Genomic DNA, 56,203 nt, shown 5'->3' on the forward strand with positions numbered 1-56,203 from the left:
CCGATTTCGGCAGCCGCAGCCTTCGCGTCTTCGGCATTGATGTCCAGGATGGCGATGGACCAGCCCTCGCTGGCCAGCCGGTCAGCGGTTGCCCGGCCAATGCCGCGGGCAGATGCTGCCCCGGTGAGGACAGCGGTGCGGTCTGCGGGGAAGGTGTGCTGTGTAGTCATTGATGCGTCCTAGTGGGTTTCGGCGGCAGGAACTGTGACCCCGGGGGCGGAGACACCCTCCGGCCGCTTGCGTGCGTAAAGGTAGGTGGCGGCGGCGGTCACGGCGAGGCAGGCGGCCAGGAAGACCAGCCCGCTCTGGCTGTTTCCGGTGGCGTCCTTGAGGATGCCCACGATGTAGGGCGCCACGAAGCCGCCCAGGTTGCCAAGGGAGTTGACCATGGCGAGGCCGGCGGCGGCTGCAGCACCGGTGAGGGCTGCGGAGGGCATGGCAAGGAACGGCGCGATGGCGGAGTAGATGCCCATGGCCGCGAGGGTCAGGAACACCATGGCGAGCACGGCATTGACCGGCAGCAGGTAGCCTGCGCCCAAGAGGCCGACGGCGGCGAGCACCATGCTCATGCTGGCATGCCATACCCGGTTGCCGGTGCGGTCCGAGCGCTTGCTCCAGAAGTAGACGAAGACGGCAGCGATGGCGTACGGGATAAAGACGATGAAGCCCACCTGGGTCGAGTCGAACTTGCCCAGCGCCTTGACGATGGTGGGCAGCCAGAGGCCCAGGCCGTAGATGCCGCATACCAGGCCGAAGTACAGGGCCGAGTATGCGATGGTGCGGGGGTCCTTCAATCCGGCAAGGAAGTTGTGGTTGCCGGACTTCTGCTTGTGGGCCAGTTCGGCGCTCATGGTGTTGGAGAGCCACTCACGCTCTTCCGGCTTGAGCCACTTGGCGTGTTCGGGCCGGTCCGTCATGACGAAGGGGGTGATGATGCCCAACAGGATGGCGGGAATGCCTTCCAGGATGTAGAGCCACTGCCAGCCGTGCAGGCCTGCCACGCCCTCCAGGTTCAGGAGCATGCCGGACACCGGGGCGCCGAGGGCGTTGGAGATGGGCTGGGCCAGGATGAAGATGCCCAGCACCGTCACGCGCTGCGCCGCGGGGAACCACAGGGTCAGGTAGAAGAGGATGGCCGGGAAGAAGCCTGCCTCGGCGGCTCCGAGGAGGAAGCGGATGATGTAGAACGTCGCTTCACCGTTCACCAGGAACATGGCGGTGGCAAAGATGCCCCAGCTGATGAGGATGCGGGCGATCCACTTGCGGGCGCCATAGCGGTACATGCCGCCGTTCGACGGGATCTCAAGCAGTGCGTAGCCGAGGAAGAAGATGCCGGCGCCCAGGCCGTAGGCGGCCTCGGTCAGTCCGATGTCCCCCTGCATGCCGAGCTTGGCGAAACCAACGTTGTTCCGGTCCAGGTAGGCAATGAAGTACAGGAGGACGATCAGGGGCATGAGCCTCCGACGAACCTTGCGGAGGGTGGTCTCGCCCAACTCGCTGAGAGCGGGGGCAGCAGCACGGGAGGTCATCGCAGGCCTCCCAGGGTGGTGTGGGGACCCTCGAAAAGGGAATGCGCGCGCATGACGACTCCTTTGGCTGGCGGCATTTTTTGGGGGTGATATCAGATGTCTGATGTCTGTATGAGATTCTAATCACAGGGGACGGGAGCGTCAACACGGCTGCGGACGCGCCCTGGTGGGGATGCCGCTGACAGGGAATACCCCGATGGGACGGGCCCGGACAGGCGGCTAGCGGGCCGCGGCTCCGCTACGGCTGGACACGGCAAGGTAGTGCTCGTAATCCTCGAAAGTCTGGGTGATATGTGCATCCATGGTGGAGCGGGCGGTGGCCGGGTCTCCGGCGGCGATGGCGGCCAGGACCATCTTGTGGTGGTGGATGGCGTGCCGCTGCACGTCGGGGAACGCCGAGGTTTCGCGCCGCATGGCGTACAGCAGGGTGGACAGCTGGCCCAGCAGGGCCGGCACGAACGGGTTGCCGGACGCGCGCAGAACGGTGTCGTGGAAGGCGATGTCTGCCACGGTCAGCGCGTCCACGTCGCCGGCATGGTGGGCCGCTTCCATCTGCTCCACGCTGTCCTGCAGCGCGGCGAGGTCAGCCGGCCGGTGCCGGGAGGCAGCGAGTTCGGCCGCGCCGGTCTCCACCATGCGGCGGACCTCGAGCAAACGGAGTGCCACCTGGTCCGAGGCCACTCCCCTGGAGGCTGCGCGCATGATGGCGTCCAGTCCGGTCCAGCGCTCGGGCGGGTTGACGAAGGTGCCCAGGCCGCGCCGGACGTACACCACGTCCTGCGCTTTCAATACCTTCATGGCCTCGCGGGCCGTCAGCCTGCTGACACCGGACTCCTTGGCGATATCCGCTTCAGGCGGCAGGGCGTCGTCGGCCTTGATCTCTCCGCTGAGGATGTGCTCAAGGACTTTGTCGACGACGGCGTCGACCAGGGTCGGTCGCTTCTCTGCCATCCGTCATCCCCTGCCTGCGCGCGCAAGGCGCCCTGATTTTCCTTCCTCAACATTACTCGACGCACTCGGGCGCGCGCTGCCCGCCGTCGTCGTGCGTCAAACAGTCAGGTGGGTTAAACAGCAAACGCGGGGCCGCCCTGCCGGCCCCCAAAGGGGAACCGGGCCGGGTGGCCCCGCGTTGTGCAGGACTGCTAGAGGGCTGCGTAGACCTCACGGAGCAGCTTGGCTGTCTCGGACGGCGTCTTGCCGACCTTGACACCGGCAGCCTCGAGGGCTTCCTTCTTGGCCTGGGCGGTACCGGCGGAACCGGAGACGATGGCACCTGCGTGGCCCATGGTCTTGCCTTCGGGCGCGGTGAAGCCGGCCACATAGCCGACGACCGGCTTGGTGACGTTGGCCTTGATGAAGTCGGCTGCACGCTCTTCGGCGTCGCCGCCGATTTCGCCGATCATCACGATGGCCTTGGTCTCGGGGTCAGCCTCGAACGCGGCCAGGGCGTCGATGTGCGTGGTGCCGATGATGGGGTCGCCGCCGATGCCGATGGCGGTGGAGAAGCCCAGGTCGCGCAGTTCGTACATCATCTGGTAGGTCAGGGTACCCGACTTGGAAACCAGGCCGATGGGGCCCTTGCCGGTGATGTTGGCCGGGGTGATGCCAACCAGCGCTTCGCCGGGGGTGATGATGCCGGGGCAGTTCGGGCCGATGATGCGGGTGACCTGGTTGCCGTCGGCATCCACCTTGGACTGGGCCAGGGCCCAGAATTCGGCGGAGTCCTGGACGGGGACGCCTTCGGTGATGACCACGACCAGGCCGATGCCGGCCTCGATGGCTTCCACAACGGCGTTCTTGGTGAATGCCGGCGGCACGAAGACGATGGAGACGTCGGCGCCGGTTTCCGCCATGGCTTCCTTGACGGTGCCGTAGACGTTGATTTCCTTGTCGCCGTGCAGGACCGTGGTGCCGGCCTTGCGGGCGTTGACGCCGCCGACGATGTTGGTGCCCGCCTTGAGCATCAGCGCGGTGTGCTTGGTGCCTTCGCCGCCGGTGATGCCCTGGACGATGACCTTGGAGTCCTTGTTCAGATAGATAGACATGGTGCGTCCCTTTACTTAGCTGCGTTGGCGAGCTCGGCGGCCTTGTCGGCGCCCTCGTCCATGGTGGCGGCCAGGGTTACCAGCGGGTGGTTGGCCTCGGTGAGGATGCGGCGGCCTTCCTCGACGTTGTTGCCGTCAAGGCGGACTACCAGCGGCTTGTTGGCGGAGTGGCCCAGCTCGGCCAGCGCGCCAACGATGCCCTTGGCGACGGCGTCGCACGCGGTGATGCCACCGAAGACGTTGACGAAAACGGACTTGACCTGCTCGTCACCCAGGATGACGTCCAGGCCTGCGGCCATGACCTCTGCGGAGGCTCCGCCGCCGATGTCCAGGAAGTTGGCGGGCTTGACGTTGCCGTGGTTCTCGCCGGCGTAGGCCACGACGTCGAGGGTGGACATGACCAGGCCGGCGCCGTTGCCGATGATGCCTACTTCGCCGTCGAGCTTGACGTAGTTGAGGTCCTGCGCCTTTGCCTTGGCCTCAAGCGGGTCCGCTGCGTCCTTGTCCTCGAGCTGCGCGTGCTTCGGGTGGCGGAAGTCGGCGTTCTCGTCGAGGGAAACCTTGCCATCGAGGGCCAGGATGTCACCGTTGCCGGTCTTGACCAGCGGGTTGACCTCCACCAGGGTGGCGTCTTCCTTCTTGAAGACGTCCCAGAGCTTCAGGATGACGCCTGCCACCTGGCCGCGGAGTTCCTCGGCGAAGCCTGCAGCTGCGACGATCTCGTCCGCCTTGGCCTGGTCGATGCCCACGGCGGGGTCGATGGCAATCTTGGCCAGCGCTTCGGGGCGTTCGACGGCGAGCTGTTCGATTTCCATGCCGCCCTCAACCGAGCACATGGCCAGGTAGTTGCGGTTGGCCCGGTCCAGCAGGACGGAGAAGTAGTATTCCTCGGCGATGTCCGCACCCTGGGCAATCATCACCTTGTTAACGGTGTGGCCCTTGATGTCCATGCCCAGGATGTTGGTGGCGTGCTCAAACGCTTCGTCGGCGGACTTTGCCACCTTGACGCCGCCGGCCTTGCCGCGGCCGCCTACCTTGACCTGTGCCTTGACAACGGTTACGCCGCCGATCTTCTCGGCGGCTGCCTTTGCTTCTTCTGGGGTGTACGCCACGATGCCGGCAAGCACGGGTACACCGTGCGCCTCGAACATATCGCGCGCCTGGTATTCAAACAGGTCCACGGTTTAGTGTCCTTCTACGTCGAAGTAGTTTCTGTACAGTCGGACACCATCCGAAAAGACGATGACCGGGCTGCGGATTGCACGCACCGGCGGCCTGTCTGGAAACGAGCCACGCGGCGTAATGCTCCATGGGGAACTCTAGTCCTTTGGAGGGACCGGGCCGTCCCAGACTACCTCTTATGTGAGTAAGCACACTATTCTATGGAGCGTAGAAAAACCGCGGATTTACGGGGTTTTTGGGCCCTCTGCCTGCGGGGATGCACTGCTTTTGGCGGGGCCCGGGACCAGTTCGTAACGTTCGGGGGAGATGAAGAATCCGACGCCGGCGGAGACGTTTCCGCACGCCACGCCGCCGTTGTAGGCGGAACAGCGCAGCCCGTTCCGTTCGAGGTTCTGACCGTCCGCAAGCACAGGCAGCTGGGCCAGCGGGCCGGCCTTGGTCCCCTTGGGTCCGTAGGCCGCTTCCATCGACGTGACGCCGGAGCGGCATTCGCCGTAGCGTGCACTGTCCGGGGCCAGCAGGGCCACGCCGCCCAGGTAGCCCAGGTGGGTTCCGGCGCAGTCATCCCTAACGTCCCCGGGTTGGGGAGGCTGATAGGTGGCCAGCTCGCAGTGGGCCACCGGGACAATGGGCAGCTTGTTGTTGGCAGCGTCGCCGTAGCGGTTCTGCTGGTACGGCAGGTTCACGTGGTCCCCGCGCGCGGACGTCAATGAACAGGCGATGGTGCGGTCCGCGGTGATGAAGGAGAGGACGTCGCCACCGCTGGAGTATGTCTTGGCGTCGGCCAAGGGCGCCTTTTCCAGTTGTTCCATGGGCGGCAGCGGGGCCGGTGGAACGTAGGAGGGGTCCTTGGTGGTCACGCTGCATCCCGTGGCGGTGACAGCAATGAGGAGGAGAAGGGCGGCGAGCATCCCCCAGACATTCCGTCGCATGGGCTCCATTATGCCCGGCCGGGGGCGGCTTAGGCGTCGAGCTTGGTCAGCGGCGCGTACCGCAGCAACAGGCGCTTCTCGCCGACGTCGAACTTCACCTTGGCCACGGTCTTGTCCCCCACTCCTTCAAGCGCCAGGACCGTGCCGTTGCCGAAGCTGGTGTGGTTGACCTTGTCTCCCACGCTGACGGCGATGATTTCCTTTTGCGGCTGCACCCGGTTCTTGGCGATGAACGCCGGAACGTCGGCGTTGAATCCCGCCGAGGAGTCCGCTGCCGCGCCACGGGCAGTGCCGGCGCCCCAGAAGGACCCGCTGTAGCGGCCGGACCCGATGGAACCGCCGCCCCAGCCGCCGGCCTGCCTGCTGGTTCCTTCACGCTTCCATTCCAGGAGCTCCGCCGGGATTTCCTCGAGGAACTGGCTGGCGGGGTTGTACTGGCTCTGGCCCCACATGCTGCGCACCTCGGACCGGGTCACGTAGAGCCGCTTGCGGGCACGGGTCAGTCCCACGTACGCCAGGCGTCGTTCCTCGGCCAGTTCCTTGGGGTCGGTGGCGGAGCGCTGGTGCGGGAAGAGGCCGTGCTCCATGCCGGTCAGGAAGACCACGGGGAATTCCAGGCCCTTGGCCGTGTGCAGGGTCATGAGGGTCACCACGCCCAGCCGTTTGGCCTCGGCGACGGCGGCGTCGATGTCCGCACCGGGAGCATCCGGGATCTGGTCGGCGTCCGCTACCAGGGAGACCTGTTCCAGGAACGCGCCAAGGCTTCCTTCCGGGTTCTCCTGCTCGTACTCGCGAACTACGGCCACGAGTTCAGCCAGGTTCTCCACGCGGGACTCGTCCTGCGGATCGGTGCTGGATCGCAGCGCGGCAAGGTAGCCCGTCTGTTCCAGCACGGCTTCCAGGGCGGCGGCCGCTCCGGATCCGGAGGCAACCTCGGCCAGGTCGTCCAGCATCTTCACGAAGCCCAGGACGGCGTTGACGGACCGGGTGGCCATGCCGGGCGCCTGGTCGGCGCGGCGGGCCGCCTCCATGAACGACGTCCGCTCACGCTGGGCCAGGGCCGCGACGGCGCCTTCGGCGCGGTCGCCGATGCCGCGTTTGGGCTCATTCAATACACGGCGGAGGTTGACGTCGTCATCCGGGTTGACCAGGACGCGCAGGTACGCCAGGGCGTCCTTGATTTCCTTCCGCTCGTAAAAGCGGGTGCCGCCCACCACCTTGTACGGCAGGCCCACGCGCACCAGGACGTCTTCGATGGAGCGGGACTGGGCGTTGGTCCGGTAGAAGATGGCAACATCGCCGGGGCGCAGGTTTTCCTCGTCCTGGAGCCGGTCGATCTCCTTGGCAATGAACTGCGCTTCGTCGTGTTCATTTTCGCCGACGTAGCCGATGATCTTGTGGCCTTCGCCCTCGGCGGTCCACAACCGTTTTTCCGGACGGTTGGGGTTGCGGGAGATGACCGAGTTCGCCGCGCTCAGGATGTTTTGGGTGGAGCGGTAGTTCTGCTCCAGCTTGATGGTGCGGGCCTCCGGGTAGTCCTTTTCGAACTCCACGATGTTCCGGATGTCCGCCCCCCGGAAGGCGTAGATGGACTGGTCCGAGTCACCCACCACGGTGAGTTCCGACGCGCCCGGGCCCTCCCCCACGATTTCCCGCACCAGGGCGTACTGGGCGTGGTTGGTGTCCTGGTATTCGTCCACCAGCACGTGGCGGAACCGGCGGCGGTAGGACTCGGCGAGCGCGGGGAAGGCACGGAACATGTAGACGGTCTCGGCGATCAGGTCGTCGAAGTCCATGGCGTTGGCCTGCCGGAGGCGCTGGGTGTAGCCCTTGTAAACGTCCGCGACCGCATGTTCGAAGGGGTCGTTGTAATTGGCTGCCGAGGCAAAGGAATCGGCGTCGATGAGCTCGTTCTTCAACGCCGAGATCTTGTGCTGGATGGCCTTGGGCGCAAACTTTTTGGGGTCCAGGTCCAGGGCCTTGGAGACCTGGGTGACCAGCCGCAGGGAGTCGGCGGAGTCGTAGATGGAGAAATTGGATTTCAGGCCGACGTTGGCCGCTTCCTGCCGCAGGATCCGCACGCAGGAGGAATGGAACGTGGAGATCCACATGATCTTGGCGCGTCCGCCCACCAGCGCCTCTATGCGCTCCCGCATTTCCGCGGCGGCCTTGTTGGTGAAGGTGATGGCCAGGATTTCGCCGTGGTGGGCACGGCCGGTGGCGATCAGGTACGCGATCCTGTTGCTGAGCACCCGGGTCTTTCCGGATCCGGCACCGGCGACGATCAGCAGCGCCGGCCCGGCATGCTTGACCGCTTCCTCCTGCTGGGGGTTCAGCCCCTCCAGCAGCTGGGCAGCGTCCGGGCGGTGGCTGCCTTGGTGCCGGCCGCCGTCGTGCCTGTCCGTGCTGTTCCGGTCCGGGTGGTGCCGGTCCCCGTTGTTCTGCTGCCAGCCGGCCTGGCTGCCCGGCATTCCGCCGGGCCCGGCCGTGGTGGCAACGCCTTCCGGCCCCGTCCTGGTGCGGGCGGTGGCGGCAGGAGCGGCCTTGAACGGTCCGTCAGAGTACGGGTCAAACAACATATCCATGGTGCATACAAGTCTAGGCGGTGGGACCGACAACGCCTTCCAGCCTGTGGATTACTGCCGCTGACCCGTGAACCAGTGCCGGCAACCGCCTCAGGCCACCGAGCCTGACTGAAGGGCTGCACGCAACTCCTGAACCGCCGTCGTTCCTCCTGCCAGGAACCACTCCAGCCCGTTGACGCGGACTGTGTCCACGGCGCCCCCCGCCGCCCGGACGATCGCCTTGCCCGGCAGCCAGTCCCATTCCGGGCAGCTGTGCTGGAACCAGCACCCCAGCTGCCCGTCTGCGACACGGCCCAGGTCGCAGGACCCGGACCCCAGCATGCGGAGGGACGCAGCGGAGGTGGCGGCCGCGTGCCAGGGCATGGCGCACATGGGATCCATCAGCCAGGTGGGGTGGATGTAGGTGGCGGCCCCAAGCTCGGCGACGCTGGTGGCGTTGCGTTTGCCGCCGTCGTCGTTGAAACCGGTGAGGAGGCCACCGTTCAGGGTGGCGGCCCGGTCACGGCCGCCAAGCCACAGTTTGTCCTCCTCCGGCTGGAAGACGGCGCCCAGCAGCACATCATCGCGGTCCTTCAGGGCAATGGCGGAACACCAGTAGGTGGATCCGTGCAGGAAGTTGTAGGTGCCGTCCACGGGGTCGATCACCCAGGTACGGCCGCTGGTTCCCTGGACGGAGGCGCCTTCCTCGCCCAGGATGCCGTCATCCGGCCGGCAACGCTGGAGCTGCTCCAGCACGTAGGCCTCGGCGGCGTGGTCCGCCGCCGTCACCACGTCCGAGACGGAGGTCTTTTGTTCCGACTGCAGGCCGGCCATGCGCATGAGGAGCGCCAGTTGCCCGGCTTCGCGGACCAGCGCGGCCGCCAGTTCGTAGTCGTCCAGTGCGGGATCAAGAACAGCTGCGCTGTGTCGGCCAGTGGTCATGGCTTCAGTTTATGGGGCGGGATAATGGTGCCATGGCCAAAACCCCTGCCCAGAGGATCAAGAAGCACGGCGACAAAGCGGTTGTGCCGCAGCACCACCTTCCACCTGTGGTGAACCCCACCACGGCGCGGACGCCGCAGAAGGCTCAGGGCAACAGCAACCTGATTGTGGTTGCCGGCGTGGTGGCAAGCCTGTTCCTGTTCTGGTACCTGCACCTGCTGACCCTGGACCAGCTCACCCAGCTCACCAAGGGCCTGGCTATGCCCGATTCGCTGGTGGGCGGGTTCGATCCCGGCTACATCGGCCGCCTGCAGGCAGCGATGGACGGCGATGCCCTGGGCCAGCTGAACTATGTCCACAAGACCGCGGGGACCCTCTTCCCGCTGATCTTCGGCTTCACGTGGCTGCTGCTCATCGGGACCAATGTGGCACGGAAGGGGCTGCGCTGGGCGTTGTGGGCCTTGCCCATGCTGTTCGTTGTGGTCCGGTTGTGGGGGAACGTGGCCATAGACGCCATGATGGCCTCGGAAGGTCCCGACGCCGGCCAGGTTGCCCTGGCGTCCGGCCTCACGGTTGCCGGGTGGGTGCTTTTGGTCCTGAGCCTCCTGGCCGGGGCCGCAGCTGTATTCCTGAACAGCCGGAAACGGAACGAGACCTAGCCGGCAGTTACCCGGGCCGCCGCAGCCGCTGCCCGCTGTTCCTTCCGGTGCCGGTGCACCCGCTGTGCAATGACAAGCCCGGCGGCGGCCATGCCCACTGTCACGGGGTACCCCATGAGCCGCTCCAGCGTCCCGGGCTCGGGAACCATCATGCGGGTAAGCCCGCCGGTTGCCACCGCGGCCAGTGACACGCCGCCGCAGGCCACCAGGAACCACGCCATCCCGGTCTTCCGGAGCCACAGGAGTCCCAGGACCAGCAGGGCCGCACCACCCGTCACGAAGTACGTGACGGCGCCGGCATAATGCCAGGGTGAGCCGGCGTCCTCCGGGACCAGGCCCACAACCACCGTCCCTGCCCCGGCGGCTCCGGTGAGCAGCCGGACCGCGGCGGCCGCGAGCCAGGGTCCCCTGCGGCCCCAGCCGACCCTGGTCCCGGGGCGGGCACCCACGCGCAGCAGCCCGGACGTCAGCATCACCGCCCCCACCAGCAGGCCAAGGCCCTGGACCACGAACGAGGCATTCATCAGCCAGTTCAGGGGTGAGCAGACGTCCCGGCCTGAGAACGTCCCGCAGTGGAAGGCACCGAGGTCACTGATGTACCCGGTCCGCAGGTCGTAGGGACGGGGTCCGGCCCACGCCATGGCCACGGCTGCCTCCGCGGCGAAATACTGCAGCACGCTCAGGATTGCCCAGGCCCCGATGTACTGCCGGGTGGACGCAACGTTCGGAATGAAGGCGGCGGCGGGAGCGGCAGTGGGGGCTGGACTCATGCCATGAGCGTAGTACGGCCCGGCACCTTGTATGCTTGTAACCGTGTCCGGACGGACCGGCCCCGCCGAACCACCGGATGCCCGCCCTCGTAGCTCAGTGGATAGAGCACGGCTCTCCTAAAGCCGGTGTCGTTGGTTCGATTCCAATCGAGGGCACTTGAAGTCCCGTGTCCCGGAGCCCAGCCTCCGCGCCTACCTCCTGGGCAACCAGCCGGCCGGCGCCGCAAGCCACGACACCCACCCGGGCCGCTGGCTGGTGGAGCGCGACCTGCTGGACAGGTCGGAGGGCACCCGCGGAACCTTTTCCGGCGTCGTCCTTTTCATCCCCACGGACGACGGCGGCCTGGCCCTTCGCGAGGAAGGCACCATGCGCTGGCCTGCTTTTTCCGGCCCCGCCTCACGCGAGTACCTGCTGCGGACCACCGGGCGCCCTGACGCGCTGGACTTCTTCTTCCCCGATGGCCGCCCCTTCCACCGGATGAGCTTCACGCCGGAAGCCAACCTGGACAGCCACTGGTGTGATCCCGACACCTACCGGGTGACCTACACCTTGGAGGGCCCTGACCACTTCAGCTACAGCTGGGATGTCACCGGTCCGCGCAAGGACCTGCTGCTGACTTCACACCTGGTGCGGACGCAGGCACCGGCATGAAACACCGCATCGTGGTTTCCGCCGTCTGCGTGTTCGACCACACCGGCCGCCTGCTGACCGTGCGGAAGCGCGGCACCACCATGTTCATGCACCCGGGCGGCAAGCCGGAACCGGGCGAGACAGCTGTGCAGGCCGCAGCCCGGGAGCTTGAGGAAGAAGTGGGCATCACCATCGACCCGCGCGAATTGGTGTTGATGGGCGTGTGGATCGCCGACGCAGCCAACGAGGCCGCCACTGACATTGAAGCCACCGTCTATACCGCTCCGGGCACCTGGTCAGCACACCCTTCAGCTGAGATTGCCGAGATCCGCTGGCTGGACCTGGACGTCCTGGCTTCCGGCGCCGGACAGGCCCGGGACCTGGCGCCACTGCTGACGGACCACATCCTGCCCCTGCTGGCCGCCCGGGCAGTCCCGGGAGCCGCGCAGGCTTAGCTGATCAACCCTAGAACTCGGGGACGGACTCCTGGGCCACGGCGGTGGCCTCCGCGAACTGCGTCCGGTAGAGCTCGGCGTAGCGGCCGCCGGCGGCCAGGAGCTCCGTGTGGGTTCCGCGTTCCACAATTTGGCCGCCCTCGACCACCAGGATGGCGTCGGCCGCGCGGACGGTGGACAGCCGGTGGGCAATCACGACGGCGGTCCGCCCCTCGAGTGCGGCGCCCAGGGCTGCCTGCACGGCGGCTTCATTCGTGGAGTCCAGGGCAGCGGTGGCCTCGTCGAGGATGACGACGCGGGGCTGCGCGATCAGGAGCCGGGCAATGGTCAGCCGCTGGCGTTCGCCGCCGGAAAGCCGGTAGCCGCGCTCCCCCACCACCGTTTCCAGCCCGTCCGGCAGGGACCTGATCATCGTCTCCAGCCGTGCCTGCCGCAGCACGTCCCACATGTCCTCTTCGGTTGCGTCGGGCTTGGCCAGCCGAAGGTTGGACGCGATGGTTTCATGGAACAGGTGGCCGTCCTGGGTCACCATGCCCAGGGTGTCCCGCAGCGAATCGAAGGTGGCGTCCCGCACGTCCAGCCCCGTGCCCCGCGCAGTGCCGCCGAGACGCACTGCGCCGGAGTCGACGTCGTACAACCGCGACAGCAGCTGGGCGATGGTGGACTTGCCGGCGCCGGAGGAACCCACCAGCGCCACCGTCTGGCCCGGTTCCACCCGGAAGCTCACGCCGTGCAGCACTTCCTCGCCGCCGCGGGTGTCCAGGGTGGAGACTTCCTCCAGCGAGGCCAGCGAGACCTTATCCGCGGACGGGTAGGCGAAGCGGACGTTGTCGAATTCGACGGACACGGGGCCGGCAGGAACGGGCTTCGCGTCCGGCTTCTGCTGGATCAGCGGCTGCAGGTCCAGGATCTCGAAGACGCGTTCAAAGCTGACCAGGGCGCTCATGACTTCCACCCGGGCGTTGGACAGGGCCGTGAGCGGAGCGTAGAGCCGGGTCAGCAGCAGTGCCAGCACCACCACATCCCCGGGTGCCAGCTGGCCGCCCAGGGCAAGCCAGCCGCCCAGGCCGTACACCAGTGCCAGTGCAAGCGCGGACACCAGGGTCAGGGCCGTGACGAAGGTGAACTGCAGCATCGCCATGCGGACGCCGATGTCCCGGACGCGGCCAGCGCGGGCAGCGAATTCGCGGGATTCCTCGTCAGGCCGTCCGAACAACTTGACCAGGGTTGCGCCCGGCGCCGAGAACCGCTCGGTCATTTGGGTGCCCATGGCGGCGTTGTGCGCGGCAGCTTCCCGGCGCAGGTCAGCCAGCTTGGAGCCCATGCGCCGGGCCGGAATCAGGAAGATCGGCAGCAGCACCATGGCGAGGACGGTCACCAGCCACGACGTATTGAGCATCACGGCCAGCGTCAGGGCCAGCGCCACCGAGTTGCTCACCACCCCGGAAAGGGTTCCGGCGAAGGCGGACTGGGCGCCGATGACATCGTTGTTGAGGCGGCTGACCAGCGCGCCCGTGCGGGTCCGCGTGAAGAAGGCAATGGGCATCCGCTGCACGTGGTCGAACACCCGCGTGCGCAGGTCCACGATGACGCCTTCGCCGATGGTCGAGGACAGCCAGCGGGTCAAGAGCCCCACCCCGGCCTCACCGACGGCCACGATGGCGATCAGCACTGCCAGCCAGATGACCGTGTCAACGCCGGTCTTGGCGATGATGGCGTCAACCACCTTGCCGGCAAGCACCGGGGTGGCGACGGCCAGGAAGGCAGCCGCAATGGAGGAGAGCACAAAGGCGATGAGCTTGCCCTTGTGGGGGGCGGCAAAGGCCAGCACCCGCTTCAGGGTCTCTTTGGAAAATGGCTTCGAAGCGCTCTTTGCGGTGCTGATGTTGTAGAGCGAACTCCAGGCTACGCGGTCCATGCTCATGGCTGTTTCTCCTGGGTTGCAGTGTGGTGGAGTTCCTGGACCGTGCCGTTTTCCAGGTGCCACCGGTAGTCGAGTCGAACGTTTTCCAGCAGCCGGCGGTCGTGGGTGACCAGCAGCAGCGCTCCGTCGTAGCTTTCAAGGGCCTCTTCCAGCTGTTCTATGGCCGGCAGGTCGAGGTGGTTGGTGGGTTCGTCCAGCACCAGCAGGTTCACGCCGCGGGCCTGGAGCAGCGCGAGGGCAGCCCGCGTCCGCTCACCCGGTGACAGGGAATCCACGGTCCTCGACGTGTGGTCCGCCTTGAGGCCGAACTTGGCCAGGAGCGTGCGGACGTCGGCACTGTTCCAGTCCGCCAGCACCGCTTCGACAGCGTCGCCCAGCGGCAGGGCGCCGTCCAGCAGCCCGCGGGCCTGGTCTATTTCGCCGACGGCGACGGAGGCACCCGTGGAGGCATCGCCGTCGTCCGGCGCCTGGGTGCCCAGCAGCAGGCGCAGGAGGGTGGATTTCCCGGCGCCGTTGGGGCCGGTGATGCCCACGCGCTCGCCGCCGTTGAGCTGGAGGCTGACCGGTCCCAGCGTGAAGTCGCCCTGGCGTGCCACGGCCTTGCGCAAGGTGGCGACGACGGCGCTGGAGCGCGGTGCCTGGCCGATGCTGAACTGGAGCTGCCATTCCTTCCGGGGCTCCTCCACCGCGTCCAGACGGGCTATCCGGGATTCCATCTGCCGGACCTTCTGGGCCTGCTTTTCGGAGGATTCGGTACTGGCGGCGCGCCGGATCTTGTCGTTGTCGGGGTTCTTCTTCATGGCATTGCGAACGCCCTGCGAACTCCACTCCCGCTGCGTCCGTGCCCGCGCGACCAGGTCTGCCTTGGTGGCGGCAAACTCCTCGTACTTCTCGCGGGCGTGCCGCCGCATCACGGCACGTTCCTCGAGGAAGGCGTCGTAGCCGCCGTCGTAGACAGCCACACTGTTCTGTGCCAGGTCAAGTTCGACGACGCGGGTCACACAGCGCGCCAGGAATTCGCGGTCATGGCTGACCAGCACCACGCCGCCGCGCAGCCCCGTTACGAAGTTCTCCAAGGTGGCCAGCCCCGCGAGGTCGAGGTCGTTGGTGGGCTCGTCCAGGAGCACCACATCGAAGCGGCTCAGCAGGAGGGCCGCCAGGGCCACCCGGGCGGCCTGGCCGCCCGAAAGACCCGTCATCAGCGCATCGGCGCCGGCGTCCAGCCCGAGGTCTGCCAGCACCGCCGGGACACGGTCGTCCAGGTCAGCGGCGCCGGAGGCCATCCAGCGGTCAAAGGCACGGGCGTAGGCGTCATCCGCCCCCGGAGCGCCGGAACCGAGTGCCTCCGCGGTGGACTCCATGTCGGCGGTCGCTTCCGCGCAGCCGGTCCGGCGGGCAATGTAGGCCGCCACTGTTTCGCCGGCAATGCGCTCGTGCTCCTGTGGCAGCCATCCAACGAAGGCATCGGACGGCGCAAGGTTGACCGAGCCCTGCTGGGGCTGGTCGACACCGGCCAGGAGGCGCAGCAGCGTCGATTTACCGGCACCGTTGGCACCCACCACGCCCACCACGTCGCCGGGGGCAACCGTCAGCGAGAGCCCGGAAAAGAGCACCCGGTGGCCGTGGCCACCGGAGATGTCCTTTGCAACAAGGGTTGCAGTCATCGAATCGTCCTTTCGCCGCTGCCCGGACAGCCGCCGACGGCCGGCAGAGGCGGCGAAAACCGGGCCGCGGCGCCGCTGGGGCTGCAGGACATAGAAGAACCCGCTGGTCCGGACTTGGGGGGTGTACGGACCAGCGGGCTCGACCATCAACTATAGGCGAAGGTGGACCATGGGCAAAATCGGCGGCACGGCCGGGGCGGGGACGGCACGGTAAAATCGTCCTCACCACCCGTTCTGCAGAGAGCACTCCATGACCCTTCCTGCCAAGGCGTTCCAGCGCTGGCTGCAAGGCATCGCGCCAGATGCCAGCACTGCAGACGTCTGCAGGGTCTCCGGAATCAAGCGGACCACGCTGGCCCAGCAGCTGGTCCGGGGCAAAGTATCCGTGAGCACGGTGGTCAGCATCAGCCGCGCGTACAACATCAACCCCGTCGACGCACTGTCCGGGTTTGACGCCTACAGCGCCCTGGGAAGCCCGCCGCGTCCACCCACCCGCAGCGAGCTGGTCAGCCAGATTTCCACGCCGGACCTCCTGCGGGCGCTCCTGGCCCGCCCCGCAATGGACGCGGCCCGGGGAGCAGCCTCTCCCGCCCTCACTCCTGCCCCGCACGCCACCTCCGTGAAGAACTGGGTCGATGCCGTAGACGACGGCGAGGTCCGGCACCGCGTGTCCGCCTCCACGGGAGTGGCGCCGCAAAACTATTCCGCCCAGTTGACCGCCAACCGGCTGTCCCCGGAGCTCGCCTTAGCGACGGCATTGGCGGCCGGAGTGGGACCCGCCGGCGGACTGGTGGCCACGGGAATCATTACGGAGGAGGAGGCCGGCTGGCCTCCCGGTGCCCGGCAGGCGGCGCTGGACAGCCTCACCGACGGAGAACTCACAGCCCTTGCTGGAGACCGGCTTCAGGCAATGGGCAAAGTACTGCGCCGCCAGGAGCAGGACCAAGCGCAGACAGAAAAGATTTGGGAGAACCTGGGATGATCGAAACCCTTCAATGGAGCACGCTGGCCATTTGCGCCCTTATTGCGGTGGCCCGCGTCCCCAGCACACTCAGAGGAGAAAACCGCTCCCTTTTCGGCATCTTTGCCTTGATGACCCTGGCCATCCTGTTGAGCATCCAGGGGCCGTACATCGTCATCGACCAGGCGCTGGGCGGGATCAACCTGGCAAACCTGTTGCTGCGCTTCGTCATTTTCGGCGCCATCTTCTTCATGGGTATCCGCATTTCCAGGGGCTTCGGTGCAAGGGATGCGTACAGGCTCATAACCGGAAGGGCCGGGGTTTCGGTCCTTGCGGTCATTTCCGTTGTCATGGTGACGCTGTTCTTCATGATGGGCACCAGCGGGTCGTCGGCCGGGCTGACAGGGGTTGTGGGTACGGATCCCTGGAACTCTGCCTTACTGGAGTATTACGGGGCCGCCGGCCGGGCTTACCCCGCCTACATCACGTTGGCTTTGCTGCCGGCAATGGTGCGTGCAGTCTTCGGCCGGCTTCCCGCCCTGGTCCGGGTTGCCGCCGGGCTGCTGGGTCTTGGTGCCGTAGCCACGGGCCTGAGTTTGTCTTTCCCTCTTATCCCGCCCACCCTTGGCCAGATAGAGTTCCTTATTAACTACACAGCCGTGCTGTGCTTCGTCGTCGGGCTGGCATTAATCTGGGTCGCCAAAATGGTCAATGCGCGCGGCGCGGCACGCCGGAGGACATCTACCGAAATGTAACCTTCGTGCGCTTTCACAAAAACATTAGAATGTGAAACAATCATGAATGTGTGAAGGCGGGGCTGCCAAGCGTTTTCGAACGGGGATAAATTCCAAAGCGCCGGCCGCCCCGGGGGCCTTTGCACGCATTGGGGGGATGAGTGGTGGCGGATCGTTGGGGACCGCCCCCACTCAGCCTATTTAAGGACCCTGGCCCCCAAGGGACACTGATCCTATTTCCTGGCAAACCTCAATGTCACCAACTGGAACGGCCGGAGCGCGAGCTCGGCACCGGTATCTGCCGGAACAATTCCGGGCGCCTCGGCGGCACGCTCCAGGAGATCCGTCGACACCACGCCATTGACAGGGAAGTTGGCTGTGAGAGTTCCCACGGACCGCTGCCCCAACGACTCATAGAGCCGGACCACCACATCGCCCGATCCGTCCTGGGCCAGCTTCACCGCTTCAATGACCAGGGCCGGATTGCTGACGGAGAAGAGCGGCTCCACCGCGGTGCCGCCGCTGACCAGCCGGGGCGCCAGGTTGGTGCGGTACCCTTCCTGGACGGCGGCCGCAATGTCAGCACCTGGGCGGATGGTCACCGTCAACTCCTGGTGTCCGCGGTCGGCGTCGGGGTCGGGGAACTTAGGAGCCCGCAGCAGGGACAGGCGCACCGTAGTGGTGGTTCCGCCGTCGGATTCCCTGATGCTTCTGCCCACGTCGTGGCCGTATGTGGAGGAGTTGGCCACCGCCACACCGTAGCCGGGCTCCCCCACGTGGATCCACCGGTGGGCACAGATTTCGAACTTCGCGGCTTCCCAGGAGGTGTTGGTGTGGGTGGGCCTGAAGACGTGGCCGAACTGTGTTTCGGCAGCTGACCGGTCTGCCCGCACGTCGAGGGCAAAGCCGAGTTTCAGCAGCTTTTCGCGCTCCTGCCAGTCCACGGCCGTGGTGATTTCCAGTGACGGGCTGCCGGGGGCCAATGTGATGCGCTGGGTCAGCGGCGAGCTCCCTGCCAGCCGTTCCACCACCACCACGGCGCTGCCGTCTTCATTGGCCAGCCGGACCGACTCCGCGTGGACCAGCGGAGTGACATTGCGGCGGTAGAACTCGTCGATGTCCCAGGCGTCCCATTCATTGGGGGTGTCGCGGTGCAGTTCCAGCAGGTTGCCGCGCTGGCCAGGGGCGATGGCCTCTCGTCCGGTGGCGTAGTCACGCAGGGACGCGAGGAGTCCATCGGCGTCCACCTCGACCCGGATAATCCCGTTGTCCAGGATGTAGCCGCCGTGGTGTGGCGTGGCGAGCACCGGCCCAGGGAGCGGCGTTGGTTCCGCTGCCGCAAGGGCGGGCACTCCATTCCTTGCGTGCGGCGAAGCGTTAAGCAGGAACTGCCGGTCCCCGGAGCCCAGCATGGCGGCAGCTGCCTGGCTGATGATTGCTTCAAGCGCCTTTTCGATGGCCTGGTAGTTACGCTCGGCGTCCTGGTGGACCCAGGCAATGGAGCTGCCGGGAAGGATGTCGTGGAACTGCTGCAGCAGTACCAGTTGCCAGAGCCGCTTGAGCTCGGCATCCGGATAGTCGTATGCGCCGGCCGACCGGACTGCAGCCGTGGAACACCACAGTTCCGCCTCACGCAGCAGGTGCTCGCTGCGCCGGTTGCCCTTCTTGGTCCGCGCCTGGCTGGTGTACGTGCCGCGGTGCAACTCCAGGTACATTTCGCCCACCCAGACAGGCAGTGCCGGGTAGTCTTCCTCGGCCTGCCGGAAGAAACTCTCCGCTGAGCCGATCCTGACCCTGGGTGATCCCTCCAGATTCGCGGTTCGGGCAGCCGCCGCAAGCATTTCGCGGGTGGGTCCGCCGCCGCCGTCGCCATAGCCGAAGGGCACCAACGACACCGTCCCGCGGCCGTGGTCCCGGTAGTTGCGCTCGGCGTGGGCAAGGTCCCTGCCGCTGAGGTCCGAGTTGTAGCTGTCCACCGGGGGAAAGTGGGTGAACAGCCGGGTGCCGTCGATTCCCTCCCAATTAAAGGTGTGGTGCGGCATCCTGTTTGTCTGGTTCCAGGAGATCTTTTGGGTAAGGAACCAGCGGCTGCCCGCGGCTTTTACGATCTGGGGCAGGGCCGCACTGTATCCAAACGAGTCCGGGAGCCACGCCTCCCTGCACTCAATGCCGAACTCCGCCAGGAAGAAGCCCTTGCCCTCCACGAACTGCCGCGCCATGGCTTCGCCGCCGGGCATGTTGGTATCCGATTCCACCCACATGCCGCCGACGGGCACAAACTGGCCTGCCCGTACCTTTTCCCGGATCCGGCTGTACAGCTCCGGGTACAGCTCCTTGATCCATGCCAGCTGCTGCGCGGACGAACAGGAGAAGACGAAAGTCGGGTCTTCATCCATGAGTGCCACCACGTTGGAGAACGTCCGGGCGCATTTGCGGATGGTTTCACGGACCGGCCAGAGCCAGGCCGAGTCGATGTGGGCATGGCCCGTGGCAACCAGTTGATGCGCGGATGCGTAGGCGGGGCGGGCAAGGACTTCGGCGAGCTCCTGCCGTCCTGCCGGCGCGGTCCCGGCAACATCGTCAGGGTCCATCACGTCCATCATGCGTTCGAAGGCCCGGAGGATCTCATGGCGGCGGGGAAGCTCCAGGGGGAGTTGTTCCATGAGGCCGGCCAGCGTCCACACGTCCTGCTGGAGTTCCCACACGCACTGGTTGAGTTCAGCGATGGCGATGTTGCCCAGCCGGTACTGGGGTGCTCCCCCGGCGGTCGCCTTGTCTCCCAGCGGGGTGGCGGCAAAGGTCCAGCCTTGCGCCATGTCCGGGTTCGCGGCCGCCTCCACGTAGAAGTCCACGGCCATGCCGCCGCCCAGCAGCTTCAGGGGAATGTACTGGTTGCGGGGTGAGATGGCCTTGATGATGGTCCCGTCAGGCCGCCAGGCGATGCCCTCGCACTGAAACCCGGGCGCTTCGGTGGTGAACCCAAGATCCACCACCACCTCCACGGTGGTTTCCGGGCCGCCGCCCCAGGATTCCGGCACCTCCCCTTGCAGCCGGAGCCAGGTGGTCCCCCACGGCCGGCCCCAGGCGGCGCCGTGCTCCTGCGGCTGGAACTCCTGCCGCATCGCTTCGAGCGCGGGGACCGGTTCACCGGGGGCCTCCCAACTGCTCAGGGCAAGCGGGACCGTCCGGCTGTAGACGGCAGGGGCGATGCGCTCGCGCACAAACCTGGCCAAGCGGACTTCCGTGATCCTGCGGTCGTCATGCAAAATAAGTCCTCTTTAGGCTCGGGGCTGGATCATCGCGTCCATTCGATGGACAAATCTACCCTCCGGCAGCATTGCAACCAACCCCCTTGCCCGGGCAGCCACGTCCCAGCCGTGCATTGGCCCTCCTAGACACTGGGCACGGCTGGTGCAGGGCGCAGGATCCGCGAGTCCCCGGCGTAGACGTTAAAACTGGTGTGCCGGCTGAAACCCGCCAGCGTCAAGCCGTTCGCCTCGGCCAGTTCCACGGCAAGACTGGAAGGGGCACTCACGGCAGCCAGGACGGGAATGCCCGCAAGGGATGCTTTCTGGACCAGCTCGAAGGACGCCCTGCCAGATACCTGGAGGACGGTTCCGGTAAGAGGCAGGAGGCCCTCGCGCAGTGCCCAGCCCACCACCTTGTCCACGGCATTGTGGCGTCCCACGTCCTCGCGCAGGCACAGGAGCTGCGGCTCGCCGTCGTCATCGATCCTGAACAGGCCTGCCGCGTGCACGCCGCCGGTGTCCTCGAAGACACGCTGGGACTTCCGCAGCATCCCCGGCAGGGCGGCCAGGACTTCCGCGTCCACAGTCAACGGGTCCGTCCGGGGGCTGAAGTGGGAGGACTTTTGGACAGCTTCGATGGAGTCCGTTCCACAGATGCCGCAGGAGCTGGACGTGTAGACGTTGCGGCCGGTGTCGGGAACTGGCACATCCGGCCGCAGCTGGGCCTCCACCACGTTGAATGTCTGGACACCGTTCTCGTCCTCGCCGGCACAGAATCGCAGCGAAACCAGCTGTTCGGGGGCCCATATGACCCCCTCGGACACCAGGAATCCAGCCACCAGGTCAAAGTCGTCCCCCGGGGTTCGCATGGTGACCGAATAGGAAAGCTTTCCCAGCCGGATCTCCAGCGGTTCCTCGACGGCGAGGACGTCTTCGCGGTGGCGGACCGGGTACTCCAGGGCTCCCGGCGAACCGTCCAGGACATACTTGTGCACCTTCCGGCGCTGGGTTACGCGTCCCATGTTCCACCCTGCTTGTTCATTACTCCATCATGGCACCAACAGGGGCCGCCTCAGCCCAGGAGGGCGCTCCAGTCCACGGGTCCGCTGGGTGCCGGCTTACCCTTGGGCTGGCCTGTCCGTGCGGCGCTTCTTGGCTTGGCTTTGGCCGGGCCGTCCTGGGTAGGAGGTATTGGCGGCCCCCATGGCAGGGCGAACGCGGGCACCGGCTCGCCGAGCTGCACGCCGTGCGGTGGCACTACCAGCACACCGTCCGCGGCGGCGAGCCCGCGCATCATCCCTGGCCCCGTATGCTGCGCCGGGGACGCCATGCCGTACAGCAGCCGGAACGGCATCAGCCGGGTACGCCCGGGGTCCGGCTCGATCATGGTCCCGCACGGTACCTCCTCCACCGCCGGCATGGGACGGTGTCCCAGTGCGGCCAGCAGCGGGGCCCCCACAGTCGAAAGGGCCATCATGGCCGCGAGCGGGTTGCCGGGAAGCCCCAAAACGAAGCGTCCGTCGGGCAGTTCGGCGAGCACGGCAGGGTGGCCGGGCCGCATGGCCACGCCATCGATGATGAGCCGGCCGCCGAGTTCGGCCACTGCCCTGCGGAGGTGGTCCGTTCCCGAGCGCCCGGTGCCACCGGTAGTAATGACGACGTCGGCCGGCAGGTCCGGCGCGTCCGGCACCTCCGGCAGCACGTCCTCGAGCGCCGCAAGCCATTCGTCATAGGAGTCGCCGATCCGCTGCTGCCCGCCGGGTATGCCGCCCAGCATGGCGACGACATCCGGCAGCTGCGGGCCGAAGGTGTCGCGCACCTGGCCCGGGGCCGGCGTGCCGTGTTCCACCACTTCGGACCCGGTCAGGACCAGGCGCACCACGGGCTTTCCCTGGACCTGCACATCGTCGTAGCCTGCCAGCGCGGCAAGTGCCAGGTGGGCGGGATTGAGCTCCACCCCCGCCTTGACCAGGATGTCCCCTTCCAGGGCTTCCTCCCCGGCTTTCCTGATGTGCTCTCCCGCGCGGGGCTCGCCCGGGCGGGCCTTGCCTCCGGTCATCAGGAGTGGGAGTCCTTCATCGTCCTGGCCAAGGACTGCGCTCTCGGTGCGAAGCACTGCCTTGCCGCCTGCAGGGATCAGGCCGCCGGTGGCGATGGGGCTGGCCTGGTGCGGTGCCAGCCGGGTGCCGGGTTCCACCGGGATCCAGGGGCCGCTTCCGTTGACTACCCAGCCGTCCATGGCCGAGGACGCATAGTGGGGCATGTCCTGGAGGGCCACGATGTCCTGGTCCAGTTTGCGGCCCAACGCGATACGCAGTGCCACTGGTCCGGGAGGAATGGGGGTTGCCGCGTCGAACGCCGCCTGCCGGGCCTCTTCCCACGTGTGGGCAGCATGGTGCTGGCCCGCATGCCCTGCTTCCGCCGTCCCGGCTTGGACTGCGCCGGAGTCAGTGGTTCCGGGTTCAGTGGGTCCGGGTCCAGTGGGTCCGGGTCCAGTGGGTCCGGGTCCAGCTATGCCGGCCGGCCCTTCCGCTTCGCTGCCAGGTGGCGCTTCCGGATCGCTTTGGGGTTCCGCGGTCATTCGCCGGGAGTCCCGGCGGCAGCCTCGGCCTCGTAGTCCTTTGCCAGGGTGCGGGCAACGGCCAGGGCCGCATCCATTGATTCAGCGTCCATCTCCCTGCCGGGAGCCGAAGCCAGGCCCGCAGCGAACCCGGCGATGAAAGTGGTGAGCGGAGCGGCTGGCCGGACCACAGCATGGGCGGCGACGCCCGCAAGCGCCAGCACCGCGTTGACGTCCACCTGGACGTCCTCAAGCTTGTACGCCTGGAGAAGTGCCCTGCACCACTCTTCCAGTGTTTCGTCCTGGCTCTTCACGAATTGCCTCCCACGTTTGCTCCGCCCGTCTGCCGGTCCTGGCGTTCGCTCTGGTTCCCGGCGGCAATCCCCAGCGCGGCAGCGTCATCCCAGGTATCCACATCGGAGGTGGACCCGGCAGGGACTGTGACAAGCTGCACGTCCAGATTAGCAAGGAGCGACCTGACAGAGCCGTTGACCAGCGCCCCGCGGGCAGCGAGGTCCCTGCACGCCTTTGTTAACTCAGGCGTGCGGTAAAAACCCACCAGTGGCTGTGGGCGGTCGCCTTCGGCAGCCATGACATTTGCCGGGTCGGCCGCCGTGGACATCTGCAAAGCTTCCTGAAGCGCTGCCACCGCTTGGGATGCCAGCGGCATGTCGCAGGCCAGCACCAAGAGGTAGGGCGCACCCTCGCCGATGTCCGCCAGCGCATCCAGCCCGGCCGCTATGGCTGCCGCCGGGCCCGCGAAGTGCGGCTGCTCCCTGCAGCTCAGCAGGTTGGGAGGCCAGATTGGCAGGGAAGCCATCTCGCCCACAACTGCCACATGCCGGGCCCCCGCGGCGGCAGCGACAGCGCGTTCGAGGAGGGATTGGCCTTGGAAGACGAGCGACTGCTTGGGTACGCCGCCCAGCCGCGATGACCTCCCCCCGGCCAGGATCACGGCATCAAAGGCAAGCCCGTTCACTTCCACTCCCCCAGCCTAGCGACCGGCAGCGTAGGGGCCGCACTGCGGGTCAGAACGTCCGGCGCACCGGAGCATCACGGCAACTCAGGCAGCGCGGGGTGTCAGGCGGCGCGTTCCGGAAGCAGGAAGGGGTCCCAGGCCGGCGTGGGCTTCTCCAGTTCCTTGATCTGCCAGATGGTTCCGTGCGGCGGTTCGGGCACGAACCGCAGGGTCCATCCCATCTCGGCTGGAGTGTGGTCGCCCTTGACGTTGTTGCAGCGCAGGCAGGCGGCCACCAGGTTCTCCCACGAATCGGCCCCGCCCCGGGACTTGGGGTGAACATGGTCAATGGTGTGCGCCGCTTTCCCGCAGTAGGCGCATTTATGCCCGTCGCGCCGGAGTACGCCCCTGCGGCTGACGGCCGTGGAGTGGTTGTAACGGGGCCGGATGTAGCGGTTGAGGAGGATCACGGACGGGCGGCCCAGAATGTCAGTAGGGCCCACCACGGGGTCGTCACCTTCGGCCACCACACTTGCCTTGCCTGTGAGCACAAGCACCAGCGCCCGGCGGAAAGTAATAACCGCCAGCGGTTCATATCCAGCATTCAGAACGAGAGTGCGCATGCACTTACCTCTTCACGGCCGCACCCGTCAGGGGCACGAGGGCCGGCTGCCCTCGGCATGTCCGGGCTATGGATCGACATCACAAGAGTAAACAAAGAAGTGCAGAATCGGGTAATCGCCACTCTGGAGCAGGACAACGGCTGGACACCGCGGGAGGGTCAGCCGCGGGCGGCGCGGGCCGATTAAGCGCGAAGGACCCCCGCCGGGATGGCGGGGGTCCTTGGGGGCATTGCCAGGCCTGCGGCCGTTCAGGCCTGCCTTGGGATGCTTAGTTGACGCGGATGAACACGGGGCCGGAACCCACGTTTGCGCTGAAGACCACAGTCTGGTTTCCGTTGTAGCCGCCGTGGACTGCCATGCCGTTTCCGGCGTAGACAGCAATGTGGGCCATGCCCGCGCCGCCGTCAGCGTAGTAGATCAGGTCGCCCGGCTGCGCTTCGGCTGCACTCACGGTGCGGCCCAGGGACAGGTAGCCGGCGGGCCAGTCATGGAAGTGGATGCCGACGGCGGCCAGCGAGTTGGTGACCAGCATGGTGCAGTCCTGCATAACGCCGAGCTGGGCGTAGGCGGCCGAGAGGATTGCAGCGCCCTTGCCGCTGGCGGAAGCCTGGGCACCGGGAGCGGCCGGAGCAGCAGCGGCGGCAACCTTGGCGGTGACCTTGGGAGCCGCAACGGGCTCGGCGGCAGGAGCAGCTTCCTGCACCTCGACCTGGGGCTCAGGCTCGGCGACGGGAGCCGGCGTTGTGGTGACAGCGGGCTTCTCGTAGCTGATGGCGATGGTGGAAGCCGCGGAAATCGGGGCGTCGATTGCGGATTCAACTTCCAGTGCGGACGCCGGAGCGGAATCACGCTTGACGTTGGCGTCGGCAGCGTTGGCCGCGATGCCGCTGGTCAGGACCAGGCCGGAAGCGGCAGCGATAACCGCAGCCTGGCGGCCCATGCCGCCTGCGTTGTCGCTGACGGCCTTTGCAATAACAGCGATCGAGTTGGTTTTGGTGACCTCGGCGCGATGCCGTGCGGTGGCACGAGTCGTCATCAGTTCTCTCTTTCGTTTTTCCCTCAAACCGCTTGTAGGCAGGCGAAGGTTGTTGGACGCGCCGGCATCTTGGGGGTACGTCGGCGCGTCCCGAACGGGGATGTGGTTTCTAGCGAAAAAGCCTTGGGCAAAGAAATAGCCCTTGGAGCGTTAAGCCCAAGAACTAGTTGCCGTAGTGGTAGTACGAGGAGGTGCCAGTGGCTGCAGGCGAGTGGAGCAGCGTGCCCTGGGAGGGGTTGAGTGCGCTGATCATCATGCCGTTGCCGACGTAGATGCCGACGTGCGCGCCACCGTTCTGGACAACCAGGTCACCCGGCTGCGGGGTGGAGGTGGGAGTCATGATGCTCCACGCATTGGTGCGGGGGATGCTGATTCCGGCCTGGGCGTAAACCCACTGCACGAACCCGGAGCAGTCCCAGCCGGTGACCGGGCTGGTGCCGCCCCACACGTAGGAGTGGCCGATGCCGGTGTAGGCGATGGCAGCGATGCCCGAGGTTGCCGCAGCGGATACGGTCTCCGCCGTCTTGGCGGCCGGAGACGCCTCCTGGCCTGCAGTGGTGGCGCGGTTCGCCGATGCCGTGGACTGGGTACGCACCGCTTCCACCTTCGGAGCAGCGGTGGTCTTGACGACCGGACGCTCGAAGGACACCGTGGCCGTGGGTGCGGCCGTGACAGCGAGGGCTGCCTGGGACGAGCCGGACTCGGTGGAGGCAGAGACACCGGCCGTGGTGTCAGCTGCCGTGGCGGGCAGGCCCATGCTCAGGATGAGGCCGGAAGCCGCTGCCACAACGGCAGCCTGGCGGCCTACGGTCCCGGCATTTGCACTGACGGCCTTGGACATGGCGTCCAGGGGGTTGGTGCGAACCGTTTGCGCACGGTGGCGCGCAGAATGATGGCGTGAAGACACGAAGGTAGCCTCTCCCAATGCCTGCGAGGTGAGCTGTCGGATTCGGATGGGAGTCACCCGGCCACGCTGCTTCCTGGGAAGCTTGTGACTTAACCCCAAGGCCTTCTGAACATGAAGGCCAAAATTGGTTCCCCCGCCCCTGCCAGACGATGAAATGCGAACGGACCTTGAGCGGTGGCAGAGTTAGGCAATCCACTCAAGAGCGTCAACTTCGGAAAAGTTGACGCGAGTTAGACGGTACAGCAGTTTTGCTTCAATGTCACATTCAGGTCACGGCGCGTCGCGGACATGTGAGAGCGGGCAACCATTTGGTTACAGCCAGCCCATGGGATCGACAACTTCGCCGTTGACCTGCACCTCGAAGTGGAGGTGGCAGCCGGTGGATGCGCCCGTGGTACCGCTCAGTGCCACCACGTCCCCGCGGGAGACGGTCTGGCCCACCTTGACGTTGAAGGACGAGAGATGGTTGTAGGTGGTCTCCAGCCCGTTGCCGTGGTCAATGACCACGCGGTTTCCGCCACCGAACTGGTGCCAGCCGGCAAAGGTCACGGTACCTGTCGCGGCGGCCAGGACCGAGGTCCCGCACTGCGCCACGAAGTCCTGGCCCCGGTGGAAGTCTCCGGAGCCTCCGGTGATCGGACTGACCCGGTAGCCGAAGGGGGAAGCGGTGGTGAGGGAGGCGAGGGGTGCAGCCAGGGTGCCGGCCGAAGCGGCACGCGTGACGGAGCCGGCGGACTGGGCGCTCAGGAGTTGCTTCAGCTTCCCGTCCGGGTCGGCCTGGGTCACCACGGCCGACCGGCTGAAGTCGATCTGTGCTCCGACATCGGCCGAGATCTGGGGCTGGGGGCTGACGGCGGACGCGGCCATGGGGGCACTGCCGGCGGCATCCGTGGCCATGACGGGACTCGTGGCGGGCACCGTGACCGTCAGCACCAGGCCTGTGGCGGCAAGGGCAATGCCGGCTTTTTGGCCAATACCGCTGGCGGCGGCAAACTCCGTCATCTGCCGGAAGGGACCCCGGCGGCGGCGCGCGTCACGATGCAGGTCGCGGGGGCGCTCCGCTGCGACAACTTCGGCAACCCGGGGTGCCGAAGGGGGGCCGGCCGCGCGGCGGCGGCCCCGGGAGGTCTGCATGGTCAAGAAGGGTTCCTCTCTGGAAGAAGCCTGCGGAGTTAGCTGTCGGATTCGGGTCAGAGAGATCAAAGACCCGGTCCGCCTTAGGCAAGCTTCTGCACAGGGGGTATTCCCGGAAGAATCCTTCACTGGAGAGGCTTGCTGCTGACGGACTTCACCCCAAGGCAGTCCCCCGCTGCCGCTTGTGGTTCCCCCGCCTCTGCCAGTAACGACTCGTGCACCTGGCCCGCTGGCAGAGCTCGGCTCCGGATCAGGTAACGCTTATGTATCAACGCTTGGTTCCACTATAGGGGCTTAAGACCCTAGGTAACAATTCCGTTACCTTTGCGTGGTTGCCCCTCTGTGGGGTATGGGCGACCCGATCAGGGCTGGCTGATGGCCACGAAGACGTGGGCGGCAACCTCGGGCGGCAGCTCCAATGCGCCTTCGATTCCGGGGACCCGCACGGAGATGTATTCGCCCACGCGTTCCAGCGCCACGGCGGCACCCGGCCGGATACCGCCCTCGTCCAGCTGCGCCAGCAGTTCCGGTTCCACCTGGATCGGCTCCGCCAGGCGGCTGATGGTCACTCCGGAGGCGGGCCCGTAATTCTTCATCGCTTCCACCAGGCTGATGGCGCCGTCGGCAAAGCCGGGCCCCGCCTGGCCGCCCAGCGCCGCAAGGCCAGGGATGGGGTTGCCGTACGGCGACTCGGTGGGGTGGTCCAGCATCTCGTAGATGCGGCGCTCAACGCGCTCGCTCATGACATGTTCCCAGCGGCAGGCTTCGTCGTGGACGTAGGCCCAGTCCAGGCCAATGACGTCTGCCAGCAGGCGTTCGGCCAGCCGGTGCTTGCGCATGACCTCCGTGGCGCGCTTGCGGCCCGTGTCCGTGAGTTCCAGGTGCCGGTCGCCGGACACGACCACCAGCCCGTCCCGCTCCATGCGGCCGATGGTCTGGGAAACGGTGGGACCGGAGTGGCGCAGACGCTCGGCGATACGGGCCCGAAGGGCAACGATGTTTTCTTCCTCAAGCTCCAGAATGGTCCTGAGGTACATCTCCGTAGTGTCGATCAGATCCGTCATCCAGCTCAGCTCCTCGAGCGCAGTACCTTGCGTTGTCCCACCGTATCGCCTCTTCGCGCAAAGTAGTCCGGGGGAAAGCTTAGCCTATTTTGACTTTGTCCGAATAGCCGCGCCCCGCGGGGCTCCACGGGGACGGCACGTCTCACTGTCCGGACTATGACGGGCCTGGCTCCCGCCCCCGGCGGCGGTTCAGGCAGAATGGGAATGGCCCGCAGCGCAGCCACCGGCGCTGCCGGCCACCGACCGCCCGCCCTTCCGGACCAAACTTTTGTCCCCGCCGAATTGGAGCACCTGTGAGCGACACCAGCATCACGATCCCCGCCGACCTCCTGCCCCAGGACGGGCGGTTCGGAGCCGGCCCGTCAAAGGTCCGGCAGGAGCAGATCGACGCGCTGGCAGCAGCTTCCAAGACGATCCTTGGCACATCGCACCGGCAGGCCCCGGTCAAGAACCTGGTCGGAGCGGTCCGTGAAGGGCTGAGCCAGTTCTTCCGCGCCCCGGAGGGCTACGAGGTGGTCCTCGGCGTCGGCGGCTCCACGGCTTTCTGGGACATCGCGAGCTTCGGCCTCGTGGAGAAGAAGGCCCAGCACCTGTCCTTCGGTGAGTTCGGGTCCAAGTTCGCCGCCGCCACCAACAAGGCGCCCTTCCTGGAAGCCTCCTCCATCATCAAGTCCGAGCCCGGCACCCGGCCCGCAGCCAAGGCCGAGGCCGGCGTGGACGTCTACGCCTGGCCGCAGAACGAGACCTCCACCGGCGTCGCCGCCCCCGTCAAGCGGGTAGCCGGAGCCGACGAGGGATCACTGGTCCTCGTGGACGCCACGTCGGCGGCCGGCGGACTGGACGTGGACGTTGCCGAGAGCGATGTCTACTACTTCGCCCCGCAGAAGAACTTCGCCTCCGACGGCGGCCTCTGGCTTGGCCTGTTCTCCCCCGCAGCGCTGGAACGCGCCGCGCGCATCAAGGCCAGCGGCCGCTGGATCCCGGATTTCCTGGACCTGCAGACCGCCATCGATAACTCCCGCCTGAACCAGACCTACAACACCCCGTCGCTGTCCACGCTGGTGACGCTGAATGCCCAGGTCCAGTGGCTGAACTCCAACGGCGGCCTGGACTTCGCGGCTGCACGGACGGCCGATTCAGCCGGCCGCATCTACAGCTGGGCGGAAGCATCCGGCTTCGCCACCCCGTTCGTGGCCAAGCCCGAGGAACGCTCCAACGTGATCGCCACGATCGACTTCGACGAATCGATTGATGCCGCCACCGTGGCCAAGGTCCTGCGCGCCAACGGCATCGTGGACACCGAGCCTTACCGGAAGCTGGGCCGCAACCAGCTGCGCATCGCCACCTTCGTGGCCATCGAGCCCAGCGACGTCTCCGCCCTGCTGGCCAGCATCGACTACGTGGTGGGCGAGCTGCGCAAGTAACCCGAGCTGCGCAAGTAACCACAGTTAAAGCACGACGGCGCCGCCCGGGTTTCCCCCGGACGGCGCCGTTTGTTTGTGGTCAGGAAGTCCTTGTTTCGGCGTCAGGCTCCGCGCCGTCGTCGGCCGGCCCTTCATCCCCGGGTTCCCGCTCCGCTGCCCGAAGCCCATCCGGGGTCCCCTGCCCGGGCTCCTGCTGTTCCGGTTCCTGCTGCTCCGGCTCCTGCTGCTGTTCGTCCTCGGGACGGACGCGTTCGGCCCACGGCACCCACTCCGGGGCCAGGACGGAGTCCCCGGACGGCAGCAGGCCCAACTCGTTGACCGTGACCACCTTGGAGCGCGAGTTACGGGTCAGTACCGCATACCACTGCCAGCCCACATAGCCGGGCAGCCGGGATTCGAACAGGTGCGTGACCAGCCGGTCGCCCTCGCTCTTGGCTGCCAGGTGCGGCCCGATGGTGCCGGCCGGGGTGATGCCCTCCACTGCAGCCCGGGCGGTGTCCACCGCCGCGGCCAGGAAAGCATCGGGCTTGCCCGTGCGCCACACGGGCACGCCTGCCTTGCGCTTGGGCTGGGTCTTGGCAGCCTGCTCCTGCACTGGCGTGCCCGGCTGATCAGGTTGGGGGTCCATGGGCAGCCTAAACGTCCAGCTCGTCGGCAACCTTACGCAGGGCGGCAGCAATGGCCTTGCCCTTGTTGCCGTCCGGGTACTTGCCCTTGGACAAGGTTCCGGACAGGTTGTCCAGGACGGTCACCAAGTCCTGAACCAGCGGGGCGAGGTCCTTCGCGCTGGGGCGCTTGGCCTTGGCGATGGACGGGGTCTTGTCCAGCACCCGCAAGCCCAGGGCCTGGGCGCCCTTGCGGCCGTCCGCAACCCCGAACTCCACCCGGGTGCCCGCTTTCAGTTCCGTCACGCCCTCGGGCAGCGACGACTTGGGCAGGAAGACCTCCTGGCCGTCTTCGCCCGCGAGGAACCCAAAGCCCTTGTCCTTGTCATACCACTTGACCTTGCCGGTAGGCACGTAATCAACCTTCTTCGTTCTGCTGTCATGAGACACGGCCGGCTGCCACCGCGTCCGCATTGTTGTGCGGGTTCAAGGTATGGCCAGCGCAAACCGTGTTGGTCTGTATCCTTCAAGGTTATCCTGCCGCGTGCCCTAATCACGCTTCCGGCCGCACCGTTCCGCCCCGGGCGCAAGCTCCCGGTGCTTTCACTTGCGGCGCTGCTGCCGCTGTAGCGTTACGTCCATGACTCCCTTGCGTTACCGGCGGCCGCTGATGGTCCTCGCCGCTGTTATAGCCGTGCTGTCCCTCATTGCTGTGGGAACTGTGATGGCGCTTGCCTTCGCCAACACGGTCGCCCCCGCCTGGGTCACCTACTCGGCCCTTTACGGCCTGCCGGCGGCCTTCATCCTGATGCTCCTGGTGGTCCTGGACGGCGTTGCCGCCAGGCGGCGGGCGGGGAAGCGGGAGCCGCGGTAACGTTGGACTGATGTCCCTCATTCGAGCGCTCGGCAAGGACCTGGAGGCGCGCAGCGACGACTCGTTGCGCGCGTTGTTCGCCGCGCGGCCGGACCTCATTTCCCCCTCTGTTCCGGACTTCGCCGCGCTGGCGGCGCGTGCCAGTTCACGGGTCAGCGTCCAGCGTGCGCTGGAGCGCCTCACCCGGCCGCAGATGCAGGTGCTTGAGACCCTCCATCTGTGCACCAACACGGACACCGGGCACAGCGCCTCGGCGGAGGGCCTGCACCAGTTGATCCGGGGTTCATCCCTGGCCGTCATCGAACAGATCATGGACACCCTGCAGGAACTCGCTTTGGCGCATCCTGCGGTCCCCCCGCATGGCGCCCACGCCCAGGCTGCCGGGCACCACTACTACCTCCCCGTCGGCTCCCTCAAGGATGTGGTGGGAATCTATCCCGCCGGGCTGGGCCGCAGCTACACGGAGCTGGTCCGCCTGCAGCCGGCCTTCGCCCAGCGGGTGGTCCAGCTGGTCTCCGAACTGCACCGCGGCGGATTCGCGATCCACGATGCCAGCACGCCCATGGAGGCGGCGCTGGCGCTCCAGCATTGGACCTCCTCCCCCGAGGCACTGCGGGACATCCTCGCCAACGCCCCGGAACGGACGACGGCGTTGCTCGCCAGGTTCCGCAACTGGGCCATGGGTGCCGTCCCCCAGGCGCAACGGAAAGCGTCGGTCACCACGGAGGGTGCCGACGTCGGGCCCGTGGACTGGCTCCTTGCGCGCGGGCTGCTGGTTCCGCTGGATGCCGCCCATGTGGAGTTGCCGCACAGCGTGGGGCTGGCCCTGCGCGGCGGGGCGATCATCGACGACTTCACCCTGTCCCCGCCGGTCCCGGAGCTTGGCCGGACCACCGCGGCGCTGCGCAGGAATGCAGCGCTCAGCGCCATCTCGGAAACCCTGCGGCTGGTCTCCGAACTGCTGCATGCCGTCAGGGAGAACCCGCTGGCCACGCTGCGCAGCGGAGGCGTGGGGATACGCGAGATGCGCCGCCTGTCCGACCAGCTGCGCGTCGACCAGGGCGTGACGGGCCGGCTGCTGGAGCTGTGCGGCCTGGCGGGCCTGATCCGCCTCGACGTCGACTCGTCCTCATGGGTGCAGCCGCCGCAGCTGGAATGGCTGGTGCTGCCGAGGCAGGAACAATGGCTGTGGCTGGTCAACGCCTGGCTGGCCAGCGAGCGCGTGCCATCTATGGTGGGCCAGCCCATGAACACGGCAGCGGCAGCACCATCCCGGGGACCGTCAGGAGCCACCATCCCGGCGTTGTCCGCCGGTGCGCAGCGGCCTGACGCCCCGGTGGTCCGCAAGCGCATCCTGGAGATCCTGCACGAACTCACGCTCGAAGCTGCAGGACCGGACGGCACCGTGCCCGTGCTGGATGCCGCCGCGGTCCTGCAGCGTGCGGAATGGTCCCAGCCGCGGATGGCCCGGCGGTTCAGTTCCCTCATCCGGGGAGTCCTCGCCGAGGCGGAGATGCTGGGCCTGGTGGGCTCAGGTGCGCTGAGCCAACTCGGAAGCGCGTTCGCCGAAGACCAGCCCGATGCTGCCCTTGCCATCCTTGGCGAGCACCTGCCGGCAGCCCTGAACCATGTGCTGTTGCAGGCAGACCTGACCGCCGTTGCGCCCGGCTACCTCGCTCCCGCCCTGACCGAAAAGCTCCTGGTCATGGCGGACGCCGAGGGGCAGGGCCCGGCCACCATCTACCGCTTCTCGGCGACGTCCATCAAACGGGCACTCGATGAGGGCTACGACGCCGCAGGCCTGCTGGCGTTTCTCCGGGAACACTCCGCCACCGCTGTCCCCCAGCCGCTGGAGTACCTGGTGGAGGACACGGCCTCCCGGCACGGCCAGCTCCGGGTGGGCCAGGCCGCAAGCTTTGTCCAGAGCGATGATGAAGCCGCACTCCGCGAGTTGCTGGCGGGGCCCAAAGCGGCGCAGCTCGGCCTGGCCCGCCTTTCCCCCACGGTCCTCACGTCGTCGGCACCGCCCCGCGAACTCGCCGCCGCACTTCGGAGCCTGGGCCTGTCCCCTTCTGTGGACGGCGTCGAACCCGCCGCCCACGTCCGCCGGTCTTCCGTACCGCAGGAAAGCCTGCGTCCCGTCTATACCGCCCCGCGGATGGCGCCCGCGGCGGAGGAGGTTGACGCCCAGCTGGACGTCCTGCGGCGGCCGGGCCCCGCCGTCGGACACCACCCCGGTACCGCCGCCGGCGGCGAGGCAGCAACCCAGCTGGGGCTTGAGGCACTGCAACGGGCCATCCGGCTGAAGCAGCGGATCCACATGAACGTGGTGGACAATCTGGGGAATGCAAGCCTGGAAATTGTTGTTCCGCTTTCTGTGAGCGGGGGCCGGGTCCGCGTGTTCGATCCTGCCAAGGACACCGAGCGGGTCCTGTCCGTCCATCGCATCATCGACATTGAGGCCGCAGAGGAACTGCGCCAGTAAAGGATTCCCCGCGTGACCGACGGACCCCTGATCGTCCAAAGCGATAAAACCATCCTCCTCGAGGTGGACCATGAGCTGGCCACCGAGGCCCGGCACGCCATTGCGCCGTTCGCCGAACTGGAGCGGGCGCCCGAGCACATGCACAGCTACCGGCTGACCCCGTTGGGGCTGTGGAACGCCGGGGCCGCCGGGCTGGATGCGGAGAAGGTGCTGGATGCGCTGCTGAAGTACTCGCGTTTCCCGGTTCCGCATTCGCTGCTGATCGACGTCGAGGAGACCATGTCCCGGTATGGACGCCTCCGCCTCGAAAAGGACCCGCGCCACGGACTGGTCATGCGGACCGATGACTACCCCGTGCTGGAGGAAGTGATCCGGGCCAAAAAGATCGCACCGCTGCTGGGTCCAAGGATCGATGGCGAGACGGTGGTGGTGCATGCCTCCCAGCGTGGGCAGCTCAAGCAGCTGCTGCTGAAACTCGGCTGGCCGGCGGAGGACCTGGCCGGTTACGTGGACGGCACGCCGCACCTGATCTCCCTCAACGAGGACGGGTGGAAACTGCGGCCCTACCAGCGCCTGGCCAGCGAAAACTTCTGGGCGGGCGGCAGCGGGGTGGTGGTGCTGCCCTGCGGCGCCGGCAAAACCCTGGTGGGGGCCGCGGCCATGGCCACCGGTTCCACCACCACACTGATCCTGGTCACCAACACCGTGGCCGCCCGGCAGTGGAAAGACGAACTGCTCAGGCGCACCTCCCTTACAGAGGAGGAAGTGGGCGAATACTCCGGCGCCCTGAAAGAGGTGCGGCCGGTGACCATCGCCACCTACCAGGTGCTCACCACCAAGCGCGGCGGCATCTACCCCCACCTGGAACTGGTGGACGGCCACGACTGGGGACTCATCATCTACGACGAGGTCCATCTCCTGCCCGCACCGATCTTCAGGATGACGGCCGACCTGCAGGCCCGCCGCCGCCTTGGGCTGACCGCCACCCTGGTCCGGGAGGACGGGCGCGAGGGCGAGGTGTTCAGCCTGATCGGACCCAAGCGGTATGACGCACCCTGGAAGGACATCGAGTCCCAGGGCTACATCGCGCCGGCCGACTGCGTGGAGGTCCGCGTCGACCTGCCAAAGGACGAACGCGTGGCCTACGCCATGGCCGACGACGCGGACAAATACCGGCTGTGCGCCACCTCCGAATCCAAGACACAGGTGGTGGAGCAGCTGGTGGCGCTGCACGCCGGCGAGCAGCTGCTGGTGATAGGCCAGTACATTGACCAGCTGGACGATCTGGGCGAGCGGCTGCAGGCACCGGTGATCAAGGGCGATACCTCCGTCAAGGTACGGCAGAAGCTCTTTGACGCGTTCCGCGCCGGGGAGCTGCAGACCCTTGTGGTGTCCAAGGTGGCCAACTTCTCCATCGACCTGCCGGAGGCCTCGGTGGCCATCCAGGTCTCAGGCTCCTTCGGCTCGCGGCAGGAGGAGGCGCAAAGGCTGGGCCGGCTGCTGCGGCCCAAGAAGGACGGCAGGGCGGCCCGCTTCTACTCACTCGTGGCACGGGACACCCTGGACCAGGAGTTCGCTGCCAGGCGCCAACGGTTCCTGGCCGAGCAGGGGTATGCCTACCGGATCATGGACGCCAAGGACGTGCACGCCGCGGACTGACCCGCAGCGTGCACGCCGTTCACGTCACGCCCTCGGAACTGTCGCGCTCCATGGTGCCCGTTCTGGGATCGAACTGCGCGCGTTCGTAGGCCAGTTCCCCGCCGCTGCGGCCGCCGTAGGGACGGCCGTGGTCCGCAAATTCCTCCCGGAAGAAGGCCAGGCACCATTGCCCCATCTGGATCCTTGCCCCGGTCCGCAGGACGGATGGTCCCGTCCGGGAGACGCTGCCGCTGACGGGACCGTTCGGTACCAGGACGTATTCATCCTGCCCGTCGTGCCTGATTTCGGCGTGCAGCTCCGCCAGGCCCTCGAGCCGGACGTCCGCGCCTGCGCCGCTCCCTATCGTTGTAACGTCTGCCGTGAGGGCCACCTCCCGCGGAATCTGCCCGGTCCAGGTGGCGGCGTCCTGGACAAAGATCAGCCGCGGCCGGCCACCGCCCCTGGCGTAGTGGGTGGTGGTGATGCGGCGGGTGATCTTCCGCTGGACAGTGGGCACCAGCGGCAAGGGCGTCGACGGCGGCAGCAGCCGCATTCCTTTGGGCCTCCGCCTGCCCTGGCGGACCAACGGCAGCAGGGAGCCGAGTTTGCCGAGCTTGATGTGGGGGGAACGCGTGACCAGCCGCTGGGAGGCAGGGCTGGCCACGTTGCCCAGGCTGAGGATGTTTCCGCCGGGGCCGGCCACGGTGATGCTCACCCCCTTGCGGGCCAGCAGCTCCGCCAGCGGTTTGATCTCCTCCAGGGAGGGCAGCCCGCCGCCGGTCAACGGCGCCAGGCCTTCCAGGGACACTGTTACCTCGGTGCCGGCGGCCCTGGCGCTGCCCGAGGTGACGGCACCGGACTCGTCCGTGTAGGAGAAGTCCAGATCAACGTCCAGACGGTACTGGGGCATGTCCGTCAGCCGCGGTTCGCGTCCGACCCGGCGGCATCCCTGTCGCTGGTGGTGACGCGCAGGCTGCCGTTGAGCTTCCATGTGGCGCGCGGCGCGTCCGGGCCGATGTCGCGTGGAACTTCAATGGTCATATCGACGAACTGGTAGTTGATCGCAGCACCCTTGCCGGTGAGATAGGACCACATCTCCTCGGCAAGGTCTGCCCAATCCCGGATGCTGCGTTCGTTTACAGCTGCGTTTTCAGAAGCACTCAGGTCAGTCATGATGGTCTATCCCCTTCGATGGGCCAGGAACTATCGGGTTACTACCGTTGTTGGCGCGGGACCACCAGGGACGGGACGAGGCGGCAGCCGGTGATCCGTTGGAACGCTGGTGCCGGGCTTGACCGCCCGGCAAGCATCACTGTATTCCCGGCCGCAGGGCGGGGGAAGATGCCGGGCGCGGAACGTTCTTGCCGTGAATTGGGTTCCCTGGTGCGTAACAGCGGTCTGCGACGCACACTGGAAGCATGAGTCCACGAATCATTCCCGTCGTGCCCGGGCCCGGGCAGGAGTCGGTCTGGGACTATCCCCGGCCGCCGCGGATCGAACCCAGCACGGAACGCATACGCATCGTACTTGGAGGCGAGGTGATCCTTGACACCACCGACTCGCTGCGCGTTCTTGAGACCAGCCATCCACCGGTGTACTACGTCCGGCAGTCAGCATTCGTCTCCGGCGCGCTGGAGCCTGCTGCCGGCAGCAGCTTCTGCGAGTTCAAGGGCGCGGCCAATTACCTGACGGTGCGCGGCGGGGGTAAGGAGGCGGACGGCGCTGCCTGGTCCTACCCCGAGCCGGCGTCCGGGTTTGAGGCGCTCGCCGGGCGGGTGGCCGTCTACGCCGGGAGGATGGATTTCTGCGAAGTTGACGGGGAACGGGTGCAGGCGCAGCCGGGCCGCTTCTATGGTGGCTGGATCACCAGCCGCGTGGTGGGTCCCTTCAAAGGCGAGCCGGGAACAATGGACTGGTAAGCCCAAGCGGGCCTTCATCATGCTCACAACGAATATCCAGACAACTCCCAGAGACTGGGAGCATGATGGGAACATGAACAAGAACGGTCCAGAAGCCAGGCTGCTCGTCGTCGACGATGAACCCAACATCCGCGAGCTCCTCTCCACGTCATTGCGGTTCGCCGGCTTTGAAGTGGTCTCCGCTGCCAACGGGCGCGATGCCCTCGCCGCGGCCGACACGCACGCCCCTGACCTGGCCGTGCTGGACGTCATGCTGCCTGACATGGACGGCTTCACCGTGACCCGCCGGCTCCGTGCCGCCGGGAAGCACTTCCCGGTCCTCTTCCTGACCGCGAAGGACGACACCGAGGACAAGGTCACCGGCCTCACCGTGGGCGGTGACGACTATGTCACCAAGCCCTTCAGCCTCGACGAAGTGGTGGCCCGGATCCGCGCCGTCCTGCGCCGGACGCAGCCCCTGCTGGACGACGATGCGGTGATCCGCGTTGACGACCTCGAACTCGACGACGACGCCCACGAGGTGCGGCGCGGGGGCACTGTCATCGAGCTCTCCCCCACGGAATTCAAGCTGCTGCGCTACCTCATGCTCAATCCCAACCGGGTGCTGTCCAAATCGCAGATCCTGGACCATGTGTGGGAGTACAACTTCAACGGCGACGCGTCCATCGTGGAGTCCTACATTTCCTACCTTCGGCGGAAAGTGGACATCGACCCGGAGGCGCCGGCCCTGATCCAGACCAAGCGCGGCGTGGGCTACGTGCTCCGGACGGCTGAAAAGCGCTGACCTTGCTGAAGCGGTGGAAGTCGGCCTCGCTCAGGTCGCAGCTGGTGGCCATGATCATGGCCCTGCTGATTGTGGCCCTGACGGTGACCGGAGCGGTCACACTGACGCTGCTGCACAGCTATCTACAGGGGCAGGTGGACGACAAGCTGAATGCCGCCGTCGACTCTGCCCGGAAACAGCGCTCGTTCACGCAGCTGCAGGCGCCCAGCTCCATTCCCACCGACTATTCGCTGATGCTCTTCGCCCCGGGTGAGCAGCCGTACACCTTCGGCGGCGATCCGGACGACCACCCGGACATCAGCGCCATCACCGTGGAGCAGGCGCAGGCACGCGGGCTGGTTCCCTTCCAGGTCCGTGGAACGGACGGGGAAAACTGGCGGGTGGTGGCAGTGACCGTCCAGAACGGCCAGACCACCGCCGTGGTGGTCATCGGCCTCCCCCTGGAGAGCGTCGACGATGTCCTCAAGCACGCCACCCTGGTGGTCACCGGGGTGGGCCTGTTGACGCTGCTGCTGGCCTCGCTTATTGCCAGCTGGACCGTGTCGAGGTCCTTCCGGCCGCTGGCCCGCGTGGAGAAGACTGCGGCAGCGATTGCCGCCGGTGACCTCTCCCGCCGTGTGGAGGTGGAGAACCCTGCCACCGAGCTGGGCCGGTTGAGCAGCTCGCTGAACGCCATGCTGGCGCACATCGAGACCGCGTTCGCTGCACGGACCGCCTCAGAGGCACGGATGCGCCGCTTCGCCGCCGACGCGTCCCACGAACTGCGCACTCCCCTGGTCACCATCCGCGGGTTCTCCGAACTGTACCGCCACGGCGCCTTGGCGACGGACGAAGACGTGGCCACAGCCATGGGCCGGATCGAAAGCGAAGCCAAGCGCATGGGTTCGATGGTTGAGGACCTGCTCCTGCTGGCACGCCTCGACGAACAGCGGCCGCTGCAGCAGAAGCCCGTGGACCTGCAACTGATTGCGCACGACGCCGTGGTTGATACCCAGGCCAGCGACCGGTCCCGGCTGATCACGCTCACCGGACTCGACGGCGGACCGGCGGCACCGGCCCCGGTCCTTGGGGATGAGGCCAAGCTGCGCCAGGTGGTGGGCAACCTCGTGGGCAATGCCCTGCGCTATACCCCGGAGGGCAGCCCCATCGAAGTCGCCGTCGGGGTCCGCGGGACCGACGGCGAAGAACGTTCCATCATCGAAGTCCGGGACCATGGGCCGGGTATCTCGGAAGAGGACGCAGCCAAGGTCTTTGAACGCTTTTACCGGGCTGACACGTCCCGGACCAGGGAGACGGGCGGCAGCGGCCTCGGGCTCGCCATCGTGGCGGCCATCGTGGGGTCGCACGGCGGTTCGGTAAGGGTGGAAAAGACCGACGGCGGCGGCGCCACGCTGGTGGTGAGCCTTCCGCGGCGAGAGGATTCCGCCCGCACTGGCGGCGTGGACGGGCAGGAAACCACCGCCCGCAGTGCCGCAGGGGCCAAGGGCAGCGACGGGTCGGTTATCCACATATAGTCCTCCGGCCATGGCTGCCGCCCGGTTCTGCTCCATAGGCTCGTCCCAGCAGCCCGGATCCGCCGGGCGCGGGGGCGCTCCGCCCGCCGTATCGAAAGGCACAGCCATGAGCATTATTTCCGTCGACACCGAATTACTGCAGCTGAAGTCCGCGAACGTCCAGGCCACCGTGGACCGGATCAGCGCGGACGTGCACGCAATGAAGCGTGGCCTCGACGAACTGCAGGGATCATGGCGCGGTGCAGCGGCCACCAACTTCCAGGCGCTCATCACCGAATGGACCATCACCCAGGGCCGGGTGGAGGCGTCGCTGGCGTCCATCAACGCGGCCCTGGCCTCTGCAGCGGCCACGTATGCCCAGGCGGAGCAGGGAAACACGCAGCGGTTCAGCTGACGCCCGTGTGAGCTGAACGGTTCGCCTACGCTTCCGGCGTTCCCTGATGGAACCGTAGCCGCCACCGGCCGCCGTCGAGGACCCACAGGGAGCTGCGCAGCGTGGTGCCTGAGCGGGCGAAACTGCGGTAGGTCAGCAGGACCGCGCTGGTGCCGATGCGGTCAGCGCCCAGGATTTCGATATCGGTCCGTTCACCGGGATCCTCTTCGAGGGCCATCATCATGGCGTCCCGGGTCCAGACCCTTCCCGAGCTGCCAATCTCCATGAAGTCCGGGTGCAGCAGGACAGCCGTCCGGCCGATATCCCCCCGCACCAGTGGGCCCAGCAGCTCACGTTCGAGCTCTTCGACCAGCGCCTCAGGCGGGATGGCGCCGGCCTGTTGCGTTGCCTCGGCCATGTCAAGGGCGTCTGTGTCCAGTTCGCTGAACAGGTCAAGTTCATCGAAGGCCGGGAGCGGTTCAGGGGTGGCGCGCGGCCTGCCGGCGCCCGCGGCCGGTGCGCCGCCGCCGGCCCCTGGTACCGGGCGCCCAGGAGCAGCGGTCGGGATGTCCAGGGTGGCGGGCGGGAAGCCAATACCGGAGGGCTGCCCGTCGGCCGCATGTCCGGAGCCGGATGGGGTCGCAGCAGGTTGGTGTGCGGCTTCGTGGTGTGCAGCTGCGTGGTGCGCGCCAGGGTGGTGTCCGCCGGGGAACCCGGGCCCGGACCTTGCTGCCACGCCCTGCTGGTACGCCGTTGCCGCGGCCCTGGCCCGTTCGTCCGCAGCCTCGTTCAGCTCATGGCCGGCGTGGCCCTTGACCCACTCAAATGTGTAAACCCGGCCGGCCAGCTCGCGGTCGAGTTCCTTCAACAGTTCCACGTTCAGGACGGGTTTTCCGTCTGCCTTGCGCCAGCCCTTGCGCTTCCAGCCCGGCATCCATTTGGTAATTGAGTTGATCACGTACTGGCTGTCGCAAAGGATGCGCAGGTCCTCACCGGGCAGGTGGGCGGTGGCGCGCAGGAGGTCAAGGACAGCCATCAGCTCACCCTGGTTGTTGGTCCCGTGCGGCCAGCCCCCGGCCCGCCAGCAATCGTCATTCACATACCAGGCCCAGCCAGCCGGACCGGGATTTCCCAAGGCCGAACCATCAGCCGCTGCAGTAATCGTCACCAAACCATCCTGCCAGAAGCCACCGACATTGGACCGACGCCACAGCATCCCAGCCTGGGCGAGCTGCCGCACCCCTTCCGGCGCCCCGGCAGCGGGCTGTGCGAATGGTCGTAAGCGCAACTTTGACGGCCGAAGCGACAGGGGTTGGGAAAACGCTTACCGAAACTTCTTGACGTGAGCATGCCGGGCGCGACACAATCACTTCATCACTCGAGAAAACGGTTTCTGATCTTCGCCGGTCCGCGCATCACGGCGACCCCGGCGCACAAGGAGCCCATCCGGAAGGAACATCAATGACGATTCCAGTCGTAAGCCGGCGCCGCTTCCAGCTGGGCGCGGCCGCGCTGGCCCTCTCCATCCTGGCCACCGGCTGCGGGGCCCCCGGCGGTTCAGGCGACAACGGCCAGGTGACCTTGCGGTTCGCCTGGTGGGGCAATGAATACCTGAACGCACAGACAAACAAGGTCATCGCGGCCTTTGAGGCATCGCACCCGAACATCAAGATCAAAGCGGAGCCGGGAGAATGGTCCAGCTACTGGGACAAGCTGGCAACGAAGACCGCCGCCAACGATGCGCCCGACGTCATCCAGATGGACCAGAAATACATCGCCGAATACGGCGGCCGCGGGGCGCTGATGGACCTGTCCAGGCAAAACGGCATCGATACCTCAAAACTGGACAAGGAAGCGCTTGCGTCGGGCCAGTACGGGGGCGCCCAGTACGGGCTGAGCACAGGCCGGAACGCCTATGTCATCATGGCCAACACGAAAGTGTTCCAGGCAGCGGGAGTGCCCGTGCCGGACGACAAGACCTGGACGTGGAAAGACTTCGTGGACACGGCGGCGAAGATCAGCGCAGCAGGTGACGGGAAGAGTTACGGGGCCGCTTATGGCAGCAACGAAGCCGACCTGATCATCTGGCTGCGCCAGCACGGCGAGAATCTGTACTCAGGGGACGGCAAGCTCGACTTTGAAGCCGCGACTGCAGCGTCCTTCTGGGAACGGATCAAGGAACAGCGCGACTCCAAGGCCAGCCCGGCGGCCACCGTGGCAACCGAGGATGCAGGGGCAGGACTGGAGGAAAGCCTGTTCGGAACAAACCGGGTGGCCATGGCCTGGTGGTGGACCAACCAGCTTGGTTCCCTTGAAGCCACCACCGGCAGCAGCATAAAGATACTGCGGGCCCCCAGCGTCGACGGCGCCTCGGCCGGCAATGGCATGTACTACAAGCCCACCATGTTCTGGTCTGCATCCTCCCGTTCGAAGCATTCCCAGCAGGCCGCGGAGTTCATCAACTACCTCACCAACAGTCCGGAGGCGGGTGCCATCCTGATGACCGACAGGGGCGTCCCCACCAATCCGGACATCGTTTCGGGCATCACCCCGCAGCTTAAGCCGGCTGACACCACCGTGGTTGGATTCCTGAAGGACATAGCCCCGGACATCAAGGACGCACCGCCTGTCCCGCCCGTGGGTGCAGGGAGCGTCCAGAACGTCATCAGGAGGTACACGGATGAAGTGCTGTACGACCGGATGACCCCGCAGGCCGCGGCGGAAGCCTTCAAGAAGGAAGTCCAGGGGATGCTGGATTCGGCCCGGAAGTAACTCCCCTCCCACAGCTCCTTGTCCGGGCGGCCAAGCCGGCACAGGCCGCATCCGTGGCCGGGAACAAAACCTCCGGCACAAAAGTGCGGCCCCCTCGCAAACGAGGGGGCCGCACTTTGCGGTTGGCGGGAGAGGTCCCGGCAGGAGGGCTTAGAAGCCGCCCATGCCTCCCATGCCGCCCATGTCGTCTCCGCCTGCGGGGGCGGCGTTCTTCTCCGGCTTGTCAGCCACCACTGCTTCGGTGGTGAGGAACAGGCCAGCGATGGAAGCCGCGTTCTGCAGGGCAGAGCGGGTTACCTTGACGGGGTCGTTGACGCCGGCAGCCAGCAGGTCGACGTATTCGCCGGTGGCTGCGTTCAGGCCGTGGCCTGCGGGCAGGCCGCGGACCTTGTCCACCACGACGCCCGGCTCGAGGCCGGCGTTGAAGGCGATCTGCTTCAGCGGGGCGTCGATGGCAACGCGGACGATGTTGGCGCCGGTTGCTTCGTCGCCGGAGAGCTGCAGGTTGGCGAATGCCTTGGCACCGGCCTGGATGAGGGCCACGCCGCCACCGGCCACGATGCCTTCTTCAACTGCAGCCTTGGCGTTGCGGACTGCGTCCTCGATGCGGTGCTTGCGCTCCTTGAGCTCAACCTCGGTGGCGGCACCGGCCTTGATGACTGCAACGCCGCCGGCCAGCTTGGCCAGCCGCTCCTGCAGCTTCTCGCGGTCGTAGTCGGAGTCCGAATTCTCAATCTCGGCGCGGATCTGGGAAACGCGGCCGGCGATCTGGTCGGCGTCGCCGGCACCTTCAACGATGGTGGTCTCCTCCTTGGTGACAACAACCTTGCGGGCCTGGCCCAGGAGTTCCAGGCCGGCGTTCTCCAGCTTGAGTCCAACCTCTTCGGAGATGACCTGGCCGCCGGTGAGGACGGCGATGTCGGCCAGCTGGGCCTTGCGGCGGTCGCCGAAGCCCGGAGCCTTGACGGCGACAGACTTGAAGGTGCCACGGATCTTGTTGACGATCAGGGTGGCCAGGGCCTCGCCCTCGATGTCCTCGGCAATGATCAGCAGCGGCTTGTTGGACTGCATGACCTTTTCCAGGACAGCAACCAGTTCCTTGACGTTGGAGATCTTGGAGTTGACGATCAGGATGTACGGATCCTCAAGGACCGTTTCCTGGCGCTCGGCGTCCGTGACGAAGTAGGCGGAGATGTAGCCCTTGTCGAAGCGCATGCCTTCGGTGAGCTCGAGCTCCAGGCCGAAGGTGTTGGACTCCTCGACCGTGATAACGCCTTCCTTGCCCACCTTGTCCAGGGCTTCGGCGATGAGGGCACCGATTTCGTCGTCACCGGCGGAGATGGAGGCGGTGGCCGCGATCTCTTCCTTGGTTTCGATTTCCTTGGCGGAAGCCAGGAGTTCGCGGGTGACAGCCTCGACGGCCTTCTCGATGCCGCGCTTGAGGGACAGCGGGTCGGCGCCGGCGGCAACGTTGCGCAGGCCTTCCTTGACCAGGGCCTGTGCCAGGACGGTGGCCGTGGTGGTGCCGTCGCCGGCAACATCGTCGGTCTTCTTGGCAACTTCCTTGACCAGCTCAGCGCCGATCTTCTCGTAAGGATCGTCCAGCTCGATCTCCTTGGCGATGGAAACACCATCGTTGGTGATCGTGGGGGCGCCCCACTTCTTTTCGAGGACGACGTTGCGTCCACGCGGGCCGAGGGTGACCTTAACGGCGTCGGCGAGGGTGTTCAGGCCACGCTCAAGGCCGCGGCGTGCCTCTTCATCAAATGCAATGATCTTGGCCATAACGGCAGTAGTCCTTTCGGGACAGTCGTTAAGAATGAACCTTCGCTGCAGTGCCCGCGACGGACGATCCTTTGACGGCGGCCTCTGTATGCCTCCGGGAGGGGATCTCACTGAAGTGAGGTGTTTCTTTCGCTCCTCGTCCGGTGCCCCGCGCCGCCGGCCGGAACCAGGCTTTGCTTTAGCAGTCGGTACGTCAGAGTGCTAACTCAATAATTAGCACTCCCCAGGTGAGAGTGCAAGCGAAAAGACGCCGGACGGGCGGGTAGGGGCAGCGGCTTCGCCCAGGGCGATCAGCTTGAATGTCCGGCCGTCTCCCGGCCGGTGGGGGTGGGGTTGTTCTCGGGACCGTAGGTGAATACGGAGAAAACGGCGGTGGTGATATCCCCGTTGGAGTCGAAGGCAACCGGTCCTGACTCGCCGTCGTAATTGATGTCCGGATTGGCAGCAAGGCCGCCCAGGCACTCCTTGTACGTCAGGCACGGGGCGGGCGGGGCCGTTGCCCCCGGGGCAGGCGTCCCTGCGGAGGGCATCCCCTGGGATGTGGTCCTGCCTGATGCGGCGCCACCCGAAACCGGAACCAGGTTGGCGGCGATGGAGCGTCCGGCATCGTCCTGGGCCCTTGCCGCCGCCAGGGCCGCCAGGGTCACGGCGTCGTAGGTTTCAGCAGCATACGAGACGTCCTTCAGGGAAGGATCAACGGCCAGGAGCTTTCCCTGGAAGGCGGCGGTGGGCAGTTGGCCCGGGACGACGGCGCGGGCGCCGTCCAGGGCCCGGGAGGCGAGCCCTGATCCGTAGCGGGCAAAGGCGCCATCGCTGAGGAGAATTTTTGAACCCCTGAGGCCGGAGTTGTTCAGCTCGGCCAACGCGCCCTGCGCCCCTTCCCGGGCAACCAGGACCACGGCGTCAGGGCTGGCCTTGGCTGCGGAGCGTGCGGCTTCGGCGGCGGCGCCGGGCTTGAAGGCCGCTCCGGGCAGGACCGTCAGGCCGGACTGTTGCGCGGCTTTCGTGACGGCAGCCGACAGGTCCTTGCCGTAGGCACCTTCCTGGTACACCACGGTGATGCTGGCGGCCCCGGCGTCCTTGGCGAGTTTGGCCAGCACAGGACCTTGCGCGACGTCGGCCGCGGCCGTGCGGAAGTAGTAGCCTCCGCTGGCGATCCCGGAGAGGGCGGCAGCGGTGTTGGCCGGCGAGATGAGGGGTATGCGTGCGTGGGACAGGATGTCCACGGCCCCGGCCGCGTGGCTGGAATCGGTGGGTCCAATGACCACGTCCGCCTTGGCGGCCACCAGGTCCTTGGCCTGGCCTGCGGCTTCCTGGTCCGGATGCGCCGGCAGCAGCTCCACCGGCCGGCCTTTGTGTCCGCCGGCGGCGTTGATTTCCTGGATGGCCAGCTTGGCGGCCGCCAGCTGGGGCGCATTAAGGAAGGCATTGCCGCCGGTGTTGTCCAGGATCAGGCCCACCCGGAGGACGCCATCGCCGGAGGCTTCGACCGGGTCCACCCTGGCGTTGCCGCCGGCGCCCGAACATGCTGTGACCGCGAGGACTGCCCCCAGGGAAACGGCCAGCGCCGCTCGGCCGCGGACCGGGAAACGGTAAAACGGCATCACTGGGCGGGCCGGACGTTTTCTGCCTGGGGACCTTTTTCGCCCTCCCCGACTTCCAGCTGCACCCTCTGCCCCTCATCCAGTGCGCGGTAGCCCTCCCCCTGGATCGCGGACCAGTGGACAAAAACGTCATCACCGGAGCCGTCAACGGTGATGAAGCCATAGCCCTTTTCAGCGTTGAACCATTTGACGGTTCCCAGTGCCATGATGAACAACTCTTTCCGTTGGGGTTATGCAGCCGTGGGCGGAGCGGGTGCGGCTAGCGGTATCCGGCGCCAAGCACCACCACGAGCGGCACCTGGAATTCGGTGCTGTTCACCACGGTGGGGATGTTGAGCAGCCCGGCAAGCGCCTGTGCGTTTGCCAGTTGCTGGGGGCCGGAGTAGAAGATCACGGAGGACTTCTGCGGGGCGCCGGACCAGTTGCCTACCTGGCCGAGGCGCCATCCGTCCGCCTGGACGGTTCCGGCCACCCGGCTGGCCAGCCCTGCCGTGCCTGCCGCGTTGTAAACCGCCACTGCCTGCGTCCTGTCGACGGCTGCCTCCCGGGTGGCGGAAGGTGTGGCCTGGGGCTCCGGGTCACTGCTTTGGGTTGGTTCAGACGAAGCAGACGGAGACGGCGAAGCAGGAGGCGCGGATGCCTGCGTGGCCGATGGGGTGGTTCCGGTTCCGGCCAGCGGAGCTGACTCCACGCTCGCCGATGCCTGGCTCGCGGTGGCGCTGAATCCCAGCTTGGGAAGGATCAGGAAGGACACCAGCCCTATGGCAAGGGCCGCCATCCCCACTACCAGGATGGGCCACAGCCGCACCCGGGACGGGGCCGAGGCCGTCCGGTGGACACCTTGTCGCGACGCGGCCTCCGGGACCTTGTCGAATTCATCGCGGGCGTATCTGGTCATGGTGGAAGGACATCCTTGTTGATTGCGGCTGTTGTCCCGGCCTGGGGGTTGTTAAGCGTCGGATCCCATGCGCCGGGCAGTGCGCGCACGGTGGCGCGACGTACGTAGTCTACGCAATCTCTTCACCAGCATGGGATCGTGTGCCAGCGCATCCTCGCGGTCGATCAGTGCGTTCAGGAGCTGGTAGTAATGGGTCGCGGAGAGGTCAAAGAGGTCGCGGATGGCCTGCTCCTTGGCCCCTGCGTACTTCCACCATTGCCGTTCCAGGGCCAGCATCTGCTGTTCGCGCTCGGAGAGGGAGGACTCACGGAGGGTGAAATCCGCCAAAAGGGACTTCCGTGGATCCTGCTCCGGCAGGTGTTCCCGGGCCGGTTCCGCCACGGCACACTCCTTCGCTGGTTACGGTAAATGTCTTACCCCCATGCTACCGGTCGAATAACACGGGTGTCATTCGCGCCCCGCGCCTGCACCGGCCCGGTGCCGCGGGCGGGCGTCCCCCGACGGCCTGCAAGAATGGAACGATGTTTGAATCGGATGCGCTGTTCGAGCTGCAGCAGGACCCGGCGGACGGCACCCGCTTCGCTGACCTGGCTGACCTGCCCCTGGCGGAGCTCATGGCGCCGGACTGGGCCACGGCACTGCAGGGAGTGGAGGGCAAGCTCCGGTCGGTCCTGGCCTTCCTGGCTGCTGAAGAGGCGGCCGGGCACCAACTCCTGCCGCCGCCGTCGAACGTCCTGCGCGCCTTCCGCCAGCCGCTCGCCGGCGTCAAGGTCCTCATCGTGGGCCAGGACCCTTACCCCACCCCGGGGCACGCAGTCGGGCTGTCGTTTTCCGTCGATGCCCGCACGCGCCCCCTCCCCCGCAGCCTGGTGAACATCTACCGCGAACTCGAATCGGACCTCGGCATTCCGCCGCGCGTCCATGGCGACCTGTCGGCATGGACGGAGCAGGGCGTGCTGCTCCTGAACCGGGTACTCACGGTCAGGGCAGGATCTGCTGGGTCCCACCGGGGCAAAGGCTGGGAGGACATTACGACGGCGGCCGTCACCGCCCTGGCATGCCGCCGGGCCGCGGATGGGTCCAGGATGCCTTTGGTGGCGGTGTTGTGGGGCAAGGAGGCGGAGGGCCTCCAGCCGCTGCTGGCAGGCGCCCCCGCCGTCATCAGCCCGCACCCCAGCCCGCTGTCCGCCTCCCGCGGGTTCTTTGGCTCCAGGCCATTCAGCCGGGTGAACCAACTGTTGCGCGAACAGGGTGCAACGGCCGTAACCTGGGAACTCCCGCCGTCACCCTAGCTTAGGCTTGCCTTATGAGCACCGTCCCCGCCGCCACCAGCGCCACGAAGAAGAGCCGCCCCCAGGTCACCCTGACCGTGCTGCGCAAGGAACAGCTGTCCCCGCACATGGTCCGGATCGTGGCCGGCGGGGAGGGCTTCAGCGACTTCGCCAACAACGGCTTCGTGGACCGGTACGTGAAGATCGTTTTCCCGCAGCCCGGGGTTGACTACCCCTCCCCGCTGGACCTGTGGGCCGTCCGGGAAACCATGCCGCGCGAGCAGTGGCCGTTCACCCGCACCTATACGCTGCGCTGGGTGGATCCGGAGGCGAGCGAACTCGCCATCGACTTCGTGGTCCACGGCGACGAGGGCCTGGCGGGTCCATGGGCGGCAGGGGCACAGCCGGGCGAGACACTGACCTTCACCGGACCCGGCGGCGCCTACAACCCCAACCCCGAGGCCGACTGGTACCTGTTCGCCGGTGATGAGGCAGCGCTTCCTGCCATCGCCGCATGCATCGAGGCCCTGCCCGCGGAGGCAACCGGGCTTGCCTTCCTGGAGGTAGGTTCCGAGGCCGACATCCAGCCTGTTTCCGCCCCTGCCGGGCTGGAGATTACCTGGCTGGCCCGCAACGGCACACCGGCAGGTGCCAGCGACCTGCTGGTCAGGGCGGTGGCGGAGGCCGAATGGCCCACCGGCACCGTGGATGTGTTTGCACATGGCGAACGCGGCTATATGAAGGCCCTCCGCGAAATCTTCTTCAAGCAGCGCGGCCTGGACCGCCGGCAGGTGTCCCTCTCCGGTTACTGGGCGCAGGGCCGCGTGGAGGACGTCTTCCAGGCCGAGAAAAAGCTCCCGGTCGGCCAGATCTAGCGGCGGCGCGCCCGGCGCCGCTCGTTGCTTGCCAGGCTGCGGGTCAGGGGCCGGGCCAGCACGTCGCCCAGGACGATCCCGCCGGCCGTTCCCAGCACGATGGCACCGGCGCTGAGCATTCCTCCGGCGCCGGCCAGGATCTCGGACTCCTCAACGGTGAGGACGTACATGGACCGGAATATCGTGAGGCCGGGCAGCAGGATCAGGGCTGCGGGAACTGCCACCACCAGCTGCGGCGCACCCATCCGCAGCGCCACCACCCGTGCCAGCAGGCCAATGACGACGGCGGCCATGGCCGGGGCGAAACGGTCGCCGATGCCCAGCAGGCCGCAGCCCAGCAGCACCAGGTAGCCCGCCACGCCTACGGCTGCGGTTGGCAGCAGGAGCTTCCAGGTGGTCTGTTCCGTAATGCCGATGGCCATCACGGCGGCGGCTACGAAGATGATGAGGACCCACAGATCGTAGGCGGGCGGGAAGGTCTGGGTGACGTCGATGCGCTGCAGCCCGGTCAGCTCCCCCACCACGAAGGCAACAGCGATCCCTGCCACGATGGCGCCGAACGTCAGCAGCGTGGACAGGAACCGTCCGGCCGCCGTCACCGGGAAGCCGTTGATGGCATCCTGCACGGAGGACACCAGGCGCCCGGTGGGAAGGAGCAGCAGGATGCCGCCCACCACCACGATGGACGGCGATGCGGTGAGCCCGAACTGCCAGAGCAGCAGCGCCAGCATGGTGACCACGAAAGAGCAGCTGGCGGTGATGAAGAAGTCCGGTACGCGCCAGCGTCCCAGCTGCCGGGCCAGCAGGCTGATGCCGATATTGGCCACGAACGCAACTGCCGAGGACACCGGACCGCCGCCCAGCACGCCAACGAACACGGCGGCGAAGATGCCGAAGGCGGCCGTGACCATCCAGCGCGGATAGGGTTTCGGGCTGGTGATGGCCTCGTTCAGCCGGCGGATCGCCTCATCCCGGCCCACGCCGCCGGCCACGATGTCCGTGACCAGTTGGTGCACCTTGGCCAGGCCCGCATAGTTGTTGGTCCAGGAGCGCACCACGCGCAGCAGGGCGATCGGCGTCTGGTCCTTGGGTGCGTAGTTGATACCCACGGACTGGTTGGTGATGTCCACCTCGATGTTCTTCAGCCCCAGGGCCGCGGTGACGGCAATGATGCTGGTTTCCACTTCCAGGGCGCCGGCGCCATACCGGAACATGGTCTCGGCCAGGTGCAGGGCGAAATCCAGGGTCTTCCGGGCGGAGGTGTCCACGCCACCCACCTGGATGGTGGGGTTGGCGTAGGGACTCCCCGCCAGCCGGTCCACGATGCTCAACGGGGCGGTTGGTGGATTCTCGCCCTGCACCAGGCGGCGCAGCATCCTCTTGGCGGCAGCGTCCTGCCGAAGCTGCGCAGGGGTCAGCGGTTCAGTCTTGGGCAGGCCGTCAGTCTTTGGCCTGTGCCCTGGCCGTTCGTGCCGTTCGGTCATGCCCGCTTCCTCCCTGTACGCGGTTTATGGACGGTCAGGCTGCACGCTTCAGCGGCAACTTGCCCAGCAGCGTGCGGGCGGCGGCCGCAGCGGACCTGGCGAGCCTGTTGGCATGGAAGACGGCGGGCCGCACCGGCACGACGAAGTCTCCCACCAGCTGGACCACTTCGCCGCCAAAGCCCTTCTTGAATTCGTAGCCGCCGTGGCCTTCCTCGTCCTGGCCGGAGATGCCGAAGGTGCCGTAGAAGTTGTACCGCGGGTATCCCTTCTCGAGGGCATGCAGCATCATTCCCCAGTACAGGGAGGTTGCGCCGTTGAAGTAGATGTAGTCCTGGACGGTGCCGCCGATGACGCACACCACCTCATCGCCGTAGCAAACGAAGTGGATGGCTGCCACGGTGGCCGTCCCCACGGAGTCGGGGAACCTTTCGATGTCCTTCAGGCTCCGCTCGTAGCTGTCCACCAGGTCCTGTACCACTTTGAGCCGGTTGGCCTTCTTTTTGCTGCCGGTCTCCTCCACCTCACGGCGGAGATCTGCTGCGGTGGCTGACTCCGTTTCCAGGCGCTCAGTGATGGATTTCCGGTAGGCCGGGATGTCGATCTTCGCCATCATCAGCTTGGTGAATTCCGGGGTGGTGGTCCGGAGCAGGTGTTCGTAGTAGGCGCGTTCGCGGTAGACGAATCCTTTTTCGTCACCGGCCCGGCTCAGGGCCCCGTAGAAGTCGTCCAGGGTGTCCAGGGTGGCCTGTTCCAGGAAGACGCCGTTCTTTTCCGCTTTGCGGATGGCTTTGCGCGTCCGGTAGCTGGTGCTCATGATCAGTTCTTCGGCGTCCTGGATGCCCACCAGGTTCTTGATGAACATCCAGTTGACGTTGACGAAGTTCATGTCCAGGCCCTGGTGCTTGAACCCCAGCCGTTCCAGGTCGGCCACCAGGGGCCGGTTGTCCTCGACGTCGGGGTGCTCGGCGCCGTCGGCGTCCCGGGCGATGTACCTGACGTTCGGCGAGATCCGCAGTTCAGCGGCTTTGCGGCCTGCCGCGTGCTTGCGGAGAAGCTCGACGACGGCGCCCACCAGGTTCCGGTCCGTGTAGTCCATAAGGGGGCCCTTGGCGCATTCACAGACGGTGTAGCCGAGGCGGTTTGTGGTGTAGTTGAGCTTTCCTGCCGCCACGAGTTCCCCATTGCGCCGGACTCCGAAGAGTTCCACCTGCTGGCCGCGTGCTCGCTGGAAACGGGCAAAATCAATGGACTGCAGGAAACTGTTCTGCGGGTGCTTCAGGGCGAAGGCCTCAAAGTCGGCGTCGCTGAGGTTGGCGTATTCAAGCCCGGTAGCGGCGGAAACTGGATTCAAGGGGTGACCTTCTTCTGGACTCTTCGCGGCCTGGTGGGCGCGCGATGGGCGGGCGGTGTTCGGGGCGGCCGGCACGCGGGCGTGCTGGTCCGGCGGGGGTCGCGGGAGCTTTGCGGGTCTGGCGGCTGCAGGTCAGTAGAACTGCTGGCCGGTCCGTGCGGTTTCAATCCGGCGGAAGATCTTTTCGCCGCCTTTGACCCAAAGCCGGTGCCGCAGCGGGGACAGGACGTAGTCGTGGCAGCCCACGAAGTCGGTCACTGTCTTGGTGAAGCTGGTCTTGAACATGCCCATTCCGTAAAGGTTGTGGGTCTTGTCCTTGATGCGCGCAGCTGGAGGCGTGCCGCAGAAGTCGTACTCGGTGCAGCCGAGTTCCTGCATCCGGCGGATGGCCGCCCATTGGACCAGGTGCGAGTCACCGTACTGTTTGCGGTTCTGGGTGGAACCGCCGTCCTTGTAGGTTGCCTTGGCACCGTAGTTGATGACGAATGCGCCCACGCTGGGCTTTCCGTCCTCGTAGGTGAAGAAGAAGTTGCCCTGGCCGCGGTTGCTGAACTCATCCCAGAACTGTGCGTAGTAATCGTAGCTCCGCAGGGGCATGGATCCCTTGGCGCTGACGGTGTTGACCATCAGGTCGTACAGGGCGCGGTAGGTTTCAGGTCCGGGTTCCTGCCGGACCACCTGGCAGCCTTCGCGTTCGGCACGCCGGATGGCATTGCGGGCGCGCGAGGAGATGGCTTTGAATACTGCCTCTTCGGAGCCGGAGATATCCAGCAGGGCGGTGGAGTCGTTGGACTGGATATTGGGCGCTTTCACCAGGTTGGCCGCGCGCAGTTCCTTCTGCACCTCGTCGGAGTCGATAATGTCCGGTTCCACTTTGATGTTGAAGACATTCAGCTTCCTGCCGCGGACAAACGCGGCAACGGATTCAAGGACGGGGCCGACGTCCGCTGCATCGGCCAGGTCGGGGCCCTTGATCAGGTACCACAACCGTCCCAGGACGGGGAAGCTCTTCTCCAGCACCAGGTTGTAGCTGGAGTTTCCGGGGCTTTCCAGCACCAGGAACCGGACTTTCCAGCCGCTTCCGTTCTTGACCGATGCATAGGCGGCGGACTGCAGCATATTGCCGCCGTTCGGATTGGCCGTGACGTGCTTGTCCCAGTTTTCAATTTCCTCGGCGGTGGCAAAACGTGCGGTGAATTGTCGCAAGGGGGCCTTGTCCAATCGGGTCTGTGCGCGGTTTCGGTAGTTCTGGGTGCGTGCGGACATGCAGCCTCAAGTCTAAAGCCTGATGTGCTTACGGCTTTTCGCCGCCTTGCAGGGCATGCGGGCCAGCGGGGTTCAGGATGCCCGCTTGACGCCGCTGTTGGCGGTCAACAAGGGTGTAGGCATGAGGCCGGATGGGGAAGAGACTACAGCCCGCACGGGGAGCGACGGACAGCCCTACAGCGCCGGGGTGCAGGTGGCCGCGCTTATCGGATTCCTGGTGGCGTCACTGTTGGTGGCGGCGCTGGGCGGCCTGGCCTCGGCGGCCAATGTCTCCGGCTGGTACGCCACCGCTGACAAGGCGCCCTGGTCCCCGCCCAACGGCGTGTTTGGTCCCGTCTGGACCGTCCTCTATGCGGCAATGGCTGTCGCAGCGTGGCTGGTCTGGCGCCGGCGGACCAGCAGGACACGTCCGGCAATGGCCGCCTACGCCGTCCAGCTGGTCCTCAATCTTGCCTGGACCCCCGCGTTTTTCGCCCTTTACCCCGCCCTTGGCACGCCGGCCCTGTGGCTGGGGCTGGCCATCATCCTTGCCCTGATCGCCGCCGTCGCAGTAACCGTTGTGTATTTTGGTCCCATCAGCCGCACGGCCGGGCTGCTCCTGCTGCCCTACGTGTCATGGCTGGTGTTTGCGGCCAGCCTGAACTGGTGGGCCGCGGCGCATAACTAAGCGATGGTCTCCGCGTGGCCTGTGGCGTCGCGTTGCCAGGTGGGGATCAGCATTCGACGACGTTGACGGCGAGGCCGCCCATGGCGGTTTCTTTGTATTTGGAGGACATGTCCTTGCCGGTTTCGCGCATGGTGATGATGACTTCGTCCAGGGACACGCGGTGGGTGCCGTCGCCCCAGAGCGCCATTTTCGCGGCGTTGATCGCTTTCGCGGCCGCGATCGCGTTCCGTTCGATGCAGGGGACCTGGACCAGCCCGCCGATCGGGTCACAGGTCAGGCCCAGGTTGTGTTCCATCGCGATTTCCGCGGCGTTCTCCACCTGCGCCGGGGTCCCGCCCATGACCTCGGCCAGGCCCGCGGCCGCCATCGAGGACGCCGACCCCACCTCGCCCTGGCAGCCGACCTCGGCCCCGGAGATCGAGGCCTGTTCCTTGTACAGCACCCCCACCGCGCCCGCGGCCAGCAGGAACCGCACCACCACCGCGTCCCGGTCCTCCTGGGTGGCCTTGTCCATGCCCGGGGCGAAATGCAGGGCGTAGAACAGCACCGCGGGGATGATCCCGGCCGCCCCGTTCGTCGGGGCGGTGACCACCCGCCCGCCGGAGGCGTTCTCCTCATTCACCGCCAACGCCACCAAATTAACCCACTCCTGCCAATACCTGGCATCGAACGGGCCCGCGTCCCACGCCGCATCCGTCTCCTCGACCGGGGCGCCCGCGGATTCCTTCTTCAACCGGTCGTACCAGTCAGGGGCGCGGCGGCGGACCTTCAACCCGCCCGGCAGCACCCCTTCCCGCCTCAACGAGGCGGCCACGCAGCCCTCCATCACCGACCAGATCTGCAGCAGCCCCGCCCGGATCTGCTCCTCGTCCCGGGAGACTTTTTCGTTCACGAGCATCACATCGGCGATGCCCAACCCGGTCACCGCGCAGTGCCCCAGCAACTCCGCCGCGGTCCGGAACGGCAGCGGCAGTTCCTGTTTGGACGCGTCCAGTTCCTGCTGCGCCGCGTCCTCCTCGCCCTCCCGGACGATGAACCCGCCACCCACCGAGAAAAACGTCGCCGAATGCAGCACCCCACCGGCCGCATCAGTGACCGTGAACGTCATCCCGTTCGTGTGCCGCGGCAACACCGTCAACGGCCGCAGCACCATATCCTTCACCCCGTACGGCAAGGCCACAGCACCGGCCAGGTTCAGGACCCCGGTCTCCGCGATCGAGGCCAGCCGCTCCTCCACCTCGGCGGGCAGGATCAACTCCGGATGGAACCCCTCCAACCCCAACAAAACGGCGGTCATCGTCCCATGCCCATGACCCGTCGCCGCCAACGACCCATACAAATCAACCCGCAACCCCGTCACATCACCCAGGACACCCAGGCCCTTGAGCTCCTCAGCGAACACCGCAGCAGCCCGCATCGGCCCCACAGTATGCGAAGACGAAGGCCCAATCCCGATCGAAAACAGGTCAAAGACACCAACAGCCATAACGGGGTATTTCCTAACTAAATCTGGTTCGGTTGCCGCTCAACCCACTTCCTGTACGTCCTGTCAGCCTCGACACACCGGTCCATGCGCACCAGGGGCCGGCAGAGCCGGACCCGAAGCCCGGCCACGGTGCGGTACAGGGCTTACTTTTGGCGTTTGTAGAACGGGAGGTCGACGACTTCGAATGGCTCCGCCTTGCCACGGAGGTCCACGTCGAGGGCGGTGCCGGGTGCCGAGTATTCGACGTCGACGTAGGCCATGGCGATGGGGTAGCCAAGGGTGGGCGACGGCTGGCCGGAGGTGACTTCGCCAACCGTGGCGCCGTCCTTGAGGACGGGGTAGTGCGCGCGTCCGGCGCGGCGGCCCTGGCCTTTGAGCCCCACGAGGCGGCGGCCGGAGGCGCTGCCGGCTCCGGCTTCCTTTTTGGCGGCCAGGGCGGCTTTGCCGACGAAGTCGCCTTCCTTGGAAAGCGCGACGACGGGGCCGAGGCCGGCGGCGAACGGGTCGCCCTGCAGCGACAGTTCGTTGCCGTACAGGGGCATTCCCGCTTCGAGGCGCAGGGAGTCACGGGAGGCGAGGCCTGCCGGGGTCAGTTCCCTGTCGTCG

Annotated in this window: 53 protein-coding genes, 1 tRNA gene and 2 riboswitches (2 of these 56 only partly in view); of the genes, 18 read left to right on the plus strand and 36 right to left on the minus strand. The window is 66.6% G+C overall.

Annotated features, from left to right (window positions below):
• The 8 genes from FB478_RS18435 to FB478_RS18470 all read right to left on the minus strand — a co-directional run.
• Positions 1-170, minus strand: partial view of an SDR family NAD(P)-dependent oxidoreductase gene (locus FB478_RS18435; protein ID WP_144601278.1) — the 5' portion only. The gene continues 607 nt to the left of window position 1, outside the view; only the first 170 of its 777 coding nucleotides appear in the window; its start codon is at positions 168-170; the stop codon falls past the left edge of the window.
• Positions 171-179: 9 nt separating this feature from the next.
• On the minus strand, positions 180-1,529 hold the full coding sequence (locus FB478_RS18440; RefSeq protein WP_026265817.1) for an MFS transporter: 1,350 nt from the start codon (positions 1,527-1,529) through the stop codon (positions 180-182).
• Positions 1,530-1,748: 219 nt separating this feature from the next.
• Positions 1,749-2,480 (minus strand): FadR/GntR family transcriptional regulator, encoded by a 732-nt coding sequence (locus tag FB478_RS18445; RefSeq protein WP_018769573.1) that lies wholly within the window; start codon positions 2,478-2,480, stop codon positions 1,749-1,751.
• A 191-nt stretch (positions 2,481-2,671) separates the two neighbouring features.
• Positions 2,672-3,574 (minus strand): succinate--CoA ligase subunit alpha, encoded by a 903-nt coding sequence (sucD, locus tag FB478_RS18450; RefSeq protein ID WP_018769572.1) that lies wholly within the window; start codon positions 3,572-3,574, stop codon positions 2,672-2,674.
• An 11-nt stretch (positions 3,575-3,585) separates the two neighbouring features.
• Complete coding sequence (sucC, locus tag FB478_RS18455; RefSeq protein ID WP_018769571.1) at positions 3,586-4,755, minus strand: ADP-forming succinate--CoA ligase subunit beta; 1,170 nt, start codon at positions 4,753-4,755, stop codon at positions 3,586-3,588.
• Between the two features lie 225 nt (positions 4,756-4,980).
• Positions 4,981-5,697, minus strand: a complete 717-nt coding sequence (locus FB478_RS18460) for a hypothetical protein (protein ID WP_026265816.1) — start codon at positions 5,695-5,697, stop codon at positions 4,981-4,983.
• A 20-nt stretch (positions 5,698-5,717) separates the two neighbouring features.
• A complete protein-coding gene (gene pcrA / locus FB478_RS18465) occupies positions 5,718-8,273 on the minus strand; it encodes a DNA helicase PcrA (RefSeq protein WP_082581686.1) in 2,556 nt (851 codons plus the stop codon).
• Between the two features lie 90 nt (positions 8,274-8,363).
• On the minus strand, positions 8,364-9,194 hold the full coding sequence (locus tag FB478_RS18470) for an inositol monophosphatase family protein (protein WP_056389107.1): 831 nt from the start codon (positions 9,192-9,194) through the stop codon (positions 8,364-8,366).
• A 32-nt stretch (positions 9,195-9,226) separates the two neighbouring features.
• On the opposite strand from FB478_RS18470, the gene FB478_RS18475 reads away from it, so the two are divergent.
• Positions 9,227-9,853 (plus strand): hypothetical protein, encoded by a 627-nt coding sequence (locus FB478_RS18475; protein WP_056389110.1) that lies wholly within the window; start codon positions 9,227-9,229, stop codon positions 9,851-9,853.
• Here the strand turns inward: FB478_RS18475 and FB478_RS18480 are convergent.
• On the minus strand, positions 9,850-10,623 hold the full coding sequence (locus tag FB478_RS18480) for a DUF998 domain-containing protein (RefSeq protein ID WP_144601279.1): 774 nt from the start codon (positions 10,621-10,623) through the stop codon (positions 9,850-9,852). The two genes, FB478_RS18475 and FB478_RS18480, sit on opposite strands and share 4 nt — an antisense overlap.
• Before the next feature lie 83 nt (positions 10,624-10,706).
• Between FB478_RS18480 and FB478_RS18485 the strand changes: the two genes are divergently transcribed.
• The 3 genes from FB478_RS18485 (at position 10,707) to FB478_RS18495 (ending at position 11,709) form a co-directional block, all read left to right on the plus strand.
• Positions 10,707-10,779: transfer RNA gene (locus FB478_RS18485), tRNA-Arg, on the plus strand.
• A 1-nt stretch (position 10,780) separates the two neighbouring features.
• Positions 10,781-11,275, plus strand: a complete 495-nt coding sequence (locus tag FB478_RS18490) for a DUF6314 family protein (protein WP_186447838.1) — start codon at positions 10,781-10,783, stop codon at positions 11,273-11,275.
• Positions 11,272-11,709, plus strand: a complete 438-nt coding sequence (locus FB478_RS18495) for an NUDIX domain-containing protein (RefSeq protein ID WP_018769564.1) — start codon at positions 11,272-11,274, stop codon at positions 11,707-11,709. The genes FB478_RS18490 and FB478_RS18495 overlap by 4 nt, the downstream gene beginning before the upstream one ends.
• Positions 11,710-11,719: 10 nt before the next feature.
• Here the strand turns inward: FB478_RS18495 and FB478_RS18500 are convergent, their stop codons facing one another.
• The gene (locus FB478_RS18500; RefSeq protein ID WP_018769563.1) at positions 11,720-13,633 is read right to left on the minus strand and encodes an ABC transporter ATP-binding protein; all 1,914 of its coding nucleotides are present in this window, start codon (positions 13,631-13,633) and stop codon (positions 11,720-11,722) included.
• Positions 13,630-15,297: an ABC-F family ATP-binding cassette domain-containing protein gene (locus tag FB478_RS18505; protein WP_144601280.1), complete on the minus strand. Its 1,668-nt coding sequence runs from the start codon at positions 15,295-15,297 to the stop codon at positions 13,630-13,632. The genes FB478_RS18500 and FB478_RS18505 overlap by 4 nt, the downstream gene beginning before the upstream one ends.
• Before the next feature lie 250 nt (positions 15,298-15,547).
• Here FB478_RS18505 and FB478_RS18510 point away from each other — a divergent pair, with 250 nt between their 5' ends.
• Positions 15,548-16,279 carry a hypothetical protein gene (locus FB478_RS18510; RefSeq protein WP_144601281.1) on the plus strand — a complete coding sequence of 244 codons (732 nt, stop codon included), beginning with the start codon at positions 15,548-15,550 and terminating at the stop codon, positions 16,277-16,279.
• On the plus strand, positions 16,276-17,013 hold the full coding sequence (locus tag FB478_RS18515; RefSeq protein WP_144601282.1) for a hypothetical protein: 738 nt from the start codon (positions 16,276-16,278) through the stop codon (positions 17,011-17,013). The genes FB478_RS18510 and FB478_RS18515 overlap by 4 nt, the downstream gene beginning before the upstream one ends.
• Positions 17,014-17,225: 212 nt before the next feature.
• On the opposite strand, the gene FB478_RS18520 is transcribed toward FB478_RS18515, so the two are convergent.
• From FB478_RS18520 to FB478_RS18560, 10 genes are all read right to left on the minus strand, one after another.
• The gene (locus tag FB478_RS18520; protein WP_144601283.1) at positions 17,226-20,258 is read right to left on the minus strand and encodes a glycoside hydrolase family 38 C-terminal domain-containing protein; all 3,033 of its coding nucleotides are present in this window, start codon (positions 20,256-20,258) and stop codon (positions 17,226-17,228) included.
• A 125-nt stretch (positions 20,259-20,383) separates the two neighbouring features.
• Complete coding sequence (gene fdhD / locus FB478_RS18525) at positions 20,384-21,262, minus strand: formate dehydrogenase accessory sulfurtransferase FdhD (protein ID WP_144601284.1); 879 nt, start codon at positions 21,260-21,262, stop codon at positions 20,384-20,386.
• 50 nt (positions 21,263-21,312) lie between these two features.
• Positions 21,313-22,821, minus strand: coding sequence for a molybdopterin molybdotransferase MoeA (locus FB478_RS18530; protein WP_144601285.1), 1,509 nt, complete (start codon positions 22,819-22,821; stop codon positions 21,313-21,315).
• Positions 22,818-23,114 carry a DUF6457 domain-containing protein gene (locus tag FB478_RS21260; RefSeq protein WP_018769556.1) on the minus strand — a complete coding sequence of 99 codons (297 nt, stop codon included), beginning with the start codon at positions 23,112-23,114 and terminating at the stop codon, positions 22,818-22,820. The genes FB478_RS18530 and FB478_RS21260 overlap by 4 nt, the downstream gene beginning before the upstream one ends.
• On the minus strand, positions 23,111-23,785 hold the full coding sequence (locus FB478_RS18535) for a molybdenum cofactor guanylyltransferase (RefSeq protein ID WP_056389135.1): 675 nt from the start codon (positions 23,783-23,785) through the stop codon (positions 23,111-23,113). The genes FB478_RS21260 and FB478_RS18535 overlap by 4 nt, the downstream gene beginning before the upstream one ends.
• 95 nt (positions 23,786-23,880) lie before the next feature.
• Complete coding sequence (locus FB478_RS18540; RefSeq protein ID WP_018769554.1) at positions 23,881-24,381, minus strand: HNH endonuclease; 501 nt, start codon at positions 24,379-24,381, stop codon at positions 23,881-23,883.
• 268 nt (positions 24,382-24,649) lie between these two features.
• Positions 24,650-25,417, minus strand: a complete 768-nt coding sequence (locus FB478_RS18545; protein ID WP_144601286.1) for an NlpC/P60 family protein — start codon at positions 25,415-25,417, stop codon at positions 24,650-24,652.
• A 163-nt stretch (positions 25,418-25,580) separates the two neighbouring features.
• On the minus strand, positions 25,581-26,258 hold the full coding sequence (locus FB478_RS18550) for a C40 family peptidase (RefSeq protein ID WP_134165666.1): 678 nt from the start codon (positions 26,256-26,258) through the stop codon (positions 25,581-25,583).
• Positions 26,259-26,328: 70 nt separating this feature from the next.
• A riboswitch (cyclic di-AMP (ydaO/yuaA leader) is annotated at positions 26,329-26,524 on the minus strand.
• 112 nt (positions 26,525-26,636) lie between these two features.
• Complete coding sequence (locus tag FB478_RS18555; protein WP_134165667.1) at positions 26,637-27,458, minus strand: M23 family metallopeptidase; 822 nt, start codon at positions 27,456-27,458, stop codon at positions 26,637-26,639.
• Positions 27,459-27,468: 10 nt separating this feature from the next.
• Positions 27,469-27,713, minus strand: a riboswitch (cyclic di-AMP (ydaO/yuaA leader).
• Between the two features lie 107 nt (positions 27,714-27,820).
• The gene (locus FB478_RS18560; protein ID WP_018769550.1) at positions 27,821-28,522 is read right to left on the minus strand and encodes a metal-dependent transcriptional regulator; all 702 of its coding nucleotides are present in this window, start codon (positions 28,520-28,522) and stop codon (positions 27,821-27,823) included.
• Positions 28,523-28,815: 293 nt separating this feature from the next.
• On the opposite strand from FB478_RS18560, the gene serC reads away from it, so the two are divergent.
• Positions 28,816-29,946, plus strand: coding sequence for a phosphoserine transaminase (serC, locus tag FB478_RS18565; RefSeq protein WP_056389141.1), 1,131 nt, complete (start codon positions 28,816-28,818; stop codon positions 29,944-29,946).
• A gap of 79 nt (positions 29,947-30,025) precedes the next feature.
• On the opposite strand, the gene FB478_RS18570 is transcribed toward serC, so the two are convergent.
• Together FB478_RS18570 and FB478_RS18575 are read right to left on the minus strand one after the other, a co-directional pair.
• Entirely contained in the window at positions 30,026-30,574 is a 549-nt protein-coding gene (locus tag FB478_RS18570) for a DUF3027 domain-containing protein (RefSeq protein ID WP_144601287.1), read from the minus strand.
• 7 nt (positions 30,575-30,581) lie between these two features.
• A complete protein-coding gene (locus tag FB478_RS18575) occupies positions 30,582-30,965 on the minus strand; it encodes a cold-shock protein (RefSeq protein WP_018762148.1) in 384 nt (127 codons plus the stop codon).
• 226 nt (positions 30,966-31,191) lie between these two features.
• On the opposite strand from FB478_RS18575, the gene FB478_RS18580 reads away from it, so the two are divergent.
• From FB478_RS18580 to FB478_RS18590, 3 genes are read left to right on the plus strand one after another with little or no spacing between them, the layout of a single operon-like run.
• Complete coding sequence (locus FB478_RS18580) at positions 31,192-31,425, plus strand: hypothetical protein (RefSeq protein WP_144601288.1); 234 nt, start codon at positions 31,192-31,194, stop codon at positions 31,423-31,425.
• 10 nt (positions 31,426-31,435) lie between these two features.
• Positions 31,436-33,910 (plus strand): helicase-associated domain-containing protein, encoded by a 2,475-nt coding sequence (locus FB478_RS18585; protein ID WP_134165645.1) that lies wholly within the window; start codon positions 31,436-31,438, stop codon positions 33,908-33,910.
• A gap of 12 nt (positions 33,911-33,922) precedes the next feature.
• Positions 33,923-35,569 (plus strand): DNA repair helicase XPB, encoded by a 1,647-nt coding sequence (locus FB478_RS18590; protein WP_144601289.1) that lies wholly within the window; start codon positions 33,923-33,925, stop codon positions 35,567-35,569.
• 19 nt (positions 35,570-35,588) lie between these two features.
• Here the strand turns inward: FB478_RS18590 and FB478_RS18595 are convergent, their stop codons facing one another.
• On the minus strand, positions 35,589-36,458 hold the full coding sequence (locus tag FB478_RS18595; RefSeq protein WP_144601290.1) for an FHA domain-containing protein: 870 nt from the start codon (positions 36,456-36,458) through the stop codon (positions 35,589-35,591).
• Positions 36,459-36,463: 5 nt separating this feature from the next.
• Positions 36,464-36,721, minus strand: coding sequence for a hypothetical protein (locus tag FB478_RS18600; RefSeq protein ID WP_134165648.1), 258 nt, complete (start codon positions 36,719-36,721; stop codon positions 36,464-36,466).
• Positions 36,722-36,966: 245 nt separating this feature from the next.
• Between FB478_RS18600 and FB478_RS18605 the strand changes: the two genes are divergently transcribed.
• The 4 genes from FB478_RS18605 (at position 36,967) to FB478_RS18620 (ending at position 40,159) form a co-directional block, all read left to right on the plus strand.
• Entirely contained in the window at positions 36,967-37,467 is a 501-nt protein-coding gene (locus FB478_RS18605; RefSeq protein WP_026265813.1) for a DUF427 domain-containing protein, read from the plus strand.
• A 73-nt stretch (positions 37,468-37,540) separates the two neighbouring features.
• Positions 37,541-38,251, plus strand: coding sequence for a response regulator transcription factor (locus FB478_RS18610; protein WP_018769540.1), 711 nt, complete (start codon positions 37,541-37,543; stop codon positions 38,249-38,251).
• Positions 38,252-38,253: 2 nt separating this feature from the next.
• Positions 38,254-39,765 carry a HAMP domain-containing sensor histidine kinase gene (locus FB478_RS18615; protein WP_018769539.1) on the plus strand — a complete coding sequence of 504 codons (1,512 nt, stop codon included), beginning with the start codon at positions 38,254-38,256 and terminating at the stop codon, positions 39,763-39,765.
• 106 nt (positions 39,766-39,871) lie between these two features.
• Positions 39,872-40,159 carry a WXG100 family type VII secretion target gene (locus tag FB478_RS18620; RefSeq protein WP_018769538.1) on the plus strand — a complete coding sequence of 96 codons (288 nt, stop codon included), beginning with the start codon at positions 39,872-39,874 and terminating at the stop codon, positions 40,157-40,159.
• 25 nt (positions 40,160-40,184) lie between these two features.
• On the opposite strand, the gene FB478_RS18625 is transcribed toward FB478_RS18620, so the two are convergent.
• Positions 40,185-41,306, minus strand: coding sequence for a ribonuclease HI family protein (locus tag FB478_RS18625; protein WP_144601291.1), 1,122 nt, complete (start codon positions 41,304-41,306; stop codon positions 40,185-40,187).
• 293 nt (positions 41,307-41,599) lie between these two features.
• On the opposite strand from FB478_RS18625, the gene FB478_RS18630 reads away from it, so the two are divergent.
• Positions 41,600-42,910, plus strand: a complete 1,311-nt coding sequence (locus tag FB478_RS18630; RefSeq protein WP_056389162.1) for an ABC transporter substrate-binding protein — start codon at positions 41,600-41,602, stop codon at positions 42,908-42,910.
• A 150-nt stretch (positions 42,911-43,060) separates the two neighbouring features.
• Here the strand turns inward: FB478_RS18630 and groL are convergent, their stop codons facing one another.
• The 5 genes from groL to FB478_RS18655 form a co-directional block, all read right to left on the minus strand.
• Positions 43,061-44,695 (minus strand): chaperonin GroEL, encoded by a 1,635-nt coding sequence (gene groL / locus FB478_RS18635; RefSeq protein ID WP_144601292.1) that lies wholly within the window; start codon positions 44,693-44,695, stop codon positions 43,061-43,063.
• A gap of 290 nt (positions 44,696-44,985) precedes the next feature.
• Entirely contained in the window at positions 44,986-46,299 is a 1,314-nt protein-coding gene (locus tag FB478_RS18640) for an ABC transporter substrate-binding protein (protein ID WP_144601314.1), read from the minus strand.
• On the minus strand, positions 46,299-46,505 hold the full coding sequence (locus tag FB478_RS18645) for a cold-shock protein (RefSeq protein WP_134165653.1): 207 nt from the start codon (positions 46,503-46,505) through the stop codon (positions 46,299-46,301). The genes FB478_RS18640 and FB478_RS18645 overlap by 1 nt, the downstream gene beginning before the upstream one ends.
• A 53-nt stretch (positions 46,506-46,558) precedes the next feature.
• A complete protein-coding gene (locus tag FB478_RS18650; RefSeq protein WP_144601293.1) occupies positions 46,559-47,197 on the minus strand; it encodes a LytR C-terminal domain-containing protein in 639 nt (212 codons plus the stop codon).
• Positions 47,198-47,248: 51 nt separating this feature from the next.
• Positions 47,249-47,578, minus strand: coding sequence for a DUF3263 domain-containing protein (locus FB478_RS18655; RefSeq protein WP_144601294.1), 330 nt, complete (start codon positions 47,576-47,578; stop codon positions 47,249-47,251).
• Positions 47,579-47,718: 140 nt separating this feature from the next.
• On the opposite strand from FB478_RS18655, the gene FB478_RS18660 reads away from it, so the two are divergent.
• A complete protein-coding gene (locus FB478_RS18660) occupies positions 47,719-48,489 on the plus strand; it encodes a uracil-DNA glycosylase (RefSeq protein ID WP_144601295.1) in 771 nt (256 codons plus the stop codon).
• Positions 48,490-48,503: 14 nt separating this feature from the next.
• Entirely contained in the window at positions 48,504-49,343 is an 840-nt protein-coding gene (locus tag FB478_RS18665; protein WP_144601296.1) for a siderophore-interacting protein, read from the plus strand.
• Here FB478_RS18665 and FB478_RS18670 read toward each other — a convergent pair.
• The 3 genes from FB478_RS18670 to FB478_RS18680 form a co-directional block, all read right to left on the minus strand.
• Positions 49,340-50,827 (minus strand): threonine/serine exporter ThrE family protein, encoded by a 1,488-nt coding sequence (locus tag FB478_RS18670; RefSeq protein WP_018769528.1) that lies wholly within the window; start codon positions 50,825-50,827, stop codon positions 49,340-49,342. The two genes, FB478_RS18665 and FB478_RS18670, sit on opposite strands and share 4 nt — an antisense overlap.
• 34 nt (positions 50,828-50,861) lie before the next feature.
• Positions 50,862-52,178: a peptidoglycan bridge formation glycyltransferase FemA/FemB family protein gene (locus FB478_RS18675; RefSeq protein ID WP_018769527.1), complete on the minus strand. Its 1,317-nt coding sequence runs from the start codon at positions 52,176-52,178 to the stop codon at positions 50,862-50,864.
• A gap of 132 nt (positions 52,179-52,310) precedes the next feature.
• Positions 52,311-53,444: a peptidoglycan bridge formation glycyltransferase FemA/FemB family protein gene (locus tag FB478_RS18680; protein WP_144601297.1), complete on the minus strand. Its 1,134-nt coding sequence runs from the start codon at positions 53,442-53,444 to the stop codon at positions 52,311-52,313.
• Positions 53,445-53,565: 121 nt separating this feature from the next.
• Between FB478_RS18680 and FB478_RS18685 the strand changes: the two genes are divergently transcribed.
• Positions 53,566-54,111 (plus strand): TspO/MBR family protein, encoded by a 546-nt coding sequence (locus FB478_RS18685; protein ID WP_056389195.1) that lies wholly within the window; start codon positions 53,566-53,568, stop codon positions 54,109-54,111.
• Between the two features lie 46 nt (positions 54,112-54,157).
• On the opposite strand, the gene FB478_RS18690 is transcribed toward FB478_RS18685, so the two are convergent.
• Both FB478_RS18690 and gcvT read right to left on the minus strand, forming a co-directional pair.
• Positions 54,158-55,597 carry an L-serine ammonia-lyase gene (locus FB478_RS18690; RefSeq protein ID WP_144601298.1) on the minus strand — a complete coding sequence of 480 codons (1,440 nt, stop codon included), beginning with the start codon at positions 55,595-55,597 and terminating at the stop codon, positions 54,158-54,160.
• 143 nt (positions 55,598-55,740) lie between these two features.
• Positions 55,741-56,203, minus strand: partial view of a glycine cleavage system aminomethyltransferase GcvT gene (gene gcvT, locus FB478_RS18695; protein ID WP_056392130.1) — the end only. 686 nt of this gene lie beyond the right edge of the window; the window shows 463 of its 1,149 coding nt (coding positions 687-1,149); the start codon falls outside the window, past its right edge; its stop codon occupies positions 55,741-55,743.

The organism is Arthrobacter sp. AG367 (assembly GCF_007828995.1).
In the GTDB taxonomy this organism is placed as follows: Bacteria; Actinomycetota; Actinomycetes; order Actinomycetales; family Micrococcaceae; genus Arthrobacter.

What these genes read in the sequence shown, in the direction of transcription:
- FB478_RS18440 (WP_026265817.1), bottom strand. Translation starts at nt 1,529, where the DNA reads ATGACCTCCCGTGCTGCTGCCCCCGCTCTCAGCGAGTTGGGCGAGACC.
- FB478_RS18445 (WP_018769573.1), bottom strand. Translation starts at nt 2,480, where the DNA reads ATGGCAGAGAAGCGACCGACCCTGGTCGACGCCGTCGTCGACAAAGTC.
- sucD (WP_018769572.1), bottom strand. Translation starts at nt 3,574, where the DNA reads ATGTCTATCTATCTGAACAAGGACTCCAAGGTCATCGTCCAGGGCATC.
- FB478_RS18460 (WP_026265816.1), bottom strand. Translation starts at nt 5,697, where the DNA reads ATGGAGCCCATGCGACGGAATGTCTGGGGGATGCTCGCCGCCCTTCTC.
- pcrA (WP_082581686.1), bottom strand. Translation starts at nt 8,273, where the DNA reads ATGGATATGTTGTTTGACCCGTACTCTGACGGACCGTTCAAGGCCGCT.
- FB478_RS18470 (WP_056389107.1), bottom strand. Translation starts at nt 9,194, where the DNA reads ATGACCACTGGCCGACACAGCGCAGCTGTTCTTGATCCCGCACTGGAC.
- FB478_RS18475 (WP_056389110.1), top strand. Translation starts at nt 9,227, where the DNA reads ATGGCCAAAACCCCTGCCCAGAGGATCAAGAAGCACGGCGACAAAGCG.
- FB478_RS18480 (WP_144601279.1), bottom strand. Translation starts at nt 10,623, where the DNA reads ATGAGTCCAGCCCCCACTGCCGCTCCCGCCGCCGCCTTCATTCCGAAC.
- FB478_RS18495 (WP_018769564.1), top strand. Translation starts at nt 11,272, where the DNA reads ATGAAACACCGCATCGTGGTTTCCGCCGTCTGCGTGTTCGACCACACC.
- FB478_RS18500 (WP_018769563.1), bottom strand. Translation starts at nt 13,633, where the DNA reads ATGAGCATGGACCGCGTAGCCTGGAGTTCGCTCTACAACATCAGCACC.
- FB478_RS18505 (WP_144601280.1), bottom strand. Translation starts at nt 15,297, where the DNA reads ATGACTGCAACCCTTGTTGCAAAGGACATCTCCGGTGGCCACGGCCAC.
- FB478_RS18510 (WP_144601281.1), top strand. Translation starts at nt 15,548, where the DNA reads ATGACCCTTCCTGCCAAGGCGTTCCAGCGCTGGCTGCAAGGCATCGCG.
- FB478_RS18515 (WP_144601282.1), top strand. Translation starts at nt 16,276, where the DNA reads ATGATCGAAACCCTTCAATGGAGCACGCTGGCCATTTGCGCCCTTATT.
- fdhD (WP_144601284.1), bottom strand. Translation starts at nt 21,262, where the DNA reads ATGGGACGCGTAACCCAGCGCCGGAAGGTGCACAAGTATGTCCTGGAC.
- FB478_RS18530 (WP_144601285.1), bottom strand. Translation starts at nt 22,821, where the DNA reads ATGACCGCGGAACCCCAAAGCGATCCGGAAGCGCCACCTGGCAGCGAA.
- FB478_RS18540 (WP_018769554.1), bottom strand. Translation starts at nt 24,381, where the DNA reads ATGCGCACTCTCGTTCTGAATGCTGGATATGAACCGCTGGCGGTTATT.
- FB478_RS18545 (WP_144601286.1), bottom strand. Translation starts at nt 25,417, where the DNA reads ATGACGACTCGTGCCACCGCACGGCATCGCGCCGAGGTCACCAAAACC.
- FB478_RS18550 (WP_134165666.1), bottom strand. Translation starts at nt 26,258, where the DNA reads ATGTCCAAGGCCGTCAGTGCAAATGCCGGGACCGTAGGCCGCCAGGCT.
- FB478_RS18555 (WP_134165667.1), bottom strand. Translation starts at nt 27,458, where the DNA reads ATGCAGACCTCCCGGGGCCGCCGCCGCGCGGCCGGCCCCCCTTCGGCA.
- FB478_RS18560 (WP_018769550.1), bottom strand. Translation starts at nt 28,522, where the DNA reads ATGACGGATCTGATCGACACTACGGAGATGTACCTCAGGACCATTCTG.
- FB478_RS18570 (WP_144601287.1), bottom strand. Translation starts at nt 30,574, where the DNA reads ATGGACCCCCAACCTGATCAGCCGGGCACGCCAGTGCAGGAGCAGGCT.
- FB478_RS18580 (WP_144601288.1), top strand. Translation starts at nt 31,192, where the DNA reads ATGACTCCCTTGCGTTACCGGCGGCCGCTGATGGTCCTCGCCGCTGTT.
- FB478_RS18585 (WP_134165645.1), top strand. Translation starts at nt 31,436, where the DNA reads ATGTCCCTCATTCGAGCGCTCGGCAAGGACCTGGAGGCGCGCAGCGAC.
- FB478_RS18595 (WP_144601290.1), bottom strand. Translation starts at nt 36,458, where the DNA reads ATGCCCCAGTACCGTCTGGACGTTGATCTGGACTTCTCCTACACGGAC.
- FB478_RS18600 (WP_134165648.1), bottom strand. Translation starts at nt 36,721, where the DNA reads ATGACTGACCTGAGTGCTTCTGAAAACGCAGCTGTAAACGAACGCAGC.
- FB478_RS18605 (WP_026265813.1), top strand. Translation starts at nt 36,967, where the DNA reads ATGAGTCCACGAATCATTCCCGTCGTGCCCGGGCCCGGGCAGGAGTCG.
- FB478_RS18610 (WP_018769540.1), top strand. Translation starts at nt 37,541, where the DNA reads ATGAACAAGAACGGTCCAGAAGCCAGGCTGCTCGTCGTCGACGATGAA.
- FB478_RS18620 (WP_018769538.1), top strand. Translation starts at nt 39,872, where the DNA reads ATGAGCATTATTTCCGTCGACACCGAATTACTGCAGCTGAAGTCCGCG.
- FB478_RS18630 (WP_056389162.1), top strand. Translation starts at nt 41,600, where the DNA reads ATGACGATTCCAGTCGTAAGCCGGCGCCGCTTCCAGCTGGGCGCGGCC.
- groL (WP_144601292.1), bottom strand. Translation starts at nt 44,695, where the DNA reads ATGGCCAAGATCATTGCATTTGATGAAGAGGCACGCCGCGGCCTTGAG.
- FB478_RS18640 (WP_144601314.1), bottom strand. Translation starts at nt 46,299, where the DNA reads ATGCCGTTTTACCGTTTCCCGGTCCGCGGCCGAGCGGCGCTGGCCGTT.
- FB478_RS18645 (WP_134165653.1), bottom strand. Translation starts at nt 46,505, where the DNA reads ATGGCACTGGGAACCGTCAAATGGTTCAACGCTGAAAAGGGCTATGGC.
- FB478_RS18650 (WP_144601293.1), bottom strand. Translation starts at nt 47,197, where the DNA reads ATGACCAGATACGCCCGCGATGAATTCGACAAGGTCCCGGAGGCCGCG.
- FB478_RS18660 (WP_144601295.1), top strand. Translation starts at nt 47,719, where the DNA reads ATGTTTGAATCGGATGCGCTGTTCGAGCTGCAGCAGGACCCGGCGGAC.
- FB478_RS18665 (WP_144601296.1), top strand. Translation starts at nt 48,504, where the DNA reads ATGAGCACCGTCCCCGCCGCCACCAGCGCCACGAAGAAGAGCCGCCCC.
- FB478_RS18670 (WP_018769528.1), bottom strand. Translation starts at nt 50,827, where the DNA reads ATGACCGAACGGCACGAACGGCCAGGGCACAGGCCAAAGACTGACGGC.
- FB478_RS18680 (WP_144601297.1), bottom strand. Translation starts at nt 53,444, where the DNA reads ATGTCCGCACGCACCCAGAACTACCGAAACCGCGCACAGACCCGATTG.
- FB478_RS18685 (WP_056389195.1), top strand. Translation starts at nt 53,566, where the DNA reads ATGAGGCCGGATGGGGAAGAGACTACAGCCCGCACGGGGAGCGACGGA.
- FB478_RS18690 (WP_144601298.1), bottom strand. Translation starts at nt 55,597, where the DNA reads ATGGCTGTTGGTGTCTTTGACCTGTTTTCGATCGGGATTGGGCCTTCG.